Source organism: Pseudomonas sp. FG36, assembly GCF_057809275.1.
This window is the reverse complement of record NZ_JBMDJQ010000007.1, coordinates 1-56094: the sequence shown is the minus strand read 5'-3', so window position 1 is coordinate 56094 and position 56094 is coordinate 1. Positions and strand designations below refer to the sequence as shown.

Genomic DNA, 56094 nt, shown 5'->3' with positions numbered 1-56094 from the left:
GGGCTTGTATCGCTGGGAGCAAGGTACTTGAGGAGGGGGGGCGTACGCGGGCGCTGTCGTTGAACCCCGAGCTCTTTGCAAATGTGCCGGATATCTCCATCGACAATGCCTTGATGGAGCACTCCGACAAGGTCGCCACCGTTCCTTGTGATATCGGCTGGAGTGATATCGGCTCCTGGAGTGCGATGTGTGATCTGGCTGCATCGGATGAATCCGGGAACCGCCTGACGGGCGAAGTACTAATTCACGAAGCGCGTAACAACTTCGTCCTCAGTAATGAGCGTCTTGCTGCGTTGGTGGGTGTCAAGGATCTTATCGTGATCGATACTCCCGACGCCGTTCTGGTCGCCCACAAGGATCATGCTCAGGATGTGAAGCACATCGTGACGCAACTCAAATCGCGGAACCACGAGGCGCACAAGCTGCACCAGACTGTCCACCGTCCTTGGGGGACATACACTACCTTGGAGGAGGGTGAGCGGTTCAAGATCAAGCGTATTGTGGTCAAGCCACAGGCTTCGCTGTCGCTGCAGATGCACCACCATCGCAGCGAACATTGGATCGTTGTCAGCGGCATGGCGCGGGTGATCAACAATGAACAGGAATTGATGCTCAACACCAACGAGTCCACGTTCATTCGGGCGGGGCACAAGCACCGATTGGAGAATCCCGGTGTCATAGACCTGGTCATGATCGAGGTCCAGAGCGGCGACTATCTGGGTGAGGATGACATCGTGCGTTTTCAGGACATCTATGGGCGTGTGAGCGGCTAACAAGACAGTTTTAAGTACCCCGAACCCATTGCGGGTGTTGTGGGCCTGACGGGGATTGATGGTATGACTACCTTGAGCTGTTTCAAGGCGTATGATATTCGCGGGAAAGTACCCGAGCAGTTGAATGACGAGATTGCCTATCGTATTGGTCGGGCGCTGGTTTCCGAGCTGAAGGGGAGCTGTTACGTCGTTGGGCGCGATATGCGGCTTGAAAGCCCTGCCATTGCCGGTGCGTTGATTCGAGGCATTACCGATGCCGGTGCTAATGTCATTGACATCGGTCTGTGCGGTACCGAAGAAGTGTATTTCGCCACCAGTCATTACGCGGTCTCCGGTGGGGTGATGGTCACGGCAAGTCATAATCCCAAGGGCTATAACGGGATGAAACTTGTCCGTGAAGGGGCGCGCCCGATCAGTGGTGATACGGGGTTGTCGGCGATCAGGATGCGTGTGGAGCGTGATCGGTTCGACGCCGTTTCGCAGAGGACGGGAGATGTCGTCGAGCGGTTGGATAAAACGGCATATCTGCAACACCTTCTTGGATACGTGGATGGCGCCAGGCTCAAGCCCTTGAAAATTCTGGCCAATCCCGGCAACGGCGCCGCAGGCCCTGTGATTTCAGCGCTCCAGAAAGCGTTGCCCTTCGAGTGGGTAATGATCAATGGTGTACCTGATGGCCACTTTCCTCAGGGCGTGCCCAATCCGTTGCTCCCGGAAAACCGGGCGTCCACCCGCGAGGCATTGCTTGCCAGCGGGTGTGATCTGGCCTTGGCTTGGGATGGTGATTTTGACCGTTGTTTCTTCTTTGATGCCAATGGCCGATTTATCGAGGGTTACTATCTGGTTGCATTGCTCGCGCAAATGCTCTTGCGAAGCAATCCTGGAAGTAAGATTGTTCATGACCCGCGTTTGACCTGGAACACCATTGAGGCCGTTCGGGGGGCAGGGGGTGACCCTGTTCAATGCAAGACCGGGCATGCTTTTATCAAAGAGCGCATGCGTAGCGAAGACGCGATTTATGGTGGGGAGATGAGTGCCCATCATTATTTCCGTGATTTCTTCTATTGTGATAGCGGCATGATCCCCTGGTTGTTGATCTGCGCCTTGCTCTGCGAGACGGGCAAGACCCTGGCGGAACTGGTGGATGCGTATATCGCACAGTTTCCTTGCAGTGGTGAGATCAACTATCAGGTGTCGGATGTCGCAGGGACCATTCGACGCTTGCGTGAGCACTATGCTGCGGACGCCTTGCACGTAGATGAAACTGACGGTGTGGCGCTTGAATTTGAAGCGTGGCGGTTTAACGTACGGGGGTCGAATACCGAGCCGTTGTTGCGATTGAACATAGAGACGCGTGCTGACCAGGCACTGCTGCAGCAAAAAACTGCTGAGATTGCACGGCTTATTCAGGAGTGCTGATGTTTGCATTGTTAAGAAGTCTCATCAGTTACAGAGGATTCGTCTTTTCCTCTATCCGCAATGAGTTTGTCGCGCGGTTCGCACGCAGTCGATTGGGTGGGCTGTGGATGGTCATCCATCCGCTGGCGCAAGTGGCCATTTTTGCTTTGGTGTTGTCCAGTGTGCTGTCTGCCAGGTTGCCAGGGGTCGACAACAAATTTGTCTACGCCCTCTATCTGATGTCCGGGATCCTTGCCTGGAGCCTGTTTGCCGAGGTCATCACCCGCTGCTTGACACTGTTCATTGATAAGGGAAACCTGATGAAAAAGATCAGTTTTCCCCGAATCACCTTGCCTGCGATTGTCGTGGGGTCAAGCCTGCTTAACTACACCTTGCTGTTTCTAGCCCTGCTTCTGGTGTTTGCGCTACTGGGGCATTCTGCCAGTATTGCCGTTGCCTGGCTGCTGCCGCTGACGCTTGCACTTGTGGCCCTGTCACTGGGGATTGGTCTTATCTTCGGCGTGCTTAATGTATTTGTCCGAGATGTCGGTCAGGTTGTGCCGATCATCCTCCAGGCCTGGTTCTGGCTGACGCCGATCACCTATCCAGTTGGCATCATCCCAGACCAGCTCAAGTCGCTGGTCGTGTTCAATCCCATGTTTGCCATTGTGACCGCTTATCACGATGTGCTGGTCTACGGCCGGACACCAGATCTGCAAGCCGTGGCGATTATCGCGATGGTTTCGATTGGCCTGCTCCTGATGGGCTTGTTTCTGTTCCGTCGTGCATCTGCGGAAATGGTGGATGCGCTATGACGCTGCTGAGAGTCACCAACCTGGGAAAGGCCTACCGTAGCTATCGCTCCGAGTGGCAGCGCATTGCTCGCTGGTTCTACTTGCCGGTAAGACCCAGCGAAGAGCACTGGGTATTGAAAGGCATCAGCTTCTCTATCGAGCGTGGGGAGGCGGTGGGCATCGTCGGGCAAAATGGTGCGGGCAAGTCCACCTTGCTCAAGATGATCACCGGAACGTTGCAGCCCACTCAGGGGAGTGTTCAGGTTGGCGGGCGCATCGCCGCCATTCTCGAACTGGGCATGGGCTTCAATCCGGAGCTGACAGGTCGGCAGAACGTCTACCACGCTGGCGGCCTGATGGGATTCGGCCGTCAGCAAATCGATAGTGTCATTGGTGAGATCGAGGCATTTGCAGAAATCGGAACGTATTTCGACGAGCCGGTGAGGACCTACTCGAGCGGAATGCAAGTTCGAGTGGCATTCTCCGTTGCAACGGCATTTCGCCCCGATATTCTTATTGTCGATGAAGCGTTGTCGGTGGGCGATGCCCGCTTCCAGCACAAGTGCATGCAGCGTATCAGGCGCTATCAACAGGAAGGAATGAGTCTGTTGCTGGTATCGCATGCGCCCGACACCATACGGATGTTCTGCCAGCGGGGTATCTACATCAAGGATGGTGCCATTGAAAAGATCGGTGATGCAGCCAGTGTGATGGATTACTACCAGGCGGCAATGGTCATGGGCACCGCCGTGGACGAAGAGGCCGAGTCAGCGTTGATTGCCGATCAGGCGCTTCACGATCATCGTGACGCCAAGTTCGTTGTCGTCGACAAGGCCTCGGGGCCTGTGAGTGTGAATATTACCTGTGAACATGGGTATCTGCAGATGGGCTCCAGAATGACGGTGAGCATCACTACCGAGTTCGCGAGCGACTGGCAGGATCCGCACGTGGGGTTTGGTATTCGCACGAAGTCCGGCATCGTGATTTATGAAACCAACACTTACACCCTGGGTGGCAAGTTGCGGCCGGTTCAGCAGGGGGAGCGGCTGTCTGTCGATTTCAGCTTCGACTGTCTTCTCTACCCTGATACCTATGAGTTGATGGTGGGCGTGGCTGATGGTGGCTACGACCGTGGCTCGTTCAGAATTCCGCTATTTTTCGATCAGTCAATGCTGGTGTTTGAAGTGTTGGCGGGTTCCGTTCCGGGTTGGAGTGGAATGGTTGATATCCGACCGGAGGTCAGTTTTTCATGATTGATTTGATTTCAAGTTTTCATAGTTTGTCCACTTATGACTTCAGGTCGCATGCAAATCCGGCGGATCCTCTGCGGCATCTGTTCGATGAGTGGGTGGACTATTATCGCGTCAAGTGGTCCATTGCCAAGGCAATACGTCCCGAGCGCATACTTGAAATCGGTGTGCGTTATGGCTATTCGGCGCGTGCCTTCCTGGATGCCTGCCCTGATGCGCAGCTGGTGGGGCTCGATGCTGACCTCGATACCTTTGGGGGAAGTCAGGGGGCATTGGCCTGGGCCGAGCAGAACCTCAAGGCCTCGGGTTTCAATGTTGATCTGCGCTCGTTGAACACACAGTCCTTGCAGGCATTCCCCGGCGGGTACTACGACCTTATCCACGTCGATGGCCAGCAGGATGGGAATGGTACTTATCGCGATCTGGATCTGGCAGTGGTGCAGGGGCGGTACATTCTCGTCGATGGTTATCAGTGGTCGCGTGAAAACTTCCAATCGGTTAATGAGTGGTTGTGGTTGAACAAGGCGGCCGTGCACTCGGTACTGATCATTCCAGGTTATGCGGGTGAGTTGTTGATCCGTACGAATCTGGATGTCTCGGAGATACCCAAGGTCGGCAGTGATTCGAGCGTTCCACTGGCGACGGCGTATACCAAGGACTACTACCTGAATGATTGTGGTGGGTTTTCACAGTGGCGTCGAAGCAAGGGAGCGGCCATCGATAGCCGCTTGCAGGCCGTCGCCGATGCCGCTTTGGTATTTGGCAGGCCGGGCAAGGTGGTGGATTTGGGTGCAGGTCGCGGCGAGCTGACGCGCCTGTTCCATGAGTTGGGAGCAGAAGTCACGGCAATCGATTACTCGGCTGATGCCTGTTCGTTGATCAGCCAGACATTGGCGGATGTTCAAAAGTCGACAAGCAATGTCAGCGTTGTCTGCGGAAGTGTGCTCGAGCCGAGTGCCTATGACGGTGATTACGACCTGGCGGTGGCGGCTGACATAGTCGAGCACCTCAGTCCAGCTGAAAACGAGGCACTGTATGCGCTTGTCAGCCAGCGATTGGAAAAAAACCAAGGCTCGCTGGTTGTGCACACTGCTCCAAATGGTTGGAATTACGAATACTTGCATCCACAAGAACAGCGCAAAGCCGTAGCGGCAGGCTTCTGGCAGCCGAGAATACGTCGAACTTGGTATGAGCGACTTATGCATATCAATGAGCAGAACCCGCGGGTGCTCAAAGCACAGTTGGAAAAGTCGTTTCCGCATGTGCTGGTGTGGTTTGCTGACGGTGGTGCGGGTGGAAGCTTGCTCAAGAAATTTGGTTTGAGTGACTTCAAGAAGTCTACGAGTATATTTGCTATCGCTTCGCATAAGCCCATTGATAAGGATAGGTTGAAGTCTGCATTTGTGATGTCCGCGTTGCCTGCGGATTGTCAGGATATTGTCGAGCTCAAGCCGCTTGAGTCTGAGTTTTTGGTTGAAAAAGGGCAGCGCTTCGAGTGTCCGGTGCAGGTTAGTAATCTCACCAATATCCGTCTCGCCAGTATTCAGCCGTTTCCAGTTAATTTGAGCTATCACGTATGTGACGAACAGGGACAGGTCGTAGCGTTCGAGGGGGCAAGAACGCCCTTGCAGCCAGCCTTGTTGGCGGGTGATGCGCGTACTTATAATCTGGATGTCAAAGCGCCGCAGCAGGCGGGTGTGTATTTCTTGCAGTTGGCGTCGGTTCAGGAATCTCGCCGCTGGTATGATCAGAAACTTTCACAGTACTCGATGGTCAAGATTGTCGTAAAAGATTGATCATTGAGGAGAATTTACGCATGCCGAGTTTTTACCGAGCATTTGAGGATCGCTATCGTGGTTCCCGAGAGCTGATTAAAGAGCGCCTTCAGGTATATCGCGGTTTCATAGCACCTTTACAGTCGCTGTATAGCGAGTGTGCGGCTCTGGATCTCGGTTGCGGTCGGGGAGAGTGGCTGGAACTGCTCCAGGAGCAGGGCTTCCGGTCGTTGGGGGTGGACCTCGACGAGGGGATGCTCGAGGTATGTGATGCATTGGGCTTGCCGACCGAGCGGTGTGATGTGCTGGAAAAACTGAAAGCCTTGCCCGATGAGAGTCAGGTGATGGTATCGGGTTTTCATATAGCCGAGCATCTACCATTTGCCAGCTTGCAAGTGCTGGTGGCTGAAGCGTTGCGAGTGCTGAAGCCTGCGGGTTTGCTTATTCTTGAAACGCCCAATGCAGAAAATATTGTGGTGGGGACCAACAACTTCTACCTTGACCCCACCCATGAGCGCCCGATTCCCCATTTGCTGTTGGGTTTTTTAACCGAGTACAGCGGATTTGCTCGCTCAAAGTTGCTTCGCTTGCAAGAGGCCGCAGGGCTGGATGTGGCGAAGGATATCAGTTTGTCGACGGTCTTAGGGGGAGTAAGCCCGGACTATGCGATTGTTGCGCAAAAGCAAGGGGAGGCTGCTCAGCTCGATCTCTTTGATGAGGTGTTTTCTGCAAACTATGGCGTAGGGCTCGGGACGCTTGTGGAGCGCTATGAGCATCGCCAGGGTTCACGCTTCACCGATCTTGAAGGGAAAGTTGATAAAACCATAGCGTTGTGCAGTTCATTGAGCCAATACATAACACGATTACAAGGGAAGTCGGCAGCACTAATGGATACCGCAAGTCATGCTGTTTCTCCGGCTGAGGGCGTTGGCGCTGCGACAAGTGCCGCGTTGCAATCCATTACCCATCATTTGAATGTGGATGTGGATGCGCTTCAGGGGGAGGCATTGGCACATCATCTGCGTTTGCAGTTACAGGAAACATTGAACAGCCTTCGGCATGCGGAAATTCGTTACCAGAATTCCGAGCTGGCCTTGCACGATCAGTTGGCGCGAGCGGCCAAGGCGGAGGGGCTGCAAGCCAAGTCTCAAGCCAGTGCCGAGGTCTACCAGGTGCAGTTGCAGCAGGTCACGGCAGAGCTGTTGACGGCATTCAAGGAGCAACAGAGGTTGCAACTCGATGTCCAGGCGGCGCGGCAGCAGCAGGCCAGTTCGACGGAGATGCTGGAGCTTGAGCGGGCTCGTGGGGATACGCTGCTTCAGCGAGTCAGTGAACAAGAAAGCCTGGCCGAGGCGCTGACTGGTGAGCGCGATGCCTTGATCAGAGAGCGCGAATCGCTTGAGGCGGAGCTGCATGGTGCCCTCGATGGCGTGGCTCAGGCCGAGCGAGCCGAGTTGCAGCGTCAAGCTGAAATTCTCCGGTTTCAGGATGAGTTGCATCAATGCAACCTGCATGTAGCCGATCTGGAAAGTCGTCTCGCTGGTGGTGAGCAACGGACCGAGATGACGGCCAATCAGTTGAAAGAATTGCTCCAGCATAGCGCGCAACTGGAAGGCGAGCTGAGGCATTCGCAGGCCAGCCTGTTGGCTTCATTGGCGGCTTCAGAGCAACTGTCATTGCAGGCAAATGCACATCAGGCACGGATTCAGGCATTGTTGGGCAGCACCTCATGGCGTATTTCGTCGCCGCTGCGTGGTGTGTCCCTTGCTGTGCGCTGGCTGCTGAGGTTGCCGGTCAGGCTGCTGAAAGCGATGTTTCGGCCGCTGGTAACGGGGATGATCTCTTTTGTGCTGTCCCGTCCGGGCTTGCGTCAGGTGGTCAGTCGCCAACTCAGGCGATTGCCGCGTTTGCACGCGCACCTTCGGGCATTTGCGATAAACAGGGCGTTTCAGCTGGACGTGCGCGCTGAGTCGTCAATCGCAGACGCGATTGATGGCGCAGGTGTTGCAGAGCAGGCAGTGCAACCGGTGGTTGCAGTGGGTTCAAGTGGTGAGGTTCAGCAAGGTCCGCAGAATGTGCAGGCGCGCCGGGAAGAAAGCGACATCGATTTTCATGCCGCCTCGAATACGCGTTTGATGGATTCATTTGCCCTTAAAACTGGTGGCGCGGGACGTTCAGGCCTGGCGCGGGCGTATAGAAAAACGATAGATGACTCTAGCGAGAAGTGAAGTAATGGAATTCAAGGACAACGCCAAGGCGCTTTTTCGCCTGGCGGGCGACAATTGCAAACCGCGCACTGAGATAGGTTTTTTCTCGTGGTCGGAGGCGGCAGTAGATGCAGTGGCTGCGATCTTCTGTGGTCAGCCGTTTGATCATCTTGGATTGTCCCAGGTCAGTGACAAGGAAGAAGTTGTCCACCTGGTGTACTACTACTACCTGCGCCGTCTGGCAGATCCTGGAGCAATTGAGCGTCTTTGTGTCCGCGAGCGAGCCGGGCTGGTTGAGTACTGCCAGGCTGCAATCCTGCGCTCGGAAGAGTATTCGCTGCTCGGGCGCTGTGACATTACTCTGCGCTTGGAGTCGAATGCGCATGCGGCGCCGCGTATCTACCTGGATGTCAGTAATACCAAGACCACCCGGGCACGGACGGGTATTCAGCGTGTGGTCAGGGAGTTGTGTCGGGAACTGGGGGGCAGCACGCTTGAAGGCGTGCATTACATCGCCTATTGCCGAGAGGGCAAGGCATTCAAGCGTGTCGCGCTGAGCGACGATGAGTTCGTCGAGTTGAGCGATGTCGAGCCGGTCTGCTTTGCGCGGGGAGATCTGTACTTTGATGTTGATGGTTCGTGGGGGGATGCGGTCTCGCGTTGGCCGCTGTACCAGCAGCTGAGGCAGGCCGGCGTTCGCATCCTGAATATTCACTACGATGCAGCTCCGATTCTGTTCCCCATGTACTCCCACCCGATTACCGTGCTGCGTTTCCTTGAGCACTTCTTCGCGGTATCCAACTTCTCAGACAAGTTCCTCTGTATTTCGGAGGCGGTGCAGAAGGATTACATCGCGATCGCAAACCGTCTTAACGGGCGTTGCGCGCCAACGACGGTCATGCCCTTGGGGAATGTTTTTTCAGCGTTGCAGGCGGATGACGAGCTTGTGCCGGAAGATGTTCGGGCATTTGCCCGGGAGCGCTTCGCGTTGTTTGTGGGGACGGTCGAGCCGCGGAAAAACTACTCGATGCTCCTGCGCAACCTTGACCATTTCCATCGGCTGGGTCTGAAAGTCGTACTGGTTGGCAAGAAGGGTTGGGAGCGTGACGAGGTCATAGAAAGCCTGGAGGCTGCAGAGGCGGCAGGTGCTCTGCTGTGGCTGAAGAACGCGACAGACGGCGTGCTCAAGTATCTCTACGAGACCTGCTATCTCTATGTCTCGGTCGCCCATTACGAAGGTTATGGTCTGCCTGTGCTGGAGGCGCTTTCCTACGGTTGTGCGGTGGTGACCAGTGATGGTGGGGCGCTGGAGGAGGTTGGTCGCGGGCACACATTGAGTTTCCGCTTGCGCGATGAGGCTGGCTTGGCAAACACCTTGGACGCTCTGGTTGGCGAGCCGGAGCAATACAAGCGTCTGAAGGACAGTGCAGGCTATTTCCAGGCGCCGGTCTGGGCAGACGCGATTACCAAGGTAAGCGAAGTGGCTGCAGCTTATCTGCCGCACGCGCAGTTACACATCGATTGGCGGCAAGTCCAGTTGGTGTATATCTCCATCCGTCCTGAATCGTTGTTGCGATCGCTGGTCTCTTTCAGGAAACTCGGTCACGCTGGTCGTGTAGTGGTGCTGACCAGTGAAGCGATGAAAGAGCAGGTCGAATCAGTACTCGCTTCGCTAGGGGTGGAAGGGGTTGTGTTGTGCGATGAGGATCTGTTTCCGGGGGAGGCGATACCTGTCGACCATCAGGAGCGAAACTTCCAGTTGCGCAAGCGCTTGTATGGCAATGCCGTGATTGACGCTGTATTCCTGTCGCTGGACGATGATGCGATTCTATTGCGGTCTTTGTCTGCTGGGCACTATGCGGCAGATGGAAAGTACAACGCCTACTATTACTATGGTTCGATGTTCGCCTGGAATGCCAGTCCATTCGGCGTGACGTCCTATGATCAGGGACAGTGGCGGACAGCTGAACTGCTACGTGCGCACCACTATAGTGACAAGTCGTTCTCGGCGCACCAACCACAAATTATCGAGAAGGCACTGGTGCAGGAGGTTTATAGTGAATACTCCAACTGTGTCGGTGGCGGCGTCGATGAATGGTCGCTGTACTTCAACGTCTGTGCAAATCGTTACAGCAATCGATTTTCCGTTCGGCCGGTCACCACATTGAACTGGCCGGAGGACTACTCCTCGTGGGTGCCTGGCTGGTTTACCGAAGAAGTTCATTACATGAACTATTACCCGGGTAACGGCTCGGCCAATGATCCTTTGCGGGGGCTTCTCGATTATGCGGCCGCGTACGACAAGTACCATGCCCAGCGCCTGCTCGGAGGGGTTGCCAAGCCGATCGTGCTGAGTGCGGAAGGCGATAATGTGCTGGCGGGACTGCCTGGGCTCTGGGTCGATATCAAGGTCACCGAAGCCATGTCGGATGTCGGCTATCGCATCTACAGCGGTAATCAAGTCGTGGTCGATGGGAGTCGGGATATTCAGGTGATATCGCCGCGCTCACCGCTGAAAATCAAGATGCCTGGCGAGGCCGGGGAATATCGGCTGACTGTCTTTTTGCAGGGGGAGGGCACGGAAGTTACCACTGCGTCTGTTCTGGTTTTCCCCTGGCGCGCTACGTTACAAGCTGTTTGAGTCGATGCCGGGCGTGTGGTGTGAAGGGCGAGATGCCCTCTTCACGCCGCACGTGACGTGCTCAGGATTTCTTAAGCGTATGCATTAATGTTAAGATGAAAGATCACCCGCATGCGGGATGCATGGCTTGAAATCATTATTTTAGGTGTGGTATGGGAAATTCAGGAAGCAAGCGTTTGGGTAGCAGTTTTTCATTTACTGTGCCTAGCGTCTTGAAGGCATTGGTGTGTGCGGGTTGTGTTCTTGCAGTTTCTGCGTGTGATGACAGTAAGCCCAGCGCTTCGGTGCCTGTGGTGCAGGCTCCGCAAGATGTTTTTCATGCCGTGTACAAGGCTGACCGCCTTAAGTGGAAAGTCAAGGCTGGCAGCAAGTTTGTCGTGCCGGTCACGGTCGAGAATGCCAGCCAGTTCACTTGGTCTTCGGCGGCGGCGCGCGGCCCGGTCAACATGGCCTACAGCTGGCTCTCCGTTGACGAGAAGATGATCCAGCGTGATGGCGCGAGAACGCCTTTCTCCCAGGATGTTGCCCCTGGTAAGACGCTTCAGGTAGGTGCTGTGGTGTTGGCGCCCAAGGAGCGCGGCGTCTATCTGCTGAGGGTCAGCCTGGTTCAGGAAGGGGTTTCCTGGTTCTCCGACAGGAAGGTCAAGCCGCTGGATCTGACTGTAGTCGTAGAGTAAGTCTTGCAGGTTGTACCTTTCCGGGGCGTGGCCCGGCATTAATATTGAGGAATTGAGTTCATGAAGAAGGCCATTGTTACTGGGGTCACTGGTCAAGACGGTGCCTACCTGGCGCAGCTGCTGCTGGACAAGGGTTATTGCGTCTATGGCACCTATCGTCGGACCAGCTCGGTAAACTTTTGGCGTATTGAGGAGCTTGGGATAGCCCAGCACCCCAATCTGCACTTGGTAGAGTATGACCTGACCGACCTGTCTGCTTCGATCCGACTGCTACAAACAACCGAGGCCACTGAGGTTTATAACCTGGCCGCCCAGAGTTTTGTGGGCGTTTCGTTTGAGCAACCGGTCACCACTGCGGAAATTACCGGGGTGGGCGCGGTCAATCTGTTGGAAGCCATTCGTATTGTCAATCCGCAAGTACGATTTTACCAGGCGTCTACTTCGGAGATGTTCGGCAAGGTCCAGGCCATTCCGCAAGTGGAAACCACACCGTTCTATCCACGCAGTCCATACGGTGTCGCCAAGCTGTATGCCCACTGGATGACCATCAACTACCGTGAGTCCTATGGTATTTTTGGCACCAGTGGCATCCTGTTCAACCACGAGTCGCCATTGCGTGGTCGTGAGTTCGTAACGCGCAAGATTACTGACTCGGTGGCCAAGATTCAGATGGGCAAGCTCGATGTTCTTGAACTTGGAAACCTTGACGCCAAGCGTGATTGGGGTTTTGCCAAAGAATACGTCGAAGGTATGTGGCGCATGCTTCAGGTGGATGAACCGGATACTTTCGTGCTGGCCACCAACCGTACTGAAACTGTTCGTGACTTCGTTTCGCTGGCCTTCAAGGCGGTCGACGTGAATCTTGAGTGGTCTGGAAGCGGCGAGCAGGAACAGGGCGTGGACGCTGCCAGTGGCAAGGTTGTTGTTTCCATTAATCCGAAGTTCTACCGTCCTGCCGAAGTTGAACTTCTGATCGGTGATCCTGCCAAAGCCAAGGCGAAGCTTGGCTGGGAACCGAAAACCACGTTGGAGGAACTCTGCCGCATGATGGTAGAGGCTGATCTCTCTCGTAACAGCCAAGGTTTTTCGTTCTGACTCGATCATCGACGTTGCCCGCTGGGCTAGCGTTAGTGTCCGCGGCACCCTCAGGGGTGTCTGCGGAGCCGCTCATTGCCGCAATACCGATACGCTCGTCAATGTGCTGCAAGGGTGCCAAGCCATATCGCCCTGGTGAGCTGGGTGTATCGCTTCAAGATTGTTGTCTGCGAGGGTTCTGCATCGCGAGCGCCTGATCGAAACCTCCTCTACAGATCTGGAAGTCACGTATGAAAAAAGTTTTGTTGACGGGTGCGAACGGCTTTGTCGGGCGTGTCTTGCGGACCTATCTGGTCTCGGCAGGTTGGTCGGTTATTGGCACTTCTTCGAGTCATTCGGCACCTGCTCATGCCGATGACATCCTGCTGGATGTTACTGATGCCGATGCCTTGGCAGGCGTGGTCAAGCGCGTGCAGCCAGATGCGGTGGTTCACCTGGCGGCCGTGACTCACGTTCCGACCAGTCTGCGCGAGCCGCAACTGACATGGCGCACGAATGTGCTTGGGACCGTTAATCTGCTTGAGGCTGTCAAGCACCATGCTCCCCATGCCTTTGTGCTGTTTGTCAGCTCCTCGGAGGTTTATGGCGAAGCCTTCAAGGCCGGCGTTGCGCTTGATGAGCAGAGTCGTTGTTTGCCGATGAATCCCTACGCGGCGAGCAAGCTGGCGGCCGAGCTGGCCTGTCAGCAGCATTGGCGCCAGGGTTTTCCGGGTGCGATTGCACGGCCGTTCAATCACATCGGCCCAGGCCAATCCCCAGACTTTGTGACCGCATCGTTTGCTCGGCAAGTCGCGAACATTGAGGCGGGGCTTCAGCCGCCGGTCATGCGCGTGGGCAATCTTGATGCCTGTCGCGACTTTCTGGATGTGCGTGATGTCTGTAAGGCCTACGTTCAGCTGCTGGCGTTGACCGACATTTCCGTGCAAAGCCGTGTCTTCAACATCGCCTCGGGGCATGCGACCAAGATTCGTGACGTTCTTGACGTGATGTTGCAGCAGAGTGTGATGGATATCGACATTCAACTGGATCCTGAGCGCCTGCGTCCTTCGGATATCCCTTTTGCCGTGGGCGACAGTCGTCATATGCTCGATGCTACGGGTTGGCGGCCAGGGTATGCTCTCAGTGATACGTTGGGTGGTCTCCTGGCGGATTGGCGTGCGAAGGTGGGTGTTGGCCAGTGAAGCTGCTGCTCAATACTGAATCACTGCGTCCGCCGCTGACTGGCATCGGCAATTACACCCTCAACCTGCTGGGCGAGCTCCAGGCGCAGGCGCTTGCCTCGACGATCGATTGCTTTGATGGTGCTGCCTGGTCGACAGCCGCGCAGACCCTGGACAGGCAGTCGGCCGCAGTGTCAGTTGCGCCGGCCGGTCAATCGACAAACCAGGATCTGTCGACGCGCTTGCGTTCTTTTGTGCGCGGCTTGCCGCTCGCCTACCGGATGCGCAGTGCTGTTCGCAATGCGGTGTTTAGGCGGGAGGCCTCCAAGCGGCGGGCGTTTGTCTACCATGAGCCCAATTTTATTCTGAAACCGCACGAAGGGCCTTGCGTGGCCACCATTCACGACCTTTCGTTCATTCACTACCCGCACTTTCACCCGGCTGAGCGGGTGGCCTGGTTGAATCGCGAGCTGCCGCGTACCTTGGCCAGGGCCGATTATCTGATTACCGATTCGGGCATCGTCCGTCAGGAGTTGATTGATCGATTCGGTATTGCGTCCGATAGGGTCCGGGCCATTTATCTGGGGGCTGACCAGCGTTTTCAGTCGCGTGATCCTCGGCAGACCGCGCAAGTGTTGGCGCGTCATGGTTTGGTGCATGGTCGTTATGTGGCGTTCATCGGAACTGTAGAGCCGCGTAAAGGGCTGTCCGTGCTTCTGGATGCCTGGGAGCAGCTGCCGGTATCGTTGCGCCAGGCGTATCCGCTGGTCATTGCAGGCGCGCCTGGTTGGCAGAATGCCGACTTGCTTGAGCGTATGCAGGTGTTGCAGGCGCGTGGTGAGATGAAATACCTGCGCTTTGTCGCTGCGGATGAATTGCCCTTCATCTACTCGGGGGCGGCGGTGTTCACCTACCCCTCTTTCTATGAGGGGTTTGGCCTCCCTGTGCTGGAGGCAATGGCGAGTGGCGTGCCGGTAGTGTGCACGGATGGAACCTCGATGGCGGAGTTTGCTCAGGGGGCTGTCTCCTTGTTCGAGGCGGGTCGAAGCGAGGCACTGTCTGATGCGTTGAAAGTCTTGCTTGAGGATGAGGCGCTGCGTGGCGAGTTCATTCGCAAGGGGTTGGTGCAGGCGGGGCAGTTCTCGTGGGCGCGATGTGCGCGAGAGACATCGGATGTATACAAGCTCATGGGTTGAGGGGTGGGTGTAATCACCGCTTTCATTAGCCGGCTGAGCATGCGGGCAGGGGTTGTTCCTAGAGAATCGACTTGAAGATTTTACATTTTTACAAAACATTCGCGGCCGACCAGCATGGCGGGGTCGAGCATTTCATCAGGCATCTGACTCATGCGACTACGGCCTTGGGCTGCGAGAACACGATTCTCTCCCTGGCGCGAGAGCCTGCTGCGCCTCAGGAAACTAAGACGTATCGGCTTTTTCAGGTGAAGGAGAGCGCGAATCTTGCTTCCACCGGTATGTCGACAGCTGCGTTCTCGATGTTTGCCCGCTTGGCTGCCGAGGCGGATATTGTTCATTACCATTTTCCATGGCCGTTCATGGATCTCGTTCATTTTGCCACGCGAGTCGGCAAGCCCAGTGTGGTGACGTATCACTCCGATATCGTTCGGCAGCGCTTGATGTTGCCGCTGTATTGGCCATTGATGAACCTGTTTCTCGGTAACGTCGATGCGATTGCCGGTACCAGCCCGAACTACCTGGAAAGTTCTCGTGTCTTGCGGCGCTTCAAGGACAAGTCTCTGGCTATTCCTATCGGCCTGCAGGAGTCTCTGTATCCTGCGGTCGAAGAGGCTGCGGTGGGTAATTTGAAAAAGCAGTTCGGCGAGCGGTTCTTTCTCTTTGTCGGCGTGTTGCGCTACTACAAAGGATTGCATTTTCTGCTCGAGGCATTGAAAGGCAGTGATATGCCGCTGGTTGTTGTTGGGGCGGGGCCGATTGAAAAAGCGTTGCGTGAGGATGCGCAGCGACTGGGGTTGCTCAACGTGCACTTCATCGGGCAGGTGACCGAGCAGGAAAAGGTCAACTTGTTCAATGCGTGTTATGGGGTGGTCTTCCCATCGCATCTTCGCTCTGAGGCATTTGGAATAAGCCTGCTTGAAGGTGCGATGTTCGGCAAGCCGATGATCTGTAGTGAAATCGGTACGGGTACCAGTTTCATCAATCAGCATGAAGTGACAGGGTTGGTTGTTCCGCCTGCCGACTCAATGGCGCTCAAGGCAGCGCTGGAGCGGCTATGGCATGAACCACGGGTCGCGGCGCGTTTTGGTGCGGCTGCTCGGCAACGATTTTCGCAGGTGTTCTCAGCGGAGGTCATGGGGCAGGCATATGGCGATCTTTATAGCAGGCTCCGGGGTGCTTGATGCTCGAGGCGTTCTGCGCTTGCCGAGTCGGTCTCGAGGTTTCCGGACTCTTGCAGAGGGGCTGAGCCAGGCGGCAGAGATGAATGATGCAGATAGTCCATGCCTCGGCTATCATATTGGCCCCCCAAAGGTGGCCGGCTTGGCATTGCGGTACCTTGTGAAACTTTGCATGGACAAGCATTCAGCGTGATTCACGGATTATCTGACAAATATCTGATGGTTGTTTTTGGAGCCGTTGTCCTGAGGTTATCGACCTTGGGCGCGTCGCTCCAAGGCGCCGCCATGCCTGCAGTTCGGTCGCCCTGTCTGGCTTGGCGTCATCACGCCAATGTCTCTGTTGTGTCATGTCGACTTTTTCGGCGCGCTGTTTCCACGTTCCTTGACTCCATGGTCATTCTCTCATTCAGAGGCAGAACCTGCTCAACTCAGGCGCTCGTCCAGGGCAGCCTCGGCAACATGGTTCGCTATTCGAAACCGGTAATCACATGGCTTCAGTAAAACTTTCGAATGGGAAATCATTCGTTTCAGAATCCGGTACGTCGTTGCTCGACAGTGCCAAGGCTGCGGGCATCACCCTGGAGTACAGTTGTCGTACTGGCCGTTGTGGTGTTTGCAAGACCACGGTCCTGTGTGGAGAGACCGCAGCGCTCAAGGACGAAACCTCGCTGACTGCCGAGGAACTTGCGGCTGGCATGATTCTGACTTGCTGTCGCCATGCGCTTGGTGATGTGGAGATTGACGCCGAGGACCTCGGCGCGCTCGGCGATATCGTCGTCAAGACGCTTCCCTGTCGGATCGATTCGATTGTCCGGCTCGCCGAGAATGTTGTTGAGATCATCCTCAGGGTTCCGCCCAACAGCAACTTCAGTTATTTGCCAGGCCAATACCTCGACATCATCGGTGATGCCGGCCTGCGTCGAAGTTACTCCATCGCCAATGCGCAGCGCGCCGATGGCAAGTTGGAGTTACAGATTCGAGAGGTCGACCAGGGCATGCTGTCGCAGTATTGGTTCGGCAGGGCCAAGCCTAACGACCTGCTGCGCCTTGAGGGGCCTTTCGGTACCTTCAGCCTGCGAGACAAGGACTCCAGCTTCATCGTATTCCTCGCCACCGGCACCGGGATTGCTCCGGTCAAAGCGATGCTGGAGCAGATGCTGGGTAACCCAGCGTTGGTCGCCGGCAAGGAAATCCTGATCTATTGGGGGGGGCGCACCCCCGGCGATATCTACTGGACTCCGCAACTCGAGGGCCTCAATGGCCGATTCATTCCGGTGCTGTCGCGCGCGAATGAACAGTGGACCGGGCGTACCGGTTACGTGCAGTCGGCGCTGCTCGAGGATGACATCGATCTCACCCGGTCGGTCGTGTACGCCTGCGGCTCGGAAGAGATGATCCATTCCGCGCGGGAGGCATTGACGGCTGCGGGACTGCCTGCCAAGCACTTCCATTCGGACGCATTCGTAAGCTCAAATTAACAAGGAACAGTCATGAAAGCAGTCATTCTGGCAGGCGGCCTCGGTACGCGCTTGAGCGAAGAAACCGGGACTCGCCCCAAGCCGATGGTAGAGATCGGCGGCAAGCCGATCCTCTGGCACATCATGAAGATGTACTCCTCCCACGGCATCAATGACTTCATCATCTGCTGTGGCTACAAGGGCTACATGATCAAGGAGTATTTCGCGAACTACTTCCTGCACATGTCGGATGTCACGTTCAACATGCGTGACAACCGCATGAAGGTTCACGACAAGCGCGCCGAAGACTGGAATGTCACCCTGGTCGATACCGGCGACACTTCCATGACCGGAGGGCGCCTGCGTCGGGTGGCGGATTACGTTCGCGATGACGAAGCCTTCTGCTTCACCTACGGCGATGGTGTCGGCAGCATGGACATCGGTGCGACGATTGCCTTCCACAAGCGTCATGGCAAGGCCGCAACGCTGACCGCCACTTATCCGCCGGGCCGTTTCGGCGCGCTGGATATCAGCAATGGCCAGGTCCTGAACTTCAAGGAAAAACCCAAGGGTGACGGCGCCATGATCAATGGCGGCTTCTTCGTGCTGTCTCCTCAGGTGCTCGAATACCTGAAAGACGACAGTACGGTCTGGGAGCAGGAGCCGCTGATGGGGCTCGCTGAAAGTGGCCAGCTGATGGCCTTCGAGCACGCAGGCTTCTGGCAGCCGATGGACACCCTACACGACAAGAATCTGCTCGAGAAACTGTGGCAGAGCGGCGCCGCGCCGTGGAAATCCTGGGAATGACATCGACATGAAAGCTTCTGTTTCAGCTGCCTTCTGGAAAGGCAAGAAGGTTTTCCTCACCGGCCACACCGGTTTCAAAGGCAGCTGGCTGTCCCTTTGGCTTCAAGGCATGGGGGCACAGGTCAAAGGTTTCGCCCTGGCACCGCCGACTACGCCGTCGTTGTTCGAGCAGGCGCAGGTCGAGCGCGGCATGCAGGCGTCGCAGATCGGCGATATCCGTGATCTGCAAGCCATTACCGAGAGCATGGTGGCATTTGCCCCTGACATCCTGATCCACATGGCGGCCCAGCCACTGGTCAGGCTGTCCTACCGTGAACCGGTGGAAACCTATGCCACCAACGTCATGGGCACCGTCCATGTGCTGGAGGCTGCGCGACAGTGTCCGAGCCTTCGCGCCATCGTCAACGTCACCACTGACAAATGCTACGAAAATCAGGAGTGGGAGTGGGGGTATCGTGAGAACGAACCCATGGGTGGTCACGATCCCTACAGCAACAGCAAGGGATGTGTAGAGCTGATCACCAGCGCTTACCGAAACTCCTTCTTCAACAGCCCGGGCGCCGCGGCGCTGGCGTCTGCACGTGCCGGTAATGTCATCGGTGGCGGTGACTGGGCAGAAGACCGTCTGATTCCGGACATTCTGCATGCCGTGGAGCAGGGGCAGGCGGTGGTCGTGCGCAACCCCAAGGCAACCCGTCCTTGGCAGCATGTGCTGGAGCCGCTCAGTGGCTATCTTGTCCTGGCCCAGCATCTGTGGGAGCAAGGTCCTGTCTTCGCCGAGGGCTGGAATTTCGGCCCCAGGGATGAAGACGCGCGGCCTGTCGAGTGGATCCTCGATCACATGGTGCAGGCCTGGGGGGAGGGTGCCAGCTGGAGGCTGGACGAGGCGCCCCAGCCACATGAGGCCCGTTACCTGAAACTGGATATCTCCAAGGCTCGCACGCACCTGAAATGGGAGCCTACCTGGAGTCTCGACACCACCTTGAGCCGCATCGTCGACTGGCATCGCGCCTGGTTGCAGGGTGATGACATGCACGCTCGATGCCTCGATGAAATCAACAGCTACATGGCTGCCATGGCCACTGGCGCCTAACCAATTATTAGCTTGAGCAGGAACTACTATGACCCCCGATATGCTCCGTCAGGAAATCAGCCAGCTCGTCGAGCGCTACGCTCAGACCGCCCTGGCTGCCAAACCTTTTGTTGGGGGCGAAACCGTCATCCCTCCTTCGGGCAAGGTGATTGGCGCCCGTGAATTGCAACTGATGGTCGAAGCGTCCCTGGACGGCTGGCTGACCACTGGCCGCTTCAATGCCCAGTTCGAAAAGAAGCTGGCCGAGTTCATTGGCGTGAAATACCTGATTACCGTCAACTCGGGCTCTTCGGCCAACCTGGTCGCGTTCAGCACGCTGACCTCGCCGAAACTGGGTGATCGTGCCATCAGGAAAGGGGACGAGGTCATCGGTGTCGCCGCCGGCTTCCCCACCACCGTGAACCCGATTGTCCAGTTCGGGGCGATTCCCGTGTTCGTCGACGTGGACATGGCCACTCACAACATTGATGCCGACCTGATCGAAGCGGCCATCACGCCGAAGACCAAGGCGATCATGCTCGCCCACACCCTGGGCAACCCGTTCAACCTGGCCAAGGTCAAGGCACTGTGCGAGAAGTACAACCTGTGGCTGGTCGAGGATTGCTGCGACGCACTGGGCGCGACCTACGACGGCAAGATGGTCGGAACCTTCGGTGACATCGCCACGTTGAGCTTCTACCCGGCCCACCACATCACCATGGGTGAGGGCGGCGCGGTGTTCACCAACAACGCCCAGCTCAAGTTGATTGCCGAGTCGTTCCGTGACTGGGGGCGTGACTGCTACTGCGCGCCAGGTTGCGACGACACATGCGGCAATCGGTTCGGCCAGCAGTTCGGCAGCCTGCCGCAAGGCTACGACCACAAGTACGTGTATGCCCATCTGGGTTACAACCTGAAGATTACCGACATGCAGGCGGCCTGTGGTCTGGCCCAGCTGGAGCGTGCCCCGGAATTCATCGAGACCCGCAAGCGCAATTTCAAATTGCTCAAGCAGCGTCTGTCGAGCCTGAACGATTTCCTGGAGATCGCCGAGCCGACGCCAGGCAGTGAGCCGTCCTGGTTCGGCTTCCCGGTCACGCTCAAGGAGAGCGCGGGTGTCAAACGTGTCGACCTGCTCAAGTTCCTCGACCAGCACAAGATCGGTACCCGTCTGCTGTTCGCCGGCAACCTGATCCGCCAGCCTTACTTCCACAATGTGGAGTACCGCGTGGTGGGTGAGCTGACCAACACCGACCGGACCATGAACCAGACCTTCTGGCTGGGCGTTCAGCCGTCCCTGGGGCAGGAGCATTTCGATTTCGTCGGTGAAAAACTGGAAGAGTTCTTCGGGATCGGTTTCTAAACTATGAAAGCTTCAGATGCAGTGGCAAAAGTTCTGGCGGACAGTAATGTCCTCTATGGTTTTGAGCTCATTGGTGGAATGATCGCCCATCTGGTGGACAGTATTAACTTGCTCGGCAAGACCAAGTTGGTATCCATGCACCATGAGCAAGGCGCGGCCTTTGCTGCATCTGCAGTTGCACGTGCGACCGATCACAAAGTGATGGGCGTGGCCCTGGGTACCAGTGGCCCGGGCGCTACCAACCTGATCACCGGTATTGCCGATTGCTGGCTGGACAGCCATCCGTGCCTGTTCCTCACCGGGCAGGTCAACACCCATGAACTCAAGGGTGACCGGCCTATTCGCCAGCAAGGTTTCCAGGAGCTCGACAGCGTTGCCCTGGTGAGCAGTATTACCAAGTACGCTCATCAGGTTACCCATGTCGACGAATTGATTCCCTGCCTCCTCAAGGCGATCCGCATTGCTCGGGAGGGGCGTCCAGGCCCTGTACTGCTGGACATCCCCATGGACATCCAGCGCGCCGAGATCGATGACGGCGTGCTGGATCGGTTGCTGAGCAACTGGTCCGCTGAGTCGGCCCCTGTTTGCGCGCAGCAGCGCAGGTTTGACGATGTCTGGACGTTGCTGGCCAGCGCGCGCAGACCGGTGTTCCTGATCGGTGGCGGCGCGGTCAACGTGCCGGGGTTCGACCAGTGGCTGAGCGAGGTCGATCGGCTGGGTATTCCCCATGTCGCCAGCCTCAAGGGGGCCGAAAAACTCACCGCGAGCGAACACTATCTGGGAATGCTCGGGGCCTATGGTACCCGTGCGGCCAACCATGCGGTGCAGCATTGCGACCTGCTGGTGGTGTTCGGCAGTCGCATGGACGTGCGCCAGACCGGAGCGAAAACGGAAACGTTCGCTGCCAATGCGCATATCGTCCAGTTCGATCTGGAGCAGGGCCAGCTCGACAACCGGGTGAAGGCCCAGCAGTCGATCCAGGCCGACCTGAAGACGGTGTTCGCCGACTTCAGTGCGCGCGCCGACGCATTTACGTCCGCCCCGCAGGATTGGCGCGCGCGTCTGGCAGAGGTTTTCGAGCAGTCGTTCGTCGATGAGTACACGACATGGAGCGTCAGCCCGTTCGCCTTGCTGAGCAGTCTCAATGAGCTCACTGCCGGCCGGGCGCTCGACTATGTCGCCGATGTCGGCAACAACCAGATGTGGGCCGCGCATACCCTGCGCCTGAGTCCAGGCCAGGCCATGCACCATTCTGGTGGCCTGGGCACGATGGGCTTTGCCATCCCCGCGGCCGTGGGGGCGTGCATAGCGGCTGACAAACCGGTGATCGTGATCACTGGCGATGGCGGTGCGCAGCTGAACATCCAGGAACTGGACATCATTGCCCGCGAGCGGTTGCCGATCCTGACCATCGTCATGAACAACCATTCGTTGGGCATGGTGCGTGGCTTCCAGGAGATGTATTTCGAGGGGCGCAACTCCTCGACCTACTGGCAGGGGTACACCTCGCAGTTCCAGGCCCTTGGCGCCGCGTACGGCATCCACTCGCTGAGTGTCGCCGACCTCGACGCCTTCAAGTCTGCGGTGGCCGATTTCCTGGCCGCTGGCAAGCCGATGCTCATCGAGGTGCTCATGCCGGATGCGCGCGAGTGCCGGCCGCGACTCGAGTTCGGTCGGCCCATCGATGAACAGTCGCCGTTGCTGGACCTGGGCAAATGAAGCTCGCCATTCTCGGGGCGAGCAGTCATATCGCCAAGGACCTGGTAGCCGGCATTGCCGAGCATACGCAACACCACTGCACCCTGTTCGTGCGCTCGGTGAGTTCGCTGGACGCCGAGCTATGTGCCATTGCCCAGAGCAAGGGGTTTGTCGTCAGCGACTATGCCGGTTTCGACGAGCATTGCCAGTTCGACGCGATCATCAACTTCGTCGGTGTGGGCGACCCGGCGCGAGCGGTGCAGATGGGTAACGCCATCTTTTCTGTCACCGAGCAGTACGACAACCTGGCCCTGGCCTATCTGCGCAGTCACCCAGCCTGCCGGTACATCTACCTGAGCAGCGGCGCCGCGTATGGCAGCCATTTCGCGGCCCCTGTCACCGAGACGTCGCTGGCGACTTTTCCGATCAATGCATTGCAGCCGCAGGACTGGTACGGGGCCGCCAAGTTTCAGGCGGAGTGCCGGCACCGGGCGCTGCCCGAGGCGGCGATCATCGATGTGCGGGTTTTCAGCTACTTCAGTCACCGCCAGGCACCCGAGGCGCGCTTCTTCCTCAGCGACATACTGCGTGCCCTGCACAGCGGCGAGGTGCTTCAGGTCGCGGCAGACGACATGTTCAGGGACTACCTGACACCGGCGGATTTCCTGCAGTTGATCGAGCGGATCCTCAAGGCGCCGCCTTGCAACGACGCGGTCGATTGCTACAGCCTGGCACCGGTGGGCAAGTTCGAGCTGCTGGCTGCCTTGGCAGAGCAGTTCGGCCTGCGCTTCGCCGTGACCGGTGACCAGGCCAGGGTCAATGCCACGGGCCCCAAGGCCCATTACTATTCACGCAACCGCAAGGCCGAGCATTTGTTCGGCTACGTGCCCGGCGACTCATCGCTCAGTGGTGTAATGCGCGAGATCAGGCAGACGCTCAATGCAACAGACTAAGCAGGCGCTCCCCATGTTGCGCGGACTGCTCAAGGTGAAGCTGTTCAGATTCCTGCTGGTGGGAATGATGAACGCGGCGTTCGGCTATGGCTGTTTTGCCGGGTTTCTCTACCTGGGCCTGCACTACAGCGCGGCCTTGCTGCTGGCGACGGTGCTGGGGATTGCCTTCAACTTCAAGAGCACTGGCGCACTGGTGTTCGGCTCGAAGAACAACCGGCTGATCTTCAGGTTCGTCGCAGGCTACGGCGTTGTCTATGGCGCCAACGTGGCAGGCATTGCCCTGCTCAAAATGCTGGGGGTCGATCCTTACCTGGCGGGCATGGCGTTGATCGTGCCCATGGCCCTGCTCTCATTCGTCATCAATAACAGGTTCGTTTTCAACTATGCGTAAGCTCATCAGTATCGTGACACCGTGCTACAACGAAGAAGCCAACATTGATGAGCTGTACCAGCGCATCGTCGAGGTGATGTCCCGCCTCGACTACGACTACGAGCACATCTTCATCGACAACTGCTCGACCGATAACAGCATCGTCAAGTTGCGTGCCCTGGCTGCGCAGGACAAGCGCGTCAAGCTCATCCTCAACGCGCGCAACTTCGGTCATATTCGCTCGCCGTACCATGCGCTGCTGCAGGCCCGGGGCGATGCTGCCGTGCTTATCGCCTCCGACCTGCAAGACCCGCCCGAGATGATCGAAGAGTTCGTCAAGAAATGGGAGGAGGGCTTCAAGACCGTCATGGCGGTCAAACCGGAAAGCGAAGAGTCGCGCGTGATGTTCATGGTGCGCAAAGCCTACTATCGTTTCGTTACCCGCATTTCCGAGGTTCCGCTGGTGCAGAATGCCACCGGTGCAGGCCTGTTCGATCGGGCTGTGCTGGATATCCTCAAGACCATCGACGATCCCTATCCGTACTTCCGTGGCCTGCTGTGCGAAATCGGCTTCCCGATCGCCACCGTGCCGTTCAAGCAACCTCGGCGTCAGCGCGGGATCACCAAGAACAACTTCTACACCCTGTACGACATCGCGATGCTGGGGATCACCAACCACTCCAAGGTTCCGCTGCGCCTGATGGTCATGGGCGGTGCCGCGCTAGCCGGCCTCAGCCTGCTGGCGGCCTTCGGATTCCTGCTGGCCAAGCTGGTGTTCTGGAATTCCTTCCAGATGGGTATCGCACCGCTGTTGATCTCGCTGTTCTTCTTCAGTTCGGTGCAGATTCTGTTCCTGGGCATGCTCGGCGAGTACCTGGGGTCGGTGCATACACAGATGCGTAACATGCCGCTGGTGGTTGAGGCGGAACGTGTGAACTTTGACTAGCCGTGCCATGAGCTGCTTCGGAAGAGGTTAGTTGAATACATGTGATGCGTTATGTGTGCAACCTTATCTCGTATAATAATTATTTTTTGCCAGTATCGATATGGGTTTTAATATGAAGGATCAGGGGCAGGTGAGGTTGGGTTTTTATGCGCTCGGCGGACTTATTTTGTTTGCCTTGGTGTTCTATTATTCTCGTTATATGCAAGTTTCCAGTTACGATTTTACTCAGCATTTTCTTCTTATTGATGAGCTTAGCAAGAACGCTGGAGTTCGGGATGGCGCTTTTGATCGAATAGGCCCTATGGCCTATTATCCACCGGCTGCGCATTGGATGGCTACCCTCATTGGCTGGGTCGGTGGTTCTGGGTTGGTTGGGATGATCATTGTTACGGTTGCGTCATCGTTTTTCTGTTATGTTTTAATAGTCAATCTGATTGATGCATCCTCGCCAACGAATGTCGTTCTTTTTTCTGTTGCGTTTCTTGTCATGCAGGTGGCCAGGTCACAGGTAGGATGGGAGGTGGTTGGTAACTTCTTCTATCCACAGATCGTCGCTGATGTATTGTACTTCGGTGTTTTGCTATTAGCTGCACGTAATCGCCATGCCTGGAAGCAGACTGTATATTTTCTTTTGGCCGGCCTGATCACGATGTGGGTCCAGCCACTGGTTGCTATTCATGTGCTCGCTGCCGGATGTGCTTTACTTGGCCTTCAGTTTCTGATGCATTGGCACGATAGATCCCTGCGGTTGCAGAATGCATTGTGTCTTTTGACGATGGTTGTGGGTGCGATTCTGATTATTTTCACGAATCCCGCCTTCGAGGTCATGCGGCAGATATCGGCAAATAATGGCGGTCTTGATCTAGGCTACAACGCGGTCATGCCTGTTGCATTCATCTGTGCGGGGATTGGTTGTGTCAATCTGTGGCGATACTGGCGTGGCAAGGCCGAACACAGAGACTTGGTGCTAGGTGGCGCAGTTGTGGCTGCTGTGGGCCTCGCGGTAATCCAGTTTGCAGTGTTGAAGTTGCAAGGCGATGGGTCGTACTATGCAGTTAAGAAGCATATGTTCCTTGTCTTCACGCTTGGTATGATGAATGCTGTTCGATTGTTGTCGCTACTTGTTCCAGACTTTGGGTGGCGGTTGAAATCTGGGTGGGTTGCCCCTGTCCTGGCTGGCATAGCAACAGTGTTTATTCTGCAAAAGTACAGAACGCCCGTGGCCCCTATCGTTGACGCTATGAATCATGCCAAGGTGATGGCTGATTATCAGATTTCTGATTTTAAGCCGGGCAATACCGTCTTCTCGGACACCGCTCTCCCATTACTTGCCAATACGCTTATTTCTCTGACTGCGCTGGAGCACCCATTTAACGCGCGGGCAGTGGCATGGCAGGGAGGGGAGTCAATTGTCAATGGTGCAAAGCATGCAATAGTTCGACGTACGCCACGAATAGATAGTATCTGTAAGGATCGGTTGCTAGAGACATCTACTTATGTCGTAGTCGCGCCTGAGTGCCTCAATCAATATATGCCTGGTGACAAGCTAAGCTTCACTTCGGGGGGTAATGGTTGGCAGTACGCATCAGGAGGATGGAGCGTAGGAGAACCTTGGGGCGCTTGGTCGATAGGTAATGTTGGTGGCGCAGTTCTGCTGCGTGTCCCCTCCAACACGTACCTGTTGCAGGTCGATGGCCGGGCATTCCTCACACCTGAGCATTCGTCGCAGACGATTATCGCCGAGGTAAACGGCGTGGAGGTCGCCAAGTGGACATTCGAGCTTTCTGCTCCGGTCGGGACTCGTACTGCAGAGGTTGATAAAAGCCTGGTCAAGAACGGCGCTGTCCGTATTGTACTGAAGGCACCAGGCGCGGTCTCTCCTATGCAGCTCGGAAAGTCCGCAGATGTCAGGGTTCTTGGTATCGGGGTGACTTCAATCGTGTTGGTGCCCATGCCATAGATGAAACAGGGAAGGGCCGCCATGTGCGGCCTTTTCTATTGAAGAGCGACAAATGCTCAGGCACAAGCGAGCTCGAGTTTTCTACGATTGATGATATGGGTTGCCGTACGTCTGCTACGGCGATGTCATTGTTTGTCGAAGGCGAGCAGCAGGCCTGCAGCGTAACAATTTGACCAAACCTGCCATTTGCGGCTGTGTGCATTGCGTCTAGGTTTCAGAGGGCAGCCAAGGAAATGCTGCTCCTCAACCAACCCAAGGACTCAACCATGCGAAACACAGTACTGACCTACCTCCTTCTGCCACTGTTCACCTGCCTTTCCTTCTCGCTTCCTGCCGCTGCGCAAGTCACGGTGAACGCCGAGCCGGCAGCCATCGAAGTGCCTGTCAATGCTCCAGCGGTCGGGAACGTCAACCTCAACCGGGCCGATGCCGCCACACTGCAAAAAGAGCTCAAAGGGATCGGCAAAGCCAAGGCCGAGGCGATCATCGCCTATCGTGAGACCCACGGAGCGTTCCAGTCGGTGGACGAACTGCTGGAGATCAAGGGGATCGGAAGCGCGCTGCTCGAGCAGAATCGAGACAGGCTGGTCGTGGATTGATCAGCGGGGCGGCCGGTTGGCGGTGTGCCAATCGGCTTCACCCCGAATGGTCTGGTGTGTGTTCAACGATCCTGCGCATCCTTCGCATCCGCCTCGGCATTGCGCTCATGCACCTTCTTCAACTGCTCCTCGGTCAACGGCAACTTCTTCGCCGTATCGCGCAGTAGCATCAACCCGCCGACAATCGACCCAAGCGCAACAAGCAGTATCAACCAGGCATACCAAGGCATCGAGATTCTCCTGAAAGCGTATAGGGCACCGCTTACATGGCATTCGAGCCATTGCCGCAGCCGTTGGTTCCATTATAGGAGCCACCCCCGCCCAGGCCAATTCTCATGACCCACGGCCCCCAAACCCCGCCCCACTTCGTTTACAATGCGCGCCGTTTACGACTTGCCAAGAGACCCTGCCCATGTCCGCCTGCCAGACGCCCCTGATCGTCGCCCTGGATTTCCCCACCCGTGACGCCGCCCTGAAGCTGGCCGACCAGCTCGACCCCGCCCTGTGCCGGGTCAAGGTGGGCAAGGAACTGTTCACCAGCAGCGCTGCGGGAATCGTCGAGACCCTGTGCAGCAAGGGCTTCGAAGTGTTCCTCGACCTCAAGTTCCACGATATCCCCAACACCACCGCCATGGCGGTCAAGGCTGCAGCCGAGATGGGCGTGTGGATGGTCAACGTGCACTGCTCTGGCGGCCTGCGCATGATGTCGGCTTGCCGTGAGGAACTGGCCAAGCGCAGCGGCCCGCAGCCGCTGCTGATCGGCGTGACCGTGCTGACCAGCATGGAGCGCGAGGACCTGGCCGGGATCGGCCTGGATGTCGACCCGCAGGAGCAGGTGCTGCGCCTGGCGGCGCTGGCGCAAAAAGCCGGTATGGACGGCCTGGTGTGCTCGGCGCTGGAAGCGCCGGCGCTGAAGGCGGCGCACCCGTCGCTGCAACTGGTCACCCCGGGTATCCGCCCGGCAGGCAGTGCCCAGGACGACCAGCGCCGGATCCTGACCCCGCGCCAGGCACTGGACGCCGGTTCCGATTACCTGGTGATCGGGCGTCCGATCAGCCAGGCAGCGGATCCGGCCCAGGCGTTGGCTGCTGTGGTGGCTGAGATTCGCGGTTGATTCGAGAGACTGCGGGTGCGGGCTGCGCCTGAGCGCAGCCCGCAATGATCAGACCTTCAGTACCAACTTGCCGAAATTCTCCCCGCTGAACAGCTTGAGCAGCGTCTCGGGGAAGGTTTCCAACCCCTCCACCACATCCTCCTTGCTCTTGACCTTGCCGCTGGCCAGCCACCCGGCCATTTCCTGTGCGGCCTTGCCGTACTCCTTGACGTAGTCCATCACCACGAAGCCTTCCATGCGCGCGCGGTTGACCAGCAGCGCCAGGTAGTTGGCTGGGCCCTTGACCGCCTCTTTATTGTTGTACTGGCTGATGGCGCCGCAGATCACCACCCGAGCCTTGAAGTTCAGGCGCGACAGCACCGCGTCGAGGATGTCGCCACCGACGTTGTCGAAGTACACATCCACGCCCTTGGGGCATTCGCGCTTGAGCCCGGCGAGCACGTCTTCGGCCTTGTAGTCGATGACCCCGTCGAAGCCCAGTTCATCCAGCAGGTACTGGCACTTTTGCGCGCCACCGGCGATGCCGACCACGCGGCAACCCTTGAGCTTGGCGATCTGCCCGGCAATGCTGCCGACCGCGCCGGCGGCGCCGGAGATCACCACGGTTTCGCCGGCTTTGGGCTGGCCGACATCGAGCAGGGCGAAGTAGGCGGTCATGCCGGTCATGCCCAGTGCCGACAGATAACGGGGCAGGGGGGCCAGGCGCGGGTCGATCTTGTGCAGGCCCTGGGGTTCACCGGTGAAGTAGTCCTGCACGCCCAGGGCGCCGCTGACATGGTCGCCGGGCTTGTAGTCCGGGTGATTGGAGCCGACCACCTCGCCGACGCCAAGGGCACGCATCACCTGGCCCAGGCCCACCGGGGGAATATACGACTTGCCTTCGTTCATCCAGCCGCGCATGGCAGGGTCCAGGGACAGGTAGAGGTTTTTCACCAGCACCTGACCTTCGCCGGGCTCGTCGGCAGGGGCCTGCTCATAGGTGAAGTCGTCACGGCGCACGGCGCCGACCGGGCGCTTGGTCAGCAGGAAACGGCGGTTGGTGTGGGGCATGGCGAGTTCTCCTGAACGAGTGTGAGGGGGGATGATCGGCGGGTTGAATGGGCCGCGTCACGCAAGATCACTGCGAACGATAGTAGTCCAACCGTGCCCTTGATGATGCTGCCCAGCCCAGCGGTGCCCTGACTAGACTCAGCCACGACTTCCCATCCTTTTGCAGGAGCCAGTGATGAGCATGACTTTCTCCGGCCAGGTTGCCCTGGTCACCGGTGGCGCGGCGGGTATCGGCCGGGCGACCGCCCAGGCGTTTGCCGCCGAGGGGCTCAAGGTGGTGGTGGCCGACCGTGATGCGCACGGTGGCGAAGGCACCGTGGCGCTTATTCGCCAGAATGGTGGCGAAGCAATGTTCATCGCCTGCGACGTTACCCGCGACGAAGATGTGCGGCAGTTGCACGAGCGGGTGGTCGAGGCATACGGGCGCCTGGACTACGCCTTCAACAACGCCGGCATCGAAATCGAGAAGGGGCGATTGGCGGAGGGCAGCGAGGCGGAGTTCGACGCGATCATGGGCGTCAACGTCAAGGGCGTCTGGCTGTGCATGAAGTATCAACTGCCCCTGCTGCTGGCCCAGGGCGGTGGCGCCATCGTCAATACGGCCTCGGTGGCCGGCCTGTCGGCGGCGCCGAAAATGAGCATCTATGCCGCCTCCAAGCATGCGGTTATAGGACTGACCAAATCGGCGGCCATCGAGTACGCGAAGAAGGGCATCCGGGTCAATGCGGTGTGCCCGGCAGTGATCGATACCGACATGTTCCGCCGCGCCTACGAGGCTGATCCGCGCAAGGCCGAGTTCGCTGCGGCGATGCACCCGGTCGGGCGCATCGGCAAGGTCGAGGAGATTGCCAGCGCGGTGTTGTACCTGTGCAGCGATGGTGCGGCCTTCACGACGGGGCACAGCCTGACGGTCGACGGTGGCGCGCTGGCGATCTGACCGAGGCCAGCCACAGGGCCAGCGCCACCGCCGCGCAGCCCAGCAGCAACACACCACCAAACACGATCAAGGCCAGCCGTGACCCCAGCCGGTCACTGAGCAGCCCGGTGAAGATCACCGGCAGGCTGAACCCCAGGTAGGCCAGCAGGAAGAACCCGGCACTGGCCCGGGTTTTTTCTGGGCCGGCCAACTGATTCACCGCCGCCAGCCCGCCCAGGTAGATGAAGCCATAGCAGGCGCTGCTGGCGGCCACGGCGCCCATCAAAACGCCCGGCAGGTTGCCACTGTCGGCGCCCCAGGCCAGCAGCGCGTAGCTGCACGGCAGGATCAGCAGCCCGAGCAAGGTCGCCCGGGCACTGGCCATGCGCCGGGCCAGGGGCTGGAACAGCAGGCCGCAACTGATCACGCAGAAGGTCGAGAACCCCGACCAGGCGCTCAGGCCGTGCTGGCGCAGGATCCCCGGCAGCAGGGCGATGACCAGCCCGACACAGGCCCAGGCCAGCAGGATCGCCAGGCCATAGGCCAGGCTGCCGCTGGGATAGCACGGCAGGCGCAGCATGGCGCTGCGTTGCGTCGGGCGTGGGTCCGGCAGGCGCCAGACCAGCACCAGGGCCGCGGCGGCCAGTATCAGCTGCAAATGGAAACTGCCTGGGGTGAGTGTCTGCCCGCGCAGCAGGAACAGGCTGGTCAGCGCCGCGCCGAGGCCAAAACCCAAGGAAGTGCTGGCCGTGACCCAGATCGCGGCGCGGCCACTTTCGCCGGGCCGCATCAGCTCGCTCATGTAGGCGGTGGCCGTGGCCGAGGCCAGGCCAGTGCCCAGGCCCAGGAACAAGCGCGCCACACCCAGGGAGGCCAGGCTGGGGGACAGCAACATGATCAAGGTGGCGATCATCGACAGGACGAGTGCGACCAGGATCAACGGGCGTCGCCCGACTCGGTCGGCCAGGCCGCCGAGGGCCAGCAGCACTGGCAATACACCGAGCACGTAGCCGGAGAAAGCCACGGCGGTCGCCGCGGCGCCTTGCCCGGAGAGGTCGGCGTAGGTGATGTACAGCGGGGCCTGGAGGTTCACCGCAAGGGTGATCAGGCACAGGGCGAAGGCCAGCAGGGCCGGGGCGTGGCGAGTGGGCATGGGTGGTTTCCGCAAGATCGATTGCGTCAGCATCGGCCCTGGGTGGCTGTTCGCCAAGGTACACCCAGTACGGATTTGTGTTTAACTGTTTGCCTGAAATAAGCGAACACTTGCCATGCACTTCAATCTTGATCGCGGTCTCCCCACACCCTTGGTTCAGCAGTTGACCGAGCAGTTGCAGGCCTGGATCACTCGGCAGCGCTTGCGCCCGGGTGCACGCCTGCCATCGATCCGCACCTTGGCCAAGGCCCAGGCGGTCAGTGCTTCGTGCGTGATCGAAGCCTACGACCGGCTGGTGGCCAGCGGCTGGCTGGAGGCACGGCACGGTGCCGGGTTCTTCGTTGCCGAGCGCAAGCCGGGCCTGCGTCCCGATCCTGGCGAGCCGTGGGGCGAGGCGATCGACGGCAGTTGGCGACAGTTTCGCGAAGGGCATGAGCAACTGCTCAAGCTCGGCTGTGGCTGGCTGCCCGTGGCCTGGCGAGCCGAGGCTGAACTGGCCCAGGCCATCCGCCAGGTCAGCCGTGGCGCGCCCGAGGCACTGTTCGACTACTGCCCGCCCCAAGGCCTGGCGAGCCTGCGCCTGCAACTGCACAAGGGGCTGGCGCGGCTGGATATCGCCGCGGAACCTGAGCGTATCGTCACCACCCAGGGGGCCAGCCATGCCCTCGACCTGCTGGTGCGGACCTTGCTGGCGCCGGGCGACACGGTGCTGGTGGAACGGCCCGGTTACTACAACCTTTACAACCTGCTGCGCCTGCACGGCGTGCGCATGCTCGAGGTACCGCGCACTGCCAGTGGTCCCGACCTGGCCGTGCTCGAGCAGTTGCTCGCCGAACACCGGCCGCGCTGCCTGTTCATCAACAGCCTGTACCAGAACCCGACCGGCACCAGCCTGACGCCCAAGGTCGCCTATCGCCTGCTGGAGCTGGCCCGTGGGCATGACCTGCGGATTGTCGAGGATGACCTCTATGCCGACTTCCAGGACGGACCGGCGACACGGCTGGCTACCCTCGACAGTGAGCAACGGGTGATCTACCTGGGCAGCTTCTCCAAGACCCTCAGCAGTTCGCTGCGGGTCGGCTATGTGGTGGCCGATCCGCCCTTGGTGGCGCGTCTGGCCGAACTGAAGATGGTCGCGGGCATCGGCACCTCGCGCTTCGCCGAGCAGGTGGTCGGGCAGATGCTCGCCAACGGCAGTTACCGCAAGAGCGTGCAGCGTCTGCGGCTGCGCCTGGGCCAGCACCGGGCGAGGACGCTGGGGCTGCTGGAGGCCTGCGGCTGGGAGGTGTTCTGCGAACCCGTCGGCGGCATGTTCGTCTGGGCCCGGGTACCGGGGCGCGACTTCGCCGAACTGGAGCGGCTTGCGCTGGCTCACGCGGTGTTGCTTACCCCGGGCAGTGCCTTCGATCCGCAGGGCCGGGCCAGTGAGTGGCTGCGTATCAATGTCGCCTATGGGCAGGATTCGCGGGCCGAGGCGTTCTTCCGGCATGCGGGGCGACCTCTGGCGGTCTGAAAGCGACACGCTCATAGCTAAATGACACCATTGGAGCGTCTGGCTCTTGTGACGGAGTCGGCGCCATTGTCACTCTTGCTGTCGGTAAAGTCCGACAAGGCGAGGGGATTGGTGATGGCGGCGACCAAGCACGGTGTACTGGCCAATCTGGGCATGGCGCGCAAGCTCGGCCTGGGCTTCGCCCTGGTGTTGCTGCTCACCCTGGTGGTGGCTGCCATCGGCGTGTACGCCCTGGCCAATGTCGGCCAGCGCTTCGATGGGCTGCGGCAGATGGCTCAGTTCAATACCGACCTGTTGAAGCTGCGCCAGCACGAACAGGCCTTCGCCCTGCGCTCGGACATCAAGGAGGCCGACGCCCTGCGCACGGGGCTGCAGGGGCTGGTGGAGCGAGCCCAGGCAGTGCCAGCACTGGCCTCGACCGAGGCCGATCTGAATGCCTATGGGCAAGCGTTCGACCAGTTCGTCCAGGCGGTGCAGGCCAAGGAGCTGGCGCTGGACATGGCCAGCTGGTCGGTGTCGAGCGTGGCCAACAACCTCGATGTGCTGCAGGCCGGCCTGGCCGACGATGGCACCTATACCCTCAAGCAGTCCCAGGGCCAGCAGGGCGGTGAGTTCCTGGAGCAGGCCGGGCAGGTGGCGCAGGTGTCGCGGCTGATGCTGCAGGCCATGGACGAGGCCCGGGTGCGCCTGGACCAGAGCCGCAAGGGCGGTGAAGCCAGTGCCGAGGGGCGCATCGCCCAGACGGTCGAAGCGGCGACCCTGGTGGACCAGCTCAAGGCTTCGGTCGCCGATGCCGGCTACCAGAGCGTGCTGGGCGAGGTGGCCGGACATATCGGCAGTTTCTCCGAAAAGCTCAATGAGTACACCGACCTGCTGGGCCAGGAGCGGGGTATCAAGGACCAGTTGCAGGCGCGTGCCGAGCAGGTTACCGCGCGTGTCGACCAGGTGTATGCCGATCAGGAGCAGGCCATGCAGGCCGAACTGGCACGCAACGCCGTCGCCATTACTGCGGCCACGGCGCTGGCGCTGCTGGTAGGCGTGCTGGCGGCCTGGCTGATCACCCGCGCCGTGGTCGCACCGCTCAAGCGGGTGATCAGCCGGGCCCGGCGCATTGCCGCAGGCGAGCTGGGCATCGAGGCCGAGCCGCCGCGTGCCGACGAGGTCGGCCAGTTGTTGCAGGCCATGCAGCAGATGGCCGAGGGCTTGTCCGGTATCGTCAGTGGCTTGCAGCAGGGTATCGACCAGTTGGCCGGCAGTGCCCAGGCCTTGTCGGCGGTCACCGAGCAGACCAACCGCGAAGTCGGTAGCCAGAAGGACGAGACCGAGCAGGTGGCCACCGCGATGCAGCAGATGACTGCGACCGTCCATGATGTGGCGCGCAACGCCGAGCAGGCAGCCCAGGCGGCCCAGGCAGCCGATGACGAGGTCGGCTCGGGGCAGCAGGTGGTGCGTCAGAGCATGCAGCGCATCGAGCAACTGGCGCTGGCCGCCGAAACCGCCAGCAGCGGCATCGACAGCCTCAGTGCCGAGATCCATACCATCGGTGATGTACTCGAGGTGATCAAGAGCGTGGCCGAGCAGACCAACCTGCTGGCGCTCAATGCCGCGATCGAGGCGGCGCGGGCCGGGGAGCAGGGGCGCGGGTTCGCGGTGGTGGCCGACGAAGTGCGCGCCCTGGCGCGGCGTACCCGGCAGTCCACCGAGGAGATCGAGCGCCTGGTCGCCAGCCTGCGCGGCAATGCCCAGCAGTCGGTGATGCAGATCCGCGGCAGCACCGAGCTGGTGCGCCTGGCGGTGGCCGACACGCTGCAGACCGAGAGCGCCCTGGGCAGCATCGCGGCGGCGGTGTCGTTGATCCAGCAGATGAACCAGCAGATCGCCGCGGCGGCCGAGCAGCAGAGCTCGGTGGCCGAGGAGATCAGCCGCAGCGTCACGCAGATACGCGGTAGTGCCGACCAGGCGGCACTGGCGATGGAGGACAATGCCCGCTCAAGCGTCGAGCTGGCGCAGTTGGGCAATGACTTGAAGGGGATGGTGGGGCATTTCCGCTTGTGATTGCCCCACGATTACATTGTCAGCCCTTGCGCGGACTGAGGATCAGCAAGGTCAGCACCCCCGCCACGATCCCCCAGAACGCCGAGCCGATCGAGAACAGTGTGAAGCCCGACGCTGTGACCATGAAGGTGATCAGGGCCGCCTCGCGCTCGCGCACCTCGCCCATGGCCACGCTCAAGCCGTTCATGATCGAACCGAACAACGCCAGCGCCGCGATCGACAGCACCAGCTCCTTGGGCAGGGCGCTGAACAGCGCCGCCAGGGTGGCGCCAAAGATGCCGGCGATACCGTAGAAAATCCCGCACCAGACCGCTGCCGTGTAGCGCTTGGCCGGATCCTCATGAGCATGCGGCCCGGTGCAGATCGCCGCGCTGATTGCCGCCAGGTTGACTCCGTGGGAGCCAAACGGCGCCAGCAGCAGCGAGGCGAAGCCGGTGGCCGAGATCAGCGGCGAAGCCGGCACCTGATAGCCGTCGGCGCGCAGCACGGCGACGCCGGGCATGTTCTGCGAGGTCATGGCCACCACGAACAGCGGGATGCCGATGCTGATGGTCGCCGCCAGCGAGAAGCTCGGCGTGGTCCACACCGGGGTTGCGACTTCCAGCTGGAAGCCGCTGAAGTCCAGCAACCCCAGGGCGCCGGACAGCGCGGTGCCGACCAGTAGCGCGGCCAGCACGCAGTAGCGCGGCGACAGGCGCTTGACCAGCAGGTAGCTGAAGAACATGCCCAGCACCAGTAGCGTGCGGTGTTGAGCGGCGACGAAGATCTCGCTGCCGATCTTGAACAGGATGCCGGCCAGCAGGGCCGAGGCCAGGGAGGCGGGAATGCGCCGCACCAGGCGCTCGAAACTGCCGGTCAGGCCGCAGATCAATACCAGCACGGCGCAGGTGATGTAGGCGCCGATCGCTTCGCCGTAGCTCACCCCGCCAAGGCTGGTGATCAGTAGCGCTGCGCCGGGTGTCGACCAGGCCACGGTGATCGGCGTGCGGTAGCGCAGCGACAGGCCGATGCTGCACACTGCCATGCCGATCGACAGGGCCCAGATCCATGAGGAAATCTGTGCGCTGGTAAGACCGGCCGCTTGGCCAGCCTGGAACATCAGCACCAGCGAGCTGGTGTAGCCGGTGAGCATGGCGATAAAGCCGGCGACAATCGCCGACGGCGAGCTGTCCGCCAGCGGCCGCAGGCGCGCTGAGGTGGCATCGGTCATAGGGAATTCCTTGTGCAGGTGTAAGCAGTTTTTTCAGGCTACCGTGCCATGGCGTGATCCTTGCCATACAGCAGGCATTGCATTTAGCCGTACAGTCGCCAACTATGGGGCATTACTACGCAACTGCGTGAAAGGGGAGGGGCGATGTACAAGGTGTATGGGGATTACCAGTCGGGCAACTGCTACAAGGTCAAGCTGATGCTGAGCCTGCTCGACCGCCCGTATGAGTGGCACCCGGTGGACATTCTCAAGGGTGAGACGGAAACGCCCGAGTTCCTGGCCATGAACCCCAACGGCAAGGTGCCGGTGCTCAAGCTCGAGGACGGTACCTGCCTGTGGGAGTCCAACGCGATTCTCAACTACCTGGCCGATGGCAGCGAGTTCCTGCCCAGCGAGCCGCGGCTGCGCACCCAGGTGCTGCAATGGCAGTTCTTCGAACAGTACAGCCATGAGCCCTACATCGCCGTGGCGCGGTTCATCCAGTTCTACCTGGGGCTGCCGCAAGAGCGGCTGGAGGAGTACAGGGGGCTGCACAAGGGCGGCTACAAGGCGCTCAAGGTAATGAACAAGCAGCTGGAAATGACGCCCTACCTGGTCGGCGAGCAGTACTCGATCGCCGACGTGGCGTTGTACGCCTATACCCATGTGGCGCATCAGGGCGGCTTCGACCTGGCGCCTTACCCGGCGGTGCAGGCCTGGTTGGCGCGGGTGGCCAGTCATCCTCGGCATGTGCCGATGGTGGATTGACCGGCCTTATCGCGGGGCAAGCCCGCTTGTGGAAGCGGGCGGCAATCTGTCAGACCGCGGCGAAACGCTTGTCCAGATAGGCAATGATGTCCTTGGACTCGTACATCCAGGTCACCTCGCCTTGTTCCTCGATCCGCAGGCACGGCACTTTCACCCGGCCACCGCCTTCAAGCAGCGCCTGGCGGTGCTGCGCATCGTTCTTCGCATCGCGCAGCGCCACCGGCACATTGAGGCGGTGCAGGGCGCGGCGGGTCTTCACGCAGAAGGGGCAGGCATGGAACTGGTACAGCGCCAGGCCCTTGGCCTGCTGTTCGACCTGGGCCTGGTCCGCGGCATCGCGCTTCTTTTTCGCCGGGCGGCTGATCCAGTCGCCGAACACGATAAGCTGGCCGAGGCCGACCCGCAGGGCTTTGACGATCATGGGCAACTCCTGAAATGAAAAAGCCGACCCCAGGGGGTCGGCTCGGAACACAGGCCGATCACTTGATCAGGCTGAGGAACTCGCTGCGGGTGGAAGCGTTTTCACGGAACTCGCCGAGCATCACCGAGGTGAGCATGGTCGAGTTCTGCTTTTCGACACCGCGCATCATCATGCACATGTGCTTGGCCTCGATCACCACCGCCACGCCTGCGGCGCCGGTCACCTGCTGCACGGCCTCGGCGATCTGGCGGCTGAGGTTTTCCTGGATCTGCAGGCGGCGGGCGTACATGTCGACGATCCGCGCCACCTTCGAAAGGCCCAGCACCTTGCCCTTGGGCAGGTAGGCCACGTGGGCCTTGCCGATGAACGGCAGCATGTGGTGTTCGCACATCGAATACAGCTCGATATCCCGGACCAGCACCATTTCGCTGTTGTCGGAGGTGAACAACGCGCCGTTGGTCACTTCTTCCAGGGTTTGCTCATAACCGCGGCAAAGGTACTTCATGGCCTTCGCTGCCCGCTTGGGCGTGTCGAGCAGGCCTTCGCGGGAGACATCCTCGCCGATCTGGCTGAGGATCGCGGTGTAGTTCTGTTCCAGGGACATGGATCTACCTGTGGAAAATTTCGCAAAGGCGAAGGGTACGGCGGCGACGGCGGCGCTGCAAGCGCGATGTCACTCGTCGCGCCCTTCGAGCATGGTTCGCTTGAGCATCACGTAGACCGCGCCGGTGCCGCCGTGGCGGGCCTGACACGAGGTGAAACCGAGCACCTGCGGGTGCTGGCGCAGCCAGGTGTTGACGTGGCTCTTGATCATCGGGCGCTTGCCGTCCAGGCGCGCGGCCTTGCCGTGGGTGACCCGCACGCAGCGCACTTCCAGCTTGGTCGCTTCGGCGATGAAGGCCCACAGCGTCTCGCGGGCCTTCTCGACGCTCATGCCGTGCAGGTCGAGGCTGCCCTCGAAGGCGATCTGGCCGAGCTTGAGCTTGCGCAGCTGGGTTTCCTGCACGCCGTCACGCCGCCACATCAGCTCATCCTCGGCGCCGACGTCGATGACGAACTGGTCGGACAGGCCGTCGATCACCAGCGTCTGGTCGCTGCGGATGGTCGCCGCCTGGCGCAGGCCTGCCAGTTGCTTGCGGTCGGCCTTGGGTTTGCCGACTTCGGCGCGATCGTGCTTGATCGGCTTGACGCCCTGCACTTGGCTGCGGAAGAGGGAAAAGTCGTCGTCTTGCATGGTGCCTCCACGTGGGCGGCGTAGTTTACGCGACTGTCATCGCGGGGCAAGCCTGGCCCCGCGCTCGGCGCGTCAGTCGTGCTTCTTCATCAGGTGCGGCGACAGGTTCAGCTCGCGCCCGCGGCGCAGGCGGATACGGCTGCGCCGCCACAGGCGCACGCCGAAGTACAGCAGGGCCAGCCCGACGACGGTCAGTGTTGCCGCCAATGGACGGTTGGCATTGAGTTCGGCCAGGGCGGCGTAGTTGCCCAGCAAACCGGCGAAGCCGGCCATGGCCAGCAGGATGCCCAGGGTGGCCAGCAGTACCGAGAGTGCCGCGGCGATGCGCGCGCCCCAGTTGCTCGGCTCGCGCTGGCGCAGGCGCTTGGCATCGAAACTGCCTTTGAGCTTCATTCGAATTCCTCAGGATCGGGTGGTGCTGATCCGGATTTCGACCTGCGGGTCACCTTGGGGTTCCGCCCGTCCGCCGGGCGGTCGTGGTTCAGACCAGGCTGGCGGTGGGGGCGACGCAGGCGAAGTTGTCGGCCATCACGGCCATCTCGCACTGGTGGATCTGCGCGGCGGGGATCACGGTGTCCTTCAGGGCCAGGTCACGGGTCGCCGAAGCATCTTCGACCAGGGTGCAGCGATAACCATAGTCCTTGGCGCGGCGCACGGTGGTGCTGACGCTGGAGTGGCTCATGAAACCGCAGACGATCAGGTCCAGCGGCCCGAATGCCTGCAAGGTCTCGTGCAGCTTGGTGTTCTTGAAGGCGTTGGGCATGCGTTTCTCGATCACCACCTCGCCTTCGCGCGGCTCCAGCCCGGGAATGAACTCGCCGGCCGGGCCCTGCGGGTCGAAGCGACCGCCAACGGTACCGAGGTGGCGGACATGGATGATCGGGCGGCCGGCCTTGCGGGCGGCGTCGAGCAACCTGGCAATGTTCGCCACGGCCTCGTCCATGCCCGACAGCGCCAGCGGACCGCTCAGGTACTCCTTCTGCGCATCGATGACGATCAGGCTGGCTTGGCTCAGCTTGGCCGGCGGGTAGTCGCGGCCAGTGAGGCGGAACATCGTGGTTGGAACGGACATCAAGGGCTCCTTGGGTAGGGCTTTTGTGTACCTATTCTCCCTTGCCTTGACGCCAATGTGAATGGTTGACAGCGCAGGCGGCGTGGTTACTGGCTTGTGGCTATCCATTCGGGCATCGGGGCGAACATTTGTGCGGTGTGGGCTGTTAGACTTTTGTCCTGTCTGAAAAGGAGTACCCCGTGATCACATCCCGCCTGCGCACCCTGCGCGACCACATCCGCTGGGCGGTCAGCCGCTTCCATGAGCATGAACTGTTCTTCGGCCACGGCGCCGACAATGCCTGGGACGAGGCCCGCTTGCTGGTGCTCGGCGCGGTGCACCTGCCCTGGGAGGTGGCCGACAGCTATCTGGACTGCGCACTCGAGGATGATGAGCGGGTACGCCTGCAGCACCTGCTCAAGCGCCGTATCGAAGAACGTGTGCCGACCGCCTACCTGCTGGGTGAGGCCTGGTTCTGCGGCATGTCGTTCATCGTCGACGAACGTGTGCTGGTGCCGCGCTCGCCCATCGGCGAGCTGATCGAGAAACGCTTCGAGCCCTGGCTGGCCGCCGAGCCTGCGCGCATCCTCGACCTGTGCACCGGTTCCGGTTGCATCGGTATTGTCGCCGCCGATGTGTTCCAGGACGCCGAAGTAGTGCTGGCCGACCTGTCCTTCGATGCGTTGGCAGTGGCCAACCAGAACATCGAGCGTCATGGTCTGGAGGAGCGTGTGTACACCGTGCAGGGCGATGGCTTCGCCGGGCTGCCGGGGCAGCGTTTCGACCTGATCCTGTCCAACCCGCCGTATGTCGATGCCGAGGACTTCGGTGACATGCCGGCCGAGTATCACCATGAGCCCGAGCTGGGCCTGGCCTGCGGCAACGATGGCCTGGACCTGGTGCGGCGCATGCTCGCCGAGGCGGCCGACCATCTGACCGACAAAGGCCTGATGATCGTCGAGGTAGGCAACAGCCAGGTGCACGTCGAGTCGCTCTATCCCGAGGTGGACTTCGCCTGGCTGGAATTCGAGCGCGGTGGGCACGGGGTGTTCATGCTGACGGCCGAGCAGTGCCGGCAGCATCAGGAGCTGTTCAAGGCGCGGGTCTGACTGCGCGCCCGTTCCCACAGGATGAATGCAATCTCCGTGGGAGCGGGCTTGCCCCGCGATGGCGATATCAGCGGGTGGCGATCCAGATCAGCAGCCCGGCCTGGAACACCGCGAACGCCACCAGGCAGGTGATGGTAAAGCGCAAGCCGCTGTCTTCGCGGCGGTACTTGGCCACGCGTTCGTCACGCTCGCGCAGCTGCGCTTCCTTCTCCATCAGGTTCTGCTCGGCCTGTTGCAGCATGCCGGCAGCCTCGAGGTTGTCCACGCGCTGCACCTTCTCGGTGTTCCAGCCGCCCTTGAGCTGGCCCACCGGCGTTTCCACCAGGCGCCCCTTGAGCAGTTGCCCATCGGTGTATTCCACCTCCAGGCCGACGCTGCGCAGCACGTGGTCGCGGCGCAGGCGGGTGTCTTCGTTGAGGGCGTCCTTGTTCGGCAGGCTCATGCCCTCGATCTGGTAGTGCGAGCAGCGGTGCTGCAGCCATTGCACCGCCTGCGCCAGCAGGTAGCGGCCAACACCACGGTTGAGGGGTTCGAGCTGCAGCCCGGCCGGGTCGCCGATGCGCACCGTGCGCGTTTCGTGGTCGACGCGGATGTCCAGTTGATTCTGTTCCTTGCGCACTTTCTGCCCAGGCAGGCGGATTTCCATGCGCAACAGGCTGTGGGCCTTGTCGTGGCGCTCGGCGTAGCCGAACTGGACAAAGCGCAGCGGGCGGGCGCCGCTGTTGCGGTCGGTCGGCAGCGGCGCCAGGCGCAGCAGCTGGAAGTGCTCGGCGGCAAGGTCCGCCCAGGGCTGCGGGGCGCTTTCCGGCGCTTGTTCTTCGGTCGCCTCGGCGGCGGGGGCATCGGTCATCAGGGGGTCCTCAGGTGCACGGCGGCCGGGCGCGTGGGCCGCGATCACTGCCTTCTCAGCCGCGTTATCGGCAGGCCCGGGCAATACCTGAGGACAGGTCTCAGGCCTGCGGCAACCCTTGGATGAACAGGACGATACGCTCGCCCAGCTCGCGCGCCAGCGGCAGCTCGGGGTTGCGGTAGCTGTCACGCTGTTGGCTCATGTCCCGGGGGCTGATGCGCAGCACATGGTTCATGCCGTCGATCAGCGCCAGTTGCGCGTCGGGTTTGGCTGCCTTGAGGCGCTCGGCATCGGCTACCTCTACCTGGATGTCGTTGCGCCCCTGGACGATCAGCGCGGGCACCTTGAGGCGGGCGAAGGCCGCCGCCGGGTCCTGGTGCAGCAAGGTGATCAGGTACGGCTGCACGCTGGGGCGGAACACCTGGCGCAGCGGCGCGGGCACGTCGAGGCTGGTCTGCCCGGCCTGCAACCGGTCGATCAGCGCCACGCCGGCGGGCAATTGCGCCGGCGGCAGGCGCTGGGCCAGCTGCTCGCGCAGCACGTCGGCTACAGGCCGACCGCTGCCGGCCAGGGTGATCACCGCGCTGGCGCCGGCCTGCTCCGCGGCGAGGCTGGCGATCAGCGCGCCTTCACTGTGGCCGACCAGGATCAGCGGGCCGAAGCGTGGGTCCTGCCTGAGTGCGCGGCCCCAGGCCACCACGTCGGCGACATAGCGCTCGACGCTGAGGTCACGTTCGTCGGGGGTGGCCGGCTGGCTGGCGGCCACGCCTCGCTTGTCGAAGCGCACGCTGGCAATGTGTTCGCCGGCCAGCAGCAAGGCCAGGCGCTTGAGGTTGTCGATGCGCCCGGCGGCAGGGTTGTTGCCATCGCGGTCGGTAGGGCCGGAGCCGGCGATGATCAGTACCACCGGGGGCGGCGTGGCCTGCTGCGGCAACAGCAGGCTGCCATGCAGCACGCCCTGGCCGGTGTCCAGATCGATGGGGCGTTGCAGCACGGTGGGGGCGGCCTGGGCGAGGCAGGTGCAGAACAGCAGGAGCAGGGCGGCGAGGCGCGACTTCATGGGTGGGGTACCACGTGGGACGTTGCTGATTCGACCGTGGGTCATCGTGAAGGTTCGCGGGCCCCATCGCAGGGCAACCACAGCCACGCGGTTTTCCGTATACTGCCGCTTTCGTTCACTTCAGGCTGATTCGCGGAGCGTCCATGTCCGGCAATACCTACGGCAAGCTGTTCACTGTCACCACCGCTGGCGAAAGCCATGGCCCGGCGTTGGTCGCCATTGTCGACGGCTGCCCGCCTGGCCTGGAAATCTCCCTTGCCGACCTGCAGCACGACCTCGACCGGCGCAAGCCCGGCACCAGCCGGCACACCACCCAGCGCCAGGAGCCGGACGAGGTGGAGATCCTCTCCGGCGTGTTCGAAGGCCGTACCACCGGCTGCTCGATTGGCCTGCTGATTCGCAACACCGACCAGAAGTCCAAGGACTATTCGGCGATCAAGGACCTGTTCCGCCCGGCCCACGCCGACTACACCTACCACCACAAGTACGGCACCCGCGACTATCGTGGCGGTGGCCGCAGCTCGGCACGCGAAACCGCCATGCGCGTGGCGGCCGGCGCCATCGCCAAGAAGTACCTGGCCACCCAGGGCATCCGCGTGCGCGGGTACATGAGCCAGCTCGGGCCGATCGAAATCCCGTTCAAGACCTGGGAGTCGGTGGAGCAAAACGCCTTCTTCAGCCCCGACCCGGACAAGGTGCCGGAGCTCGAGGCCTACATGGACCAGCTGCGCCGCGACCAGGATTCGGTGGGGGCGAAGATCACCGTGGTTGCCGAAGGCGTGATGCCGGGCCTGGGCGAGCCGATCTTCGACCGCCTCGACGCCGAGCTGGCCCATGCCTTGATGAGCATCAACGCGGTCAAGGGTGTGGAGATCGGCGCCGGTTTCGCCAGTGTCGCCCAGCGCGGCACCGAGCACCGTGACGAGATGACGCCCGAGGGCTTCCTCAGCAACAACGCCGGCGGCATCCTTGGCGGCATTTCCTCGGGCCAGCCGATCGTCGCCCACCTGGCGCTCAAGCCGACCTCGAGCATCACCACCCCGGGCCGTTCCATCGACGTCGATGGCAAACCGGTGGAGGTGATCACCAAGGGCCGTCACGACCCTTGCGTCGGCATCCGCGCCACGCCGATCGCCGAGGCGATGATGGCCATTGCCTTGATGGATCACCTGCTGCGCCATCGTGCGCAGAATGCCGAAGTGAAGGTGGGCACCCCGGTACTGGGCCAGCTCTGACTTAGCCAGGGTCGGTCTCTTCGCCGGTAATCCCGCGAAGAGACCGGTGCAGGCTCACACAAGGCCCACCCGATGTCCCCGATTCCCTACTGGCGCCTCTCCAGCTTCTACCTCTTCTACTTCGCCCTGCTCGGTTCCACCGCGCCGTTCCTGGCCCTGTACTTCGACCACCTGGGCTTCTCCCCGGCGCGCATCGGCGAGCTGGTGGCCATCCCCATGCTCATGCGCTGCGTGGCCCCCAACCTGTGGGGCTGGCTCGGTGACCGCAGCGGCCAGCGCCTGCTGATCGTGCGCCTGGGCGCGCTGTCGACCCTGGCGACCTTCTCGCTGATCTTCTTCGGCAAGAGCTACGCCTGGCTGGCGCTGGTCATGGCGTTGCACGCCTTCTTCTGGCACGCGGTGCTGCCGCAGTTCGAAGTGATCACCCTGGCCCACCTGCACGGCCAGACCTCGCGTTACAGCCAGGTGCGGCTATGGGGCTCGATCGGCTTCATCCTCGCCGTGGTAGGCCTCGGGCGCCTGTTCGAGTGGCTGAGCCTGGACATCTACCCGCTGGCGCTGGTGGCGATCATGGCCGGTATCGTCGTTGCCAGCCTCTGGGTGCCCAATGCGCAACCCGTCGAGCAGGCCGAGCAGCGCGGGGCAGGGGGCTTTCTCAGGCAGGTGCGGGCGCCTGGGGTACTGGCCTTCTATGTATGCGTGGCCCTCATGCAGCTCAGCCACGGACCGTACTACACCTTCCTCACCCTGCACCTGGAGCACCTGGGCTACAGCCGCGGCGCCATCGGCTTGCTATGGGCGCTTGGCGTGGTGGCCGAAGTGCTGGTGTTCATGGTCATGAGCCGGATCTTCGTCCGCTGCTCGGTGCGCAAGGTGCTGCTGGCCAGCTTCCTGCTGGCCGCGCTGCGCTGGTTGTTGCTTGGCAACCTGGCGGATATCCCGGCGGTGCTGGTGTTCGCCCAGGTATTGCACGCGGCCACGTTCGGCTGTTTCCATGCCGCGGCCATCGCCTTTGTCCAGGCCAGCTTCGGCGCTCGCCAGCAGGGCCAGGGCCAGGCGCTGTATGCGGCGCTGTCAGGCACTGGCGGTGCCCTGGGCGCACTGTACTCGGGCTACAGCTGGAAACTGCTGGGCCCACACTTCACCTTTGGTATGGCCAGCGTCGCGGCGCTCGCGGCAGCCGTTATCATTGCCTTCCGACTCAAAGAAAGCAGGAACCACCCCTGATGAGCATCCTCAGCGTATTCGACCTGTCCAGCCCGGACCTGCCGCACAAGGTGCTGACCCACCACGACGACATCGCCGCGACCCTGGCCGAGCAGGGCGTGCGCTTCGGCCGCTGGCAGTCCGGCGCGCGCCTGCGCCCGGGCAGCAGCCAGGATGAAGTGGTCGCGGCGTGCCGTGGGCCGCTCGACCAACTGATGACCGAGCACGGCAGCGTGGTATTTGGCGTGCTCAGCCGCGATGGCGCCGACTTGAGCCAGGCCGACCTGCGTGATGAGCATGTGCATGACAGCGATGAAGTGTTCGCGGTGATCAGCGGGCGTGCACAGGTCAGCCTGCGCCTGGGCGGCGCGGTGTATGCCGTGCTGTGCGAGAAGGATGACGTGCTGCTGGTGCCGGCCGGCACGCATCGCTGGCTGGACCTGGGGGCCAGCCCATTCTGCCTGGCCCTGCGCCTGTTCGGCAGCGAGCAGGGTGTGCAGCCACGCTTCACCGGGGATGCCATGGCGCGGCAATTTGCTGGTTTCGATGAACTCTGAATGAGCTCGCGGGGCAGCTTCTGCTCACACCCTCCAAGGGTGAGCAGAAGCTGCCCCGGGAACAGGTTACGCGCTTAGCGGTAGGTCGGCAGGGCGAAGCGTTGCTGGCTCTGCAGCATGGAAATCACCGGCAGCTCGCTGGCTTGTTCGGCAAGGTCGCGGCGGATGGCGCTGATGGCCCACGACAGTTGCTCGGCACTGTGCAGTTGCGCATAGGACAGCACCCGGCGGGTCACCACGCCGTCGCTGGCGCGCAGGGTCAGCAGCACGCCGCCGTCGGGGCGCGGCTGGGTGGCAACCTGGTAGGCGGCGAAGAGCGAAGCGAATTTTTGCTGGATGAGGTCCATATCAACTCCTGACTGTTGTACTGGCAGACTTGAGTTGATGATTGCAGTGACCGTGCCAGCCTGGTATTAAAATAAAAAGCTTAAAAATCAATAAGTTATATTTGTTTTTGCAGGTGCCTGTATTGCATTCTGCACGCCCGTGCATTTTGCACAGTGCATTTTGCACGGTCATAGCCTGGCTCTCTGCCGCCGATAGAATCTGAACCTTGGACCTGTCATTGCTGCCTGATGGACACTTGGCCCATTGCCAGATGCCAGGAGGTTCCCGATGTCCGATCACCAGCCCGCCACCATGACCACGGAAGAAGCCGCGGCCTTCGCCGAGGAGGTCTTCGAGCGCGCCCGCCGCGGCGACGCGACAATGCTCGGCCGCCTGCTCGATAACGGCCTGCCCGCCAACCTGCGCAACCACAAGGGCGACACCTTGCTGATGCTGGCCAGCTACCACGGTCACCATGACGCCGTGCAGGTGCTGCTGGCCCATGGTGCCGATCCGCTGATCGCCAATGACAACGGCCAGTTGCCCATAGCCGGCGCTGCCTTCAAGGGCGACCTGGCGATGATCCGCCTGCTGCTGGAACACGGCGTGCCGGTGGATGCCGCCGCTGCTGACGGCCGTAGCGCATTGATGCTGGCGGCAATGTTCAACCGCCTGGAGATCATCGACTATCTGTTGGCCCAGGGTGCCGACCCCGCGCACCGCGATGCCGCCGGCGCCACTGCGCTGATGGCGGCCCGCACCATGGGTGCGGTGGATAGCGCGGCACGTCTGGAAGCATTGGCCGGCTAACTGCCCGGGGGCTTTTGCGGCTATCCTTGGCGCCTTTCACGTCAACCGCAGGCCCCCCCATGAAAGACCAGTTGCTCGAATTCATCAGCCTCATCGGCGCCGGTTGCATGCGCGATGAGGACATCGAGCGCATCGCCGCCGAGGCCGCCGAGGCCTACGCCGACCCCGCCGCCTTCCTCGCTGCCAATCCGGACATCAACTACGACGACAGCTTCCCGTTCCCGTTGGGTGAATGGGTGGTGGTCGGCAGCCTGCCCGATACCGTGCTGTTCCAGGCCGACAGCTACCAGGACCTGTTCCAGCAGATCAGCGACTCGTTCGACAAGAGCGTGCCCTTCACCCTCAAGCCCAAGCAGCTGGCGCGCACCGAGGCGCTCACCGCGCTCAACCGCATCCAGGTGCAGATGGGCGCGCTGAACAAGGAAGCCGGTGGCTACGTGCTGCTGAACTTCAGCCAATTGCTCGACGATGAGCTGCAGATGATCATGGTCGGGCAGCACGACCTGGCCCGTGTGCTGGAGCTGGGCGAGGCCGTTGGTATCAAGGTGGAGCCGGCGCTGGAAGCGCTGAAGGTGGCAGTGCACATCTGAGCCGTAGCCGTCGCGCAGCCCGTGGAAGCGGGCTCCGCGACCGGCCTGTCAACCCAGTGCGGTATCGAGGAACATCATCACCGCGAAACCGCCCATCAACCCCAGCGTCGCCGCGGTCTGGTGCCCGTTACGGTGGGTTTCCGGGATCACCTCGTGGGACACCACGAAGATCATCGCCCCCGCCGCCAGGCCCATGCTGATCGGGTAGGCCAGGGCAAAACCGGTGGAGATGCCCAGGCCGATCACCGCGCCCAGCGGTTCCATCAGCCCCGAGCCGATCGCCACCAGCGCCGCCTTGAAGTTTGACAGCCCCGTGGCACGCAGGGCCAGGGCCACGGCCAGGCCTTCGGGGATGTCCTGGATGGCGATGGCGCTGGTCAGCGGCAGGCCGATGGCCATGTCGCCGTTGGCGAAACTCACGCCGATGGCCATGCCCTCGGGCAGGTTGTGCAGAGTGATTGCCAGCACGAACAGCCACACCCGGCTCACCCGCTCGGCCTGCGGGCCGCAGGGGCCGGTGCTTTCATGCTCGTGTGGGGTGAAGCGGTCCAGGCCCAGCATCAGCAGCACGCCAAGGCCCATGCCCAGCACCACGGTGAAGGCCGCCGCCGGGCCGTTGCCGGTGATCTCGCGGGCAGCATCCAGGCCCGGCAGGATCAGCGAGAACGAACTGGCGGCGAGCATCATGCCGGCGGCAAAACCGAGCATGACGTCCTGGGTGCGCGCGCTGACGTCGCGCAGGATCACCGCCAGCACCGCGCCCAGGGCGGTGGCGCCGAAGCCGGACAGGCCGCCGAGCAGTGCCAGGTGCAGGTGGTCGGCATGATCGCCGTTGACCGCGTTCCAGATGCTCGCCAGCAGCAATGCGCCGATGGCCAGCAGGCTCAGCACCAGGCCGGCGCTGAGCCAAGGGGTTTGCAGCGCCTGTTGCCGCCAGGCGCTGAACAGTGAGTCGGGGGCGGCGCTTTGGGTGTGGGCGGGGGGCATGCGGACCTCTGGGCAGTGAATGACAGCAGTTTATTCACTGACCGGCATTCGCCGCCAAGGATTCCCTTCTATCGGGGCCATAGCCAGCTATGCTCTGGGGCACACACACCGTGCGGGAGCGGCACCATGGGGTCCACCTTCAACAGCCTGGTCGGCCTGATCATCCTGGCCCTGGACATCTGGGCCATTCTCAATGTGCTCAAGAGCGGCGCCGAGGTCGGGATCAAGGTGCTCTGGATCCTGCTGATCCTGCTGTTGCCGGTGCTGGGGCTGATCATCTGGGCGATCGCCGGGCCACGGGGCAATGTGCGGATCTGAGGCCCCGCCCCCCAACTGTGTAACTTTGTAAGGGAAGGCTGCTCTCGACAAAATTTTCACACTCGATTTTTGAAAATCCGCGCCGCACAATGCGGCCTTGGTCTCACCTTGCCCACAAGGGCCAGACCACCAGGCTATTGGCGCTTTCGCCTTCCCGCAAACCGCAATCCTAGGACCTCTCCATTCATGGCTAACACGGACGCCTTGAAGCAACAGGGTGTGCGAGGCTCGTTCTCGCCGACCCTGAAATCCCACCTGGCCTACACGTTGCTCAGTGGCCTGGTGATCATGCTGATGCTCAGCCTGGTGCGCCTGGCGCTGCTGGTCTACAACAGCGACATGATCGGCGACACGCCGTACTCGACAGTCGCCGAGGGCTTCTTCAACGGCCTGCGCTTCGACCTGCGCGTGGTGGTGTACATCAGCATCCCGTTGCTGCTGGCGCTGCTCAGCCCCTGGCTGATGGCCCGCCGTGGCCTGTTCCGCTTCTGGCTGACCATCGCTTCGAGCGTGGTGATGTTCCTCGGCCTGATGGAGATGGACTTCTACCGCGAGTTCCACCAGCGCCTGAACGGCTTGGTGTTCCAGTACATCAAGGAAGACCCCAAGACCGTCATGAGCATGCTCTGGTACGGCTTCCCGGTGGTCCGCTACCTGTTGGCCTGGCTGGTTGGTACCTGGCTGCTGAGCCTGCTGTTCAAGGGCATCGACCGCCTGACTCGCGGCAACGGCAGCGCCCAGCTGTCGGGCAGCCGCAAGCTGGCGCCCTGGTACGGTCGCCTGGCGGTGTTCATGGTGGTCCTGCTGGTGGCCGTGGTCGCCGCCCGTGGCACCCTGCGCCAGGGTCCGCCGATGCGCTGGGGTGATGCCTTCACCACCGACTCCAACTTCGTCAACCAGCTGGGCCTGAACGGCACCCTGACCCTGATCGATGCCGCCAAGAGCCGCTTCGGCGAAGACCGCGCCAATATCTGGAAGCCCGTGCTGGACCAGCCGCTGGCCACCCAGACCGTGCGCGAGCAGCTGCTGACCGCCAACGACACCCTGGTCGATGCCGACGAGGCCGCGATCCGCCGTGATTTCGTGCCGCCAGCGGCGAACACGCTGGGGGTCAAGAACGTCGTGGTGATCCTCATGGAAAGCTTCGCCGGTCACTCGGTCGGCGCCCTGGGCAGCCCGAACAACATCACCCCGTACTTCGACAAGCTGGCCAAGGAGGGTCTGCTGTTCGACCGCTTCTTCTCCAATGGCACCCATACCCACCAGGGCATGTTCGCCACCATGGCCTGCTTCCCCAACCTGCCGGGCTTCGAATACCTGATGCAGACCCCGGAAGGCGGCCACAAGCTGTCCGGCCTGCCGGCGCTGCTCAGTGCCCGCGACTATGACGACGTCTACGTCTACAACGGCGACTTCGCCTGGGACAACCAGTCCGGATTCTTCGGCAACCAGGGCATGACCACCTTCATCGGCCGCAACGACTTCGTCGACCCGGTGTTCTCCGACCCGACCTGGGGCGTGTCCGACCAGGACATGTTCGACCGTGGCAACGAAGAGCTGGCCAAGCATGACGGCAAGAAGCCGATCTACGCGCTGCTGCAGACCCTCTCCAACCACACCCCGTATGCCTTGCCCAAGGACCTGCCGGTGGAGAAGGTCACCGGGCAGGGCCGCCTGGACGAGCACCTGACCGCCATGCGCTACTCCGACTGGGCGCTGGGCCAGTTCTTCGAGAAGGCACGCAAGGAGTCGTACTTCAAGGACACCCTGTTCGTCATCGTCGGCGACCACGGCTTCGGCAACCACCAGCAGGTCACCGAGCTGGACCTGGGCCGCTTCAACGTGCCGCTGCTGCTGATCGCCCCAGGCATCCAGGAGAAGTTCGGCGCGGTCAACCACACCGTGGGCACCCAGGTCGACATCGTGCCGACCATCATGGGCCGTCTCGGTGGCCAGGCCCGCCATCAGTGCTGGGGGCGCGACCTGCTCAACCTGCCTGAGGGCGACCAGGGCGTGGGCATGATCAAGCCGTCGGGCAGCGAGCAGATCGTCGGCCTGGTACAGGGCGACCGCATCCTCATCGAGTCCAAGGACATGACCCCGCGCATGTACCGCTACCAGTTGGGCCGCGAGTTCAAGGCTGAGCTGATCGACAGCCCCGACCAGCCGGAAATGCTCAAGAAGCTCGAGGCCTACATCCAGACGGCCACCAAGAGCCTGTTGGACAACACCGCCGGTGTCGTCCACGGCACGCCGAAGTAGTAGCGCCGAGTGGCCCAAGGAAGCCCGCCGTTGACCGGCGGGCTTTTTTCATGCGGTTTCATGCACGCGGCTGAACATTTGCCGCTGTGTCATGGTCAAGCTAGTACGCAGTTCCATTCACTGTTGTGCCAGCGAGGGCTGATCGATGAAAGCATGGGAAGTCAGCTTTGCCGACCAGAAGGGCGAGCCGCAGACGCTGCTGCTCAATGCCGAGCAATGCCCCAGCGAGGAGGACGCCGCACGCGCCATCCGTTCGCGTTTGTTCCCGCTCATGGATGAACTTGACCTCAATGACTTCCAGGATCGCAGCTTTTCTCCCACGGCACGCTGGCTCAAGGAGCAGAGCGGCGTGACCATCACCACCATTCGCCAGCTATCCTGAGCCGCCACGCTCTGGCGCAGTGCCTGCACAGGCACTACGCTGGAGACAGGCGCCGGCCAAATCTGCGGGTCCGCGTCGATTCCACTCGCGTCTTGCATCAGCTCGAATTGCCAGGCATGGCACGCTTGCCAGGCAGGTGCTTTGTGCACTGAAAGTCTATCCATTGCTTTGCAGGAGGACGTTTCATGAGCAGCCAATACGACGACATCAGCAGCAGTGTCCTGCGCCAGATGAAAGCTGGCGGTTTCGATTTCACCCGTATTCATCCCATCGAGTTCTATGCCGTGTTTCCCGACGAGGCCGCCGCACGCCGGGCGGCCGTGCAGTTCCGTGGCGAGTCGCTCAGCGCCCAGGTGAGCGAGCGCGACGACGGCGCCTGGCATCTGGAACTGAGCAAGGTGATGTACGCCACCCATGGCGGCATCGGTGCCTTCGAACAGGCCTTTGAACGGCTCGTGTCGCCCCATGGCGGCGAGGTCGAGGGTTGGGGCGTCAAGCAGGAACGGCCGATTGCCTAGGCAACGCGGCCCCGTGCGTCCTACCGTGGTTTGCGCCCGGCCATATGTTTCAGGTATGCCAGCAATGCATCGAGTTCCTGGTCGCTCAGCACCTGGGTGGAGAACCCAGGCATCTTGGCCTGCGGCCAGTGCCGCAGGCTCTGCGGATCGCGAATGTATTGGCGCAGGAATGCCGGCTGAAAGTATTCGGTAGGGTTGTGCGGCAGGTTCAGGTCAGGGCCCAGGTGCGCATCGCCAGCGCCATTGAGGCGGTGGCAGGCCAGGCAATTCTGCTGGAACAGGGCAAAGCCATGGCGCACCGGATCCGCATCGGGCAGCGCTGGGTCTGGCAACAGGGCGGGGAAGCGCGTCTCGACCGGTGCCAGGCTGCGAATGCTGGCGATCTGGAACGGCCATTGCTCTGGGCGGATGCCGCTCGCCTGGGGCTGGGTCCATACCAGATAGAACGGCCCGGCTCCCGCTTTTCCCTGGCCGAGTGGTGGCCAAGGCTGGGCGTTGTCCTCGATGGCCAGCCAGGCTTGTGCCGGACCTGGCTGCAACAGCGGGCCGGCGGGCATTTCTGCAGCGAAACCGTCGAGGGCCACCGCCTGCAGGTGGTCGCTCGGTTTTACGCCCTCGAGCAATGCTGCCAGCGGTACGGCGCGGTAATGCATGGTGCGCTTGTAGGCAACGTCCTGTTCAATAGTGACGTCCCGTGCCTGGGGATGGGTGAGCAGTTGCTCGCTCTGCCAGTGCCGGCTGCCGTTACCCAGTTCGAGGGTCAGTTGCGCGGCCAGCGCTGGCAGGGGAATCAGCAAGCAGAGCAGGGTAAGGCACAGGCGCATGGGGAATCTCCAACCATCAAGGTCGGCAGGTTACCCACGCACGCTTGGAAAAGGCCACTGCCGCGATCAACCGAACAACCGGGTAAGGTTGGGCAGGATCAGCAGCAGGGTCGTGGCGAAGAGTATGAGCCCGGCTTGGCGTACTTTGGATTGTCTGAACATGGCGGACCGCCTTCTTGTTGTTATTCCTGAATAACCCTTGGCTTCCTTGTCTGGCTTCGGGTCGATCGCAGTGGCGTGATCGAACGTCCTCACTGCTTGCCGCGTGTTTCTGGATATACAACCAACACTAGGGCCCGCGTCATCCCTGTTTCAGAACCCTTTGCTCTAAAAAAAATCATGTCGATTCCTCATGGCTTTAAGGCCACTGGCCACCCCGCTGGCACGCTGACGCTAGACGAGTGCGCGGCAAGGGTTACCAAGGGTTACAGGGCCTACCGTTCGTCTGGACATCCTACTTGCTTGTACGCCCCTTTCGCGTCAGTCTTTACAGCAAATCCCACCCACATGTCGTTCAGGACTACCGCTATGTCGTTACGCATCTGCATCCTTGAAACCGATGTCCTGCGGCCGGAGTTGATCGCGCAGTACCAGGGCTACGGAAGGATGTTCGAGCAGCTGTTTTCACGCCAGCCGATCGCCGCCGAGTTTGATGTGTACAACGTGATGAACGGCGATTATCCGCCGGCCGAGCGGACCTTCGATGCCTATCTGGTGACCGGCAGCAAGGCCGACTCGTTCGGCGACGATCCGTGGATCCAGACGCTCAAGGCCTACCTGCTCAAGCTGTATGAGCGGGGCGAGAAGTTGCTGGGGGTGTGTTTCGGTCACCAATTGTTGGCGTTGACCCTCGGCGGCAAGGCCGAGCGCGCCGACAAGGGCTGGGGCGTGGGCATCCACCGCTACAGCCTGGCGGCCCATGCGCCGTGGATGGACCCGCAGGTATCCGAGCTGACCTTGCTGATCAGCCACCAGGACCAGGTCACCAAGCTACCTGAAGGGGCCACGGTCATCGCCTCGAGCGATTTCTGCCCCAACGCCGCCTACCATATCCGTGACCAGGTGCTGTGCTTCCAGGGCCACCCGGAGTTCGTCCACGACTATTCCCGGGCGCTGCTCGACGCGCGCCAGGCCTCGTTGGGCGACGAAGTCTATGCCAAGGCGGTGGCCAGCCTTGCCACCGAGCACCAGGGGGATCTGGTGGGCGAGTGGATGCTGCGCTTCGTCCAGCAGCCGGTGAAGGCCAGGGATAGCATTGCCTGATCAAGCGAGGCCGCTTTGCGGCCTTTTCGCCGGCAAGCCGGCTCCCACAGGGTTGGAAGCGCTCCCGGCGATCCTAAAGCCACCCCGACCGCTTGAAACTGAAATACAGCCCCGAACAGCCCAGTCCGATCACCCCCAGCACGGCAAAGTAGCCGTAGTGCCAGCCCAGCTCCGGCATGTTCTGGAAATTCATCCCGTAGATCCCGGCAATCGCCGTGGGAAACGCCAGGATCGCCGCCCAGGCGGCGAACTTGCGCTGGGTGATGCTTTGCCGTGACGACTCCAGCAGCATGCCGATCTCGATGGTCTGGCTGGCGATGTCGCGGATGCCGGCCAAATCTTCCATCTGCCGGGTCACGTGGATCTGCACGTCGCGGAAGTACGGGCGCATGTTCTTGTCGATGAACGGGAAGCTCAGGCGCTGCAGCTCTTCGCTGACCTCCACCATCGGCGCCACGTAGCGGCGCAGGCGCAGGATATCGCGGCGCAGGCTGTGCAGGCGCTGGATGTCTTCTTCCTTGAGCGAGTTGCTGAGCACGCTTTGCTCCAGCTCCTCGATCTCGCCGTGGATGGCCTCGCTGACCGGCTGGTAGTTCTCGGTGACGAAATCCAGCAGGGCGTAGAGCACGAAGTCCTCGCCGTGCTCGAGCAGCAACGGGCGCGCCTCGCAGCGCTGGCGCACCAGGGCGTAGGACTTGGAGTGGCCGTTGCGGCAGGTGATGATGTAGCCGTTACCGGCGAAGATGTGGGTTTCGATGAATTCCAGCCGGCCTTCGTGCCGCACCGGCGAATAGGTGACGATGAACAGCGCGTCGCCGAAGGTTTCCAGCTTTGGCCGGCTGTGTTTCTCCAGGGCGTCCTCGATGGCCAGCTCGTGCAGGCCGAACTGGCGCTGCAGGTTGGCCAGTTCCTCGGCGTTGGGCTCTTCCAGGCCGATCCACACGAAGTGCCCGGGCTTGCGCGCCCATTCGGCGCCCTCGTCGAGGCTGATGTTGGTGACCTTCCTGCCGGCGCTGTAGACCGCCGCCGCGACGACTCGACCCATGGTTGTCCGCTTATTCGATTGAACACGCTACACAGCTTGGGCTGTGTAGCGGCACGGGGCAAGTCCGCACGCAGGTCAGGACGCGCTGACTTCGCTTTCCATATGGTCGATGCAATGCTGCATCTGGTTGCGACACTGTTCGATCAGCGCCGGCAGGTCCTGTTGGGTCAGGCCCGCGGTGGCGATGGGGGCCAGCGAGCGGATGACTACCGTGCGCTGGCGCCAGCTGTTCAGGCTCAGGCGCCTGGTGTAGCGGCTGACGCATACCGGCACGATCGGCACGCCGGCCTCGATCGCCATGTGGAAAGCGCCTTTCTTGAACGCCAGCAACTGTTCGCCGGGGTTGCGCGTGCCCTCGGGAAAGATCCAGATCGAAGTATCGTCGCGCAGGGTCCGGGTGGTGGTCTGCATGGCCTTGCGTGCCTGATAGGCGTTCTTGCGGTCGATCAGCACATTGCCGCCCAGCCAGAACAACTGGCCGAACAGCGGGATCCAGCCCAGGCTCTTCTTGCCGATGGCCACGGTACGCCGGGGCACCACCTGGCCGAGGATGAACAGGTCATAGTTGGACTGGTGGTTGGCGATGATCACGCAGCCGGGGGGCTGGTCCCACAGTGGGCCGACCTCGGCCTTGACCTTGATGCGCAGCAACCAGGCGGCCGGCACGCTGTACAGGCGGGCGAACAGGCGGCTGTTTTCGGGGTTGAACGGACGCAGCAGGCCGATCACCAGACCGACGACACCCACGAGCAGAAAGTGCAGCGCCAACAGGAGCATGCGGAGCATATAAAGCATGGTACGACTCACACCGGACAGTCGCGGCGCAGTGTACGGGTGTGCACTGGTGGGGGCAAACGTTGCTGTAGCGTGGGAGGTCAAGTGGGTGCGGGGGGGGGGGGGGGGGGGGGGGGGGGGGGG

At 61.1% G+C, this 56094-nt stretch carries 54 protein-coding genes and 1 pseudogene (1 of these 55 only partly in view); 39 read left to right on the top strand and 16 right to left on the bottom strand.

Annotated features, from left to right (window positions below):
* The 22 genes from ACODS9_RS07900 to ACODS9_RS07795 all read left to right on the top strand — a co-directional run.
* On the top strand, positions 1–773 hold the 3' portion of the coding sequence (locus tag ACODS9_RS07900) for a mannose-1-phosphate guanylyltransferase/mannose-6-phosphate isomerase (protein WP_489093647.1). Its footprint begins 673 nt before the window's first position; only the last 773 of its 1446 coding nucleotides appear in the window; its start codon lies off the left edge, out of view; the stop codon is at positions 771–773.
* Between the two features lie 63 nt (positions 774–836).
* Positions 837–2192 carry a phosphohexomutase domain-containing protein gene (locus ACODS9_RS07895; RefSeq protein ID WP_489093646.1) on the top strand — a complete coding sequence of 452 codons (1356 nt, stop codon included), beginning with the start codon at positions 837–839 and terminating at the stop codon, positions 2190–2192.
* Entirely contained in the window at positions 2192–2986 is a 795-nt protein-coding gene (locus tag ACODS9_RS07890) for an ABC transporter permease (RefSeq protein ID WP_401110183.1), read from the top strand. The genes ACODS9_RS07895 and ACODS9_RS07890 overlap by 1 nt, the downstream gene beginning before the upstream one ends.
* Positions 2983–4218: an ABC transporter ATP-binding protein gene (locus ACODS9_RS07885; protein ID WP_401110180.1), complete on the top strand. Its 1236-nt coding sequence runs from the start codon at positions 2983–2985 to the stop codon at positions 4216–4218. Before ACODS9_RS07890 ends, ACODS9_RS07885 begins: the two co-directional genes overlap by 4 nt.
* Positions 4215–6011: a methyltransferase domain-containing protein gene (locus ACODS9_RS07880; protein WP_489093645.1), complete on the top strand. Its 1797-nt coding sequence runs from the start codon at positions 4215–4217 to the stop codon at positions 6009–6011. Before ACODS9_RS07885 ends, ACODS9_RS07880 begins: the two co-directional genes overlap by 4 nt.
* A 20-nt stretch (positions 6012–6031) precedes the next feature.
* Complete coding sequence (locus ACODS9_RS07875) at positions 6032–8218, top strand: class I SAM-dependent methyltransferase (RefSeq protein ID WP_489093644.1); 2187 nt, start codon at positions 6032–6034, stop codon at positions 8216–8218.
* A 4-nt stretch (positions 8219–8222) separates the two neighbouring features.
* The gene (locus tag ACODS9_RS07870) at positions 8223–10838 is read left to right on the top strand and encodes a glycosyltransferase (RefSeq protein ID WP_489093643.1); all 2616 of its coding nucleotides are present in this window, start codon (positions 8223–8225) and stop codon (positions 10836–10838) included.
* Between the two features lie 176 nt (positions 10839–11014).
* Positions 11015–11515, top strand: a complete 501-nt coding sequence (locus ACODS9_RS07865) for a hypothetical protein (RefSeq protein ID WP_401110168.1) — start codon at positions 11015–11017, stop codon at positions 11513–11515.
* A gap of 60 nt (positions 11516–11575) precedes the next feature.
* A complete protein-coding gene (gmd, locus tag ACODS9_RS07860; protein ID WP_489093642.1) occupies positions 11576–12610 on the top strand; it encodes a GDP-mannose 4,6-dehydratase in 1035 nt (344 codons plus the stop codon).
* Positions 12611–12840: 230 nt separating this feature from the next.
* Positions 12841–13791, top strand: coding sequence for a GDP-mannose 4,6-dehydratase (locus ACODS9_RS07855; RefSeq protein WP_489093641.1), 951 nt, complete (start codon positions 12841–12843; stop codon positions 13789–13791).
* The gene (locus tag ACODS9_RS07850; protein WP_401110161.1) at positions 13788–14966 is read left to right on the top strand and encodes a glycosyltransferase family 4 protein; all 1179 of its coding nucleotides are present in this window, start codon (positions 13788–13790) and stop codon (positions 14964–14966) included. Before ACODS9_RS07855 ends, ACODS9_RS07850 begins: the two co-directional genes overlap by 4 nt.
* A gap of 71 nt (positions 14967–15037) precedes the next feature.
* Entirely contained in the window at positions 15038–16147 is a 1110-nt protein-coding gene (locus ACODS9_RS07845; RefSeq protein ID WP_489093640.1) for a glycosyltransferase, read from the top strand.
* 485 nt (positions 16148–16632) lie between these two features.
* Positions 16633–17622, top strand: coding sequence for an FAD-binding oxidoreductase (locus ACODS9_RS07840; protein WP_401110155.1), 990 nt, complete (start codon positions 16633–16635; stop codon positions 17620–17622).
* 12 nt (positions 17623–17634) lie between these two features.
* Positions 17635–18408, top strand: a complete 774-nt coding sequence (rfbF, locus tag ACODS9_RS07835; protein ID WP_062573223.1) for a glucose-1-phosphate cytidylyltransferase — start codon at positions 17635–17637, stop codon at positions 18406–18408.
* Positions 18409–18415: 7 nt separating this feature from the next.
* A complete protein-coding gene (gene rfbG / locus ACODS9_RS07830) occupies positions 18416–19501 on the top strand; it encodes a CDP-glucose 4,6-dehydratase (protein WP_401110152.1) in 1086 nt (361 codons plus the stop codon).
* A gap of 28 nt (positions 19502–19529) precedes the next feature.
* Positions 19530–20843, top strand: a complete 1314-nt coding sequence (rfbH, locus tag ACODS9_RS07825) for a lipopolysaccharide biosynthesis protein RfbH (protein WP_401110150.1) — start codon at positions 19530–19532, stop codon at positions 20841–20843.
* Positions 20844–20846: 3 nt separating this feature from the next.
* Positions 20847–22562 (top strand): thiamine pyrophosphate-binding protein, encoded by a 1716-nt coding sequence (locus tag ACODS9_RS07820; protein WP_401110147.1) that lies wholly within the window; start codon positions 20847–20849, stop codon positions 22560–22562.
* Positions 22559–23494 (top strand): NAD-dependent epimerase/dehydratase family protein, encoded by a 936-nt coding sequence (locus tag ACODS9_RS07815; RefSeq protein WP_489093639.1) that lies wholly within the window; start codon positions 22559–22561, stop codon positions 23492–23494. The genes ACODS9_RS07820 and ACODS9_RS07815 overlap by 4 nt, the downstream gene beginning before the upstream one ends.
* Positions 23495–23507: 13 nt before the next feature.
* A complete protein-coding gene (locus ACODS9_RS07810) occupies positions 23508–23885 on the top strand; it encodes a GtrA family protein (RefSeq protein WP_401110143.1) in 378 nt (125 codons plus the stop codon).
* Positions 23878–24810 (top strand): glycosyltransferase family 2 protein, encoded by a 933-nt coding sequence (locus ACODS9_RS07805; RefSeq protein ID WP_489093638.1) that lies wholly within the window; start codon positions 23878–23880, stop codon positions 24808–24810. Before ACODS9_RS07810 ends, ACODS9_RS07805 begins: the two co-directional genes overlap by 8 nt.
* A gap of 100 nt (positions 24811–24910) precedes the next feature.
* Positions 24911–26770 (top strand): hypothetical protein, encoded by a 1860-nt coding sequence (locus tag ACODS9_RS07800; protein ID WP_489093637.1) that lies wholly within the window; start codon positions 24911–24913, stop codon positions 26768–26770.
* 266 nt (positions 26771–27036) lie between these two features.
* Positions 27037–27369, top strand: a complete 333-nt coding sequence (locus ACODS9_RS07795; protein WP_489093636.1) for a ComEA family DNA-binding protein — start codon at positions 27037–27039, stop codon at positions 27367–27369.
* A gap of 62 nt (positions 27370–27431) precedes the next feature.
* Here ACODS9_RS07795 and ACODS9_RS07790 read toward each other — a convergent pair whose 3' ends face one another.
* Entirely contained in the window at positions 27432–27599 is a 168-nt protein-coding gene (locus tag ACODS9_RS07790; protein WP_082120463.1) for a DUF2897 family protein, read from the bottom strand.
* A gap of 182 nt (positions 27600–27781) precedes the next feature.
* Between ACODS9_RS07790 and pyrF the strand changes: the two genes are divergently transcribed.
* Complete coding sequence (gene pyrF / locus ACODS9_RS07785) at positions 27782–28483, top strand: orotidine-5'-phosphate decarboxylase (protein WP_094010694.1); 702 nt, start codon at positions 27782–27784, stop codon at positions 28481–28483.
* A 48-nt stretch (positions 28484–28531) separates the two neighbouring features.
* Here pyrF and ACODS9_RS07780 read toward each other — a convergent pair whose 3' ends face one another.
* Positions 28532–29533 carry an NADP-dependent oxidoreductase gene (locus ACODS9_RS07780; protein ID WP_489093635.1) on the bottom strand — a complete coding sequence of 334 codons (1002 nt, stop codon included), beginning with the start codon at positions 29531–29533 and terminating at the stop codon, positions 28532–28534.
* Positions 29534–29708: 175 nt separating this feature from the next.
* Between ACODS9_RS07780 and ACODS9_RS07775 the strand changes: the two genes are divergently transcribed.
* Complete coding sequence (locus ACODS9_RS07775) at positions 29709–30470, top strand: SDR family oxidoreductase (RefSeq protein ID WP_489093634.1); 762 nt, start codon at positions 29709–29711, stop codon at positions 30468–30470.
* Here ACODS9_RS07775 and ACODS9_RS07770 read toward each other — a convergent pair.
* On the bottom strand, positions 30421–31602 hold the full coding sequence (locus ACODS9_RS07770; RefSeq protein ID WP_489093633.1) for an MFS transporter: 1182 nt from the start codon (positions 31600–31602) through the stop codon (positions 30421–30423). The two genes, ACODS9_RS07775 and ACODS9_RS07770, sit on opposite strands and share 50 nt — an antisense overlap.
* A 115-nt stretch (positions 31603–31717) precedes the next feature.
* On the opposite strand from ACODS9_RS07770, the gene ACODS9_RS07765 reads away from it, so the two are divergent.
* The 3 genes and pseudogenes from ACODS9_RS07765 to ACODS9_RS07755 all read left to right on the top strand — a co-directional run bounded on the left by ACODS9_RS07765 (position 31718) and on the right by ACODS9_RS07755 (position 35170).
* A complete protein-coding gene (locus tag ACODS9_RS07765) occupies positions 31718–33115 on the top strand; it encodes an aminotransferase-like domain-containing protein (protein ID WP_489093632.1) in 1398 nt (465 codons plus the stop codon).
* Between the two features lie 21 nt (positions 33116–33136).
* Positions 33137–34312 (top strand): annotated as a pseudogene (locus ACODS9_RS07760) (HAMP domain-containing protein); the annotation flags it as partial.
* Positions 34298–35170: a methyl-accepting chemotaxis protein gene (locus ACODS9_RS07755; protein WP_489093694.1), complete on the top strand. Its 873-nt coding sequence runs from the start codon at positions 34298–34300 to the stop codon at positions 35168–35170. The pseudogene ACODS9_RS07760 and the gene ACODS9_RS07755, both read left to right, overlap by 15 nt.
* Positions 35171–35189: 19 nt before the next feature.
* On the opposite strand, the gene ACODS9_RS07750 is transcribed toward ACODS9_RS07755, so the two are convergent.
* Positions 35190–36380: a benzoate/H(+) symporter BenE family transporter gene (locus ACODS9_RS07750; protein WP_489093631.1), complete on the bottom strand. Its 1191-nt coding sequence runs from the start codon at positions 36378–36380 to the stop codon at positions 35190–35192.
* 144 nt (positions 36381–36524) lie between these two features.
* On the opposite strand from ACODS9_RS07750, the gene ACODS9_RS07745 reads away from it, so the two are divergent.
* Positions 36525–37127, top strand: a complete 603-nt coding sequence (locus tag ACODS9_RS07745; protein WP_023631544.1) for a glutathione S-transferase family protein — start codon at positions 36525–36527, stop codon at positions 37125–37127.
* A gap of 49 nt (positions 37128–37176) precedes the next feature.
* Here ACODS9_RS07745 and ACODS9_RS07740 read toward each other — a convergent pair whose 3' ends face one another.
* The 5 genes from ACODS9_RS07740 to ACODS9_RS07720 all read right to left on the bottom strand — a co-directional run bounded on the left by ACODS9_RS07740 (position 37177) and on the right by ACODS9_RS07720 (position 39854).
* A complete protein-coding gene (locus ACODS9_RS07740; protein WP_489093630.1) occupies positions 37177–37548 on the bottom strand; it encodes a glutathione S-transferase N-terminal domain-containing protein in 372 nt (123 codons plus the stop codon).
* Between the two features lie 58 nt (positions 37549–37606).
* The gene (gene folE, locus ACODS9_RS07735; protein WP_028691773.1) at positions 37607–38152 is read right to left on the bottom strand and encodes a GTP cyclohydrolase I FolE; all 546 of its coding nucleotides are present in this window, start codon (positions 38150–38152) and stop codon (positions 37607–37609) included.
* Positions 38153–38221: 69 nt separating this feature from the next.
* Entirely contained in the window at positions 38222–38782 is a 561-nt protein-coding gene (locus ACODS9_RS07730) for a Smr/MutS family protein (RefSeq protein WP_023631547.1), read from the bottom strand.
* Positions 38783–38854: 72 nt separating this feature from the next.
* Positions 38855–39175 carry a hypothetical protein gene (locus ACODS9_RS07725; protein ID WP_046856595.1) on the bottom strand — a complete coding sequence of 107 codons (321 nt, stop codon included), beginning with the start codon at positions 39173–39175 and terminating at the stop codon, positions 38855–38857.
* Positions 39176–39263: 88 nt separating this feature from the next.
* Positions 39264–39854: a cysteine hydrolase family protein gene (locus tag ACODS9_RS07720; RefSeq protein ID WP_046856594.1), complete on the bottom strand. Its 591-nt coding sequence runs from the start codon at positions 39852–39854 to the stop codon at positions 39264–39266.
* A gap of 179 nt (positions 39855–40033) precedes the next feature.
* On the opposite strand from ACODS9_RS07720, the gene prmB reads away from it, so the two are divergent.
* A complete protein-coding gene (gene prmB / locus ACODS9_RS07715; protein WP_046856593.1) occupies positions 40034–40942 on the top strand; it encodes a 50S ribosomal protein L3 N(5)-glutamine methyltransferase in 909 nt (302 codons plus the stop codon).
* A gap of 67 nt (positions 40943–41009) precedes the next feature.
* On the opposite strand, the gene ACODS9_RS07710 is transcribed toward prmB, so the two are convergent.
* Together ACODS9_RS07710 and ACODS9_RS07705 are read right to left on the bottom strand one after the other, a co-directional pair.
* Positions 41010–41792 (bottom strand): hypothetical protein, encoded by a 783-nt coding sequence (locus tag ACODS9_RS07710; RefSeq protein WP_401110119.1) that lies wholly within the window; start codon positions 41790–41792, stop codon positions 41010–41012.
* A 100-nt stretch (positions 41793–41892) separates the two neighbouring features.
* Positions 41893–42852 carry an alpha/beta hydrolase gene (locus ACODS9_RS07705; protein ID WP_046856591.1) on the bottom strand — a complete coding sequence of 320 codons (960 nt, stop codon included), beginning with the start codon at positions 42850–42852 and terminating at the stop codon, positions 41893–41895.
* Positions 42853–42995: 143 nt separating this feature from the next.
* On the opposite strand from ACODS9_RS07705, the gene aroC reads away from it, so the two are divergent.
* The 3 genes from aroC (at position 42996) to ACODS9_RS07690 (ending at position 45850) form a co-directional block, all read left to right on the top strand.
* The gene (gene aroC / locus ACODS9_RS07700; protein ID WP_038705644.1) at positions 42996–44087 is read left to right on the top strand and encodes a chorismate synthase; all 1092 of its coding nucleotides are present in this window, start codon (positions 42996–42998) and stop codon (positions 44085–44087) included.
* Between the two features lie 72 nt (positions 44088–44159).
* Positions 44160–45314: an MFS transporter gene (locus tag ACODS9_RS07695; protein ID WP_401110113.1), complete on the top strand. Its 1155-nt coding sequence runs from the start codon at positions 44160–44162 to the stop codon at positions 45312–45314.
* A complete protein-coding gene (locus tag ACODS9_RS07690; RefSeq protein ID WP_313047821.1) occupies positions 45314–45850 on the top strand; it encodes an oxidase in 537 nt (178 codons plus the stop codon). Before ACODS9_RS07695 ends, ACODS9_RS07690 begins: the two co-directional genes overlap by 1 nt.
* A gap of 74 nt (positions 45851–45924) precedes the next feature.
* Here the strand turns inward: ACODS9_RS07690 and ACODS9_RS07685 are convergent, their stop codons facing one another.
* On the bottom strand, positions 45925–46197 hold the full coding sequence (locus ACODS9_RS07685; RefSeq protein ID WP_046856587.1) for a DUF3509 domain-containing protein: 273 nt from the start codon (positions 46195–46197) through the stop codon (positions 45925–45927).
* A 268-nt stretch (positions 46198–46465) separates the two neighbouring features.
* Between ACODS9_RS07685 and ACODS9_RS07680 the strand changes: the two genes are divergently transcribed.
* Together ACODS9_RS07680 and ACODS9_RS07675 are read left to right on the top strand one after the other, a co-directional pair.
* The gene (locus ACODS9_RS07680; RefSeq protein WP_046856586.1) at positions 46466–46987 is read left to right on the top strand and encodes an ankyrin repeat domain-containing protein; all 522 of its coding nucleotides are present in this window, start codon (positions 46466–46468) and stop codon (positions 46985–46987) included.
* Between the two features lie 59 nt (positions 46988–47046).
* Complete coding sequence (locus tag ACODS9_RS07675) at positions 47047–47577, top strand: hypothetical protein (protein ID WP_102684198.1); 531 nt, start codon at positions 47047–47049, stop codon at positions 47575–47577.
* A 48-nt stretch (positions 47578–47625) separates the two neighbouring features.
* On the opposite strand, the gene ACODS9_RS07670 is transcribed toward ACODS9_RS07675, so the two are convergent.
* Positions 47626–48564: a ZIP family metal transporter gene (locus ACODS9_RS07670; RefSeq protein ID WP_401110106.1), complete on the bottom strand. Its 939-nt coding sequence runs from the start codon at positions 48562–48564 to the stop codon at positions 47626–47628.
* Positions 48565–48690: 126 nt separating this feature from the next.
* Here ACODS9_RS07670 and ACODS9_RS07665 point away from each other — a divergent pair, with 126 nt between their 5' ends.
* From ACODS9_RS07665 to ACODS9_RS07650, 4 genes are all read left to right on the top strand, one after another.
* Positions 48691–48882, top strand: a complete 192-nt coding sequence (locus tag ACODS9_RS07665) for a PLDc N-terminal domain-containing protein (RefSeq protein ID WP_023629733.1) — start codon at positions 48691–48693, stop codon at positions 48880–48882.
* Between the two features lie 186 nt (positions 48883–49068).
* Positions 49069–51144 carry an LTA synthase family protein gene (locus tag ACODS9_RS07660; RefSeq protein ID WP_489093629.1) on the top strand — a complete coding sequence of 692 codons (2076 nt, stop codon included), beginning with the start codon at positions 49069–49071 and terminating at the stop codon, positions 51142–51144.
* Positions 51145–51289: 145 nt separating this feature from the next.
* Positions 51290–51526 (top strand): hypothetical protein, encoded by a 237-nt coding sequence (locus ACODS9_RS07655; RefSeq protein ID WP_489093628.1) that lies wholly within the window; start codon positions 51290–51292, stop codon positions 51524–51526.
* A 185-nt stretch (positions 51527–51711) separates the two neighbouring features.
* Positions 51712–52044, top strand: coding sequence for a ribonuclease E inhibitor RraB (locus ACODS9_RS07650; RefSeq protein WP_038705647.1), 333 nt, complete (start codon positions 51712–51714; stop codon positions 52042–52044).
* Between the two features lie 20 nt (positions 52045–52064).
* Here ACODS9_RS07650 and ACODS9_RS07645 read toward each other — a convergent pair whose 3' ends face one another.
* Complete coding sequence (locus ACODS9_RS07645) at positions 52065–52868, bottom strand: cytochrome c (RefSeq protein ID WP_401110101.1); 804 nt, start codon at positions 52866–52868, stop codon at positions 52065–52067.
* Between the two features lie 528 nt (positions 52869–53396).
* On the opposite strand from ACODS9_RS07645, the gene ACODS9_RS07640 reads away from it, so the two are divergent.
* Positions 53397–54131, top strand: a complete 735-nt coding sequence (locus ACODS9_RS07640; RefSeq protein WP_401110098.1) for an amidotransferase — start codon at positions 53397–53399, stop codon at positions 54129–54131.
* Between the two features lie 73 nt (positions 54132–54204).
* Here ACODS9_RS07640 and ACODS9_RS07635 read toward each other — a convergent pair whose 3' ends face one another.
* Complete coding sequence (locus ACODS9_RS07635; protein ID WP_046856580.1) at positions 54205–55176, bottom strand: magnesium and cobalt transport protein CorA; 972 nt, start codon at positions 55174–55176, stop codon at positions 54205–54207.
* 75 nt (positions 55177–55251) lie between these two features.
* Complete coding sequence (locus tag ACODS9_RS07630; RefSeq protein WP_489093627.1) at positions 55252–55971, bottom strand: lysophospholipid acyltransferase family protein; 720 nt, start codon at positions 55969–55971, stop codon at positions 55252–55254.
* Positions 55972–56094 lie beyond the last annotated feature (123 nt).

Excerpts from the sequence above, each read along its gene's own strand:
- ACODS9_RS07890 (WP_401110183.1), top strand. The coding sequence starts at position 2,192 with ATGTTTGCATTGTTAAGAAGTCTCATCAGTTACAGAGGATTCGTCTTT.
- ACODS9_RS07750 (WP_489093631.1), bottom strand. The coding sequence starts at position 36,380 with ATGACCGATGCCACCTCAGCGCGCCTGCGGCCGCTGGCGGACAGCTCG.
- ACODS9_RS07690 (WP_313047821.1), top strand. The coding sequence starts at position 45,314 with ATGAGCATCCTCAGCGTATTCGACCTGTCCAGCCCGGACCTGCCGCAC.
- ACODS9_RS07790 (WP_082120463.1), bottom strand. The coding sequence starts at position 27,599 with ATGCCTTGGTATGCCTGGTTGATACTGCTTGTTGCGCTTGGGTCGATT.
- ACODS9_RS07645 (WP_401110101.1), bottom strand. The coding sequence starts at position 52,868 with ATGCGCCTGTGCCTTACCCTGCTCTGCTTGCTGATTCCCCTGCCAGCG.
- ACODS9_RS07685 (WP_046856587.1), bottom strand. The coding sequence starts at position 46,197 with ATGGACCTCATCCAGCAAAAATTCGCTTCGCTCTTCGCCGCCTACCAG.
- ACODS9_RS07725 (WP_046856595.1), bottom strand. The coding sequence starts at position 39,175 with ATGAAGCTCAAAGGCAGTTTCGATGCCAAGCGCCTGCGCCAGCGCGAG.
- aroC (WP_038705644.1), top strand. The coding sequence starts at position 42,996 with ATGTCCGGCAATACCTACGGCAAGCTGTTCACTGTCACCACCGCTGGC.
- ACODS9_RS07660 (WP_489093629.1), top strand. The coding sequence starts at position 49,069 with ATGGCTAACACGGACGCCTTGAAGCAACAGGGTGTGCGAGGCTCGTTC.
- ACODS9_RS07820 (WP_401110147.1), top strand. The coding sequence starts at position 20,847 with ATGAAAGCTTCAGATGCAGTGGCAAAAGTTCTGGCGGACAGTAATGTC.
- ACODS9_RS07675 (WP_102684198.1), top strand. The coding sequence starts at position 47,047 with ATGAAAGACCAGTTGCTCGAATTCATCAGCCTCATCGGCGCCGGTTGC.
- ACODS9_RS07895 (WP_489093646.1), top strand. The coding sequence starts at position 837 with ATGACTACCTTGAGCTGTTTCAAGGCGTATGATATTCGCGGGAAAGTA.
- ACODS9_RS07705 (WP_046856591.1), bottom strand. The coding sequence starts at position 42,852 with ATGAAGTCGCGCCTCGCCGCCCTGCTCCTGCTGTTCTGCACCTGCCTC.
- ACODS9_RS07855 (WP_489093641.1), top strand. The coding sequence starts at position 12,841 with ATGAAAAAAGTTTTGTTGACGGGTGCGAACGGCTTTGTCGGGCGTGTC.
- rfbH (WP_401110150.1), top strand. The coding sequence starts at position 19,530 with ATGACCCCCGATATGCTCCGTCAGGAAATCAGCCAGCTCGTCGAGCGC.
- ACODS9_RS07745 (WP_023631544.1), top strand. The coding sequence starts at position 36,525 with ATGTACAAGGTGTATGGGGATTACCAGTCGGGCAACTGCTACAAGGTC.
- ACODS9_RS07780 (WP_489093635.1), bottom strand. The coding sequence starts at position 29,533 with ATGCCCCACACCAACCGCCGTTTCCTGCTGACCAAGCGCCCGGTCGGC.
- pyrF (WP_094010694.1), top strand. The coding sequence starts at position 27,782 with ATGTCCGCCTGCCAGACGCCCCTGATCGTCGCCCTGGATTTCCCCACC.
- ACODS9_RS07730 (WP_023631547.1), bottom strand. The coding sequence starts at position 38,782 with ATGCAAGACGACGACTTTTCCCTCTTCCGCAGCCAAGTGCAGGGCGTC.
- ACODS9_RS07795 (WP_489093636.1), top strand. The coding sequence starts at position 27,037 with ATGCGAAACACAGTACTGACCTACCTCCTTCTGCCACTGTTCACCTGC.
- ACODS9_RS07840 (WP_401110155.1), top strand. The coding sequence starts at position 16,633 with ATGGCTTCAGTAAAACTTTCGAATGGGAAATCATTCGTTTCAGAATCC.
- gmd (WP_489093642.1), top strand. The coding sequence starts at position 11,576 with ATGAAGAAGGCCATTGTTACTGGGGTCACTGGTCAAGACGGTGCCTAC.
- ACODS9_RS07800 (WP_489093637.1), top strand. The coding sequence starts at position 24,911 with ATGGGTTTTAATATGAAGGATCAGGGGCAGGTGAGGTTGGGTTTTTAT.
- ACODS9_RS07635 (WP_046856580.1), bottom strand. The coding sequence starts at position 55,176 with ATGGGTCGAGTCGTCGCGGCGGCGGTCTACAGCGCCGGCAGGAAGGTC.
- ACODS9_RS07710 (WP_401110119.1), bottom strand. The coding sequence starts at position 41,792 with ATGACCGATGCCCCCGCCGCCGAGGCGACCGAAGAACAAGCGCCGGAA.
- ACODS9_RS07740 (WP_489093630.1), bottom strand. The coding sequence starts at position 37,548 with ATGATCGTCAAAGCCCTGCGGGTCGGCCTCGGCCAGCTTATCGTGTTC.
- folE (WP_028691773.1), bottom strand. The coding sequence starts at position 38,152 with ATGTCCCTGGAACAGAACTACACCGCGATCCTCAGCCAGATCGGCGAG.
- ACODS9_RS07755 (WP_489093694.1), top strand. The coding sequence starts at position 34,298 with ATGCAGCAGATGGCCGAGGGCTTGTCCGGTATCGTCAGTGGCTTGCAG.
- ACODS9_RS07815 (WP_489093639.1), top strand. The coding sequence starts at position 22,559 with ATGAAGCTCGCCATTCTCGGGGCGAGCAGTCATATCGCCAAGGACCTG.
- ACODS9_RS07720 (WP_046856594.1), bottom strand. The coding sequence starts at position 39,854 with ATGTCCGTTCCAACCACGATGTTCCGCCTCACTGGCCGCGACTACCCG.
- ACODS9_RS07665 (WP_023629733.1), top strand. The coding sequence starts at position 48,691 with ATGGGGTCCACCTTCAACAGCCTGGTCGGCCTGATCATCCTGGCCCTG.
- ACODS9_RS07775 (WP_489093634.1), top strand. The coding sequence starts at position 29,709 with ATGAGCATGACTTTCTCCGGCCAGGTTGCCCTGGTCACCGGTGGCGCG.
- ACODS9_RS07680 (WP_046856586.1), top strand. The coding sequence starts at position 46,466 with ATGTCCGATCACCAGCCCGCCACCATGACCACGGAAGAAGCCGCGGCC.
- ACODS9_RS07880 (WP_489093645.1), top strand. The coding sequence starts at position 4,215 with ATGATTGATTTGATTTCAAGTTTTCATAGTTTGTCCACTTATGACTTC.
- ACODS9_RS07805 (WP_489093638.1), top strand. The coding sequence starts at position 23,878 with ATGCGTAAGCTCATCAGTATCGTGACACCGTGCTACAACGAAGAAGCC.
- ACODS9_RS07695 (WP_401110113.1), top strand. The coding sequence starts at position 44,160 with ATGTCCCCGATTCCCTACTGGCGCCTCTCCAGCTTCTACCTCTTCTAC.
- ACODS9_RS07630 (WP_489093627.1), bottom strand. The coding sequence starts at position 55,971 with ATGCTTTATATGCTCCGCATGCTCCTGTTGGCGCTGCACTTTCTGCTC.
- ACODS9_RS07770 (WP_489093633.1), bottom strand. The coding sequence starts at position 31,602 with ATGCCCACTCGCCACGCCCCGGCCCTGCTGGCCTTCGCCCTGTGCCTG.
- ACODS9_RS07655 (WP_489093628.1), top strand. The coding sequence starts at position 51,290 with ATGAAAGCATGGGAAGTCAGCTTTGCCGACCAGAAGGGCGAGCCGCAG.
- rfbG (WP_401110152.1), top strand. The coding sequence starts at position 18,416 with ATGAAAGCTTCTGTTTCAGCTGCCTTCTGGAAAGGCAAGAAGGTTTTC.
- ACODS9_RS07870 (WP_489093643.1), top strand. The coding sequence starts at position 8,223 with ATGGAATTCAAGGACAACGCCAAGGCGCTTTTTCGCCTGGCGGGCGAC.
- ACODS9_RS07670 (WP_401110106.1), bottom strand. The coding sequence starts at position 48,564 with ATGCCCCCCGCCCACACCCAAAGCGCCGCCCCCGACTCACTGTTCAGC.
- rfbF (WP_062573223.1), top strand. The coding sequence starts at position 17,635 with ATGAAAGCAGTCATTCTGGCAGGCGGCCTCGGTACGCGCTTGAGCGAA.
- ACODS9_RS07810 (WP_401110143.1), top strand. The coding sequence starts at position 23,508 with ATGTTGCGCGGACTGCTCAAGGTGAAGCTGTTCAGATTCCTGCTGGTG.
- ACODS9_RS07765 (WP_489093632.1), top strand. The coding sequence starts at position 31,718 with ATGCACTTCAATCTTGATCGCGGTCTCCCCACACCCTTGGTTCAGCAG.
- ACODS9_RS07650 (WP_038705647.1), top strand. The coding sequence starts at position 51,712 with ATGAGCAGCCAATACGACGACATCAGCAGCAGTGTCCTGCGCCAGATG.
- ACODS9_RS07885 (WP_401110180.1), top strand. The coding sequence starts at position 2,983 with ATGACGCTGCTGAGAGTCACCAACCTGGGAAAGGCCTACCGTAGCTAT.
- ACODS9_RS07640 (WP_401110098.1), top strand. The coding sequence starts at position 53,397 with ATGTCGTTACGCATCTGCATCCTTGAAACCGATGTCCTGCGGCCGGAG.
- ACODS9_RS07875 (WP_489093644.1), top strand. The coding sequence starts at position 6,032 with ATGCCGAGTTTTTACCGAGCATTTGAGGATCGCTATCGTGGTTCCCGA.